The organism is Streptococcus sp. HMSC034E03 (genome assembly GCF_001811505.1).
Classification (GTDB): domain Bacteria; phylum Bacillota; class Bacilli; order Lactobacillales; family Streptococcaceae; genus Streptococcus.
Genome location: NZ_KV804967.1, coordinates 1 through 44,470, shown reverse-complemented (window position 1 = coordinate 44,470; position 44,470 = coordinate 1). Strand labels below are relative to the sequence as shown.

Annotated in this window: 35 protein-coding genes; 1 reads left to right on the top strand and 34 read right to left on the bottom strand. The window is 37.7% G+C overall.

Annotated features, from left to right (window positions below; translation table 11 throughout):
- The 33 genes from HMPREF2805_RS02825 to HMPREF2805_RS02670 form a co-directional block, all read right to left on the bottom strand.
- A partial coding sequence (locus HMPREF2805_RS02825; protein ID WP_148131580.1) for a lectin-like domain-containing protein occupies positions 1 to 3,515 on the bottom strand: 3,515 nt, incomplete at its 3' end.
- A gap of 742 nt (positions 3,516 to 4,257) precedes the next feature.
- Complete coding sequence (gene ileS, locus HMPREF2805_RS02820; protein WP_075231301.1) at positions 4,258 to 7,050, bottom strand: isoleucine--tRNA ligase; 2,793 nt, start codon at positions 7,048 to 7,050, stop codon at positions 4,258 to 4,260.
- Positions 7,051 to 7,324: 274 nt separating this feature from the next.
- Positions 7,325 to 8,083, bottom strand: coding sequence for a DivIVA domain-containing protein (locus tag HMPREF2805_RS02815; protein WP_075231300.1), 759 nt, complete (start codon positions 8,081 to 8,083; stop codon positions 7,325 to 7,327).
- 9 nt (positions 8,084 to 8,092) lie between these two features.
- The gene (locus HMPREF2805_RS02810) at positions 8,093 to 8,878 is read right to left on the bottom strand and encodes a YlmH family RNA-binding protein (RefSeq protein ID WP_075231299.1); all 786 of its coding nucleotides are present in this window, start codon (positions 8,876 to 8,878) and stop codon (positions 8,093 to 8,095) included.
- Entirely contained in the window at positions 8,875 to 9,138 is a 264-nt protein-coding gene (locus HMPREF2805_RS02805; RefSeq protein WP_075231298.1) for a YggT family protein, read from the bottom strand. Before HMPREF2805_RS02805 ends, HMPREF2805_RS02810 begins: the two co-directional genes overlap by 4 nt.
- A complete protein-coding gene (locus HMPREF2805_RS02800) occupies positions 9,138 to 9,689 on the bottom strand; it encodes a cell division protein SepF (protein WP_075231297.1) in 552 nt (183 codons plus the stop codon). Before HMPREF2805_RS02800 ends, HMPREF2805_RS02805 begins: the two co-directional genes overlap by 1 nt.
- A gap of 9 nt (positions 9,690 to 9,698) precedes the next feature.
- Entirely contained in the window at positions 9,699 to 10,370 is a 672-nt protein-coding gene (locus tag HMPREF2805_RS02795; RefSeq protein WP_075231303.1) for a YggS family pyridoxal phosphate-dependent enzyme, read from the bottom strand.
- Between the two features lie 5 nt (positions 10,371 to 10,375).
- Positions 10,376 to 11,632, bottom strand: coding sequence for a cell division protein FtsZ (gene ftsZ / locus HMPREF2805_RS02790; RefSeq protein ID WP_075231296.1), 1,257 nt, complete (start codon positions 11,630 to 11,632; stop codon positions 10,376 to 10,378).
- A 17-nt stretch (positions 11,633 to 11,649) separates the two neighbouring features.
- Entirely contained in the window at positions 11,650 to 13,023 is a 1,374-nt protein-coding gene (gene ftsA / locus HMPREF2805_RS02785) for a cell division protein FtsA (RefSeq protein WP_075231295.1), read from the bottom strand.
- A 604-nt stretch (positions 13,024 to 13,627) separates the two neighbouring features.
- Positions 13,628 to 14,266: a DUF1919 domain-containing protein gene (locus HMPREF2805_RS02780; RefSeq protein WP_075231294.1), complete on the bottom strand. Its 639-nt coding sequence runs from the start codon at positions 14,264 to 14,266 to the stop codon at positions 13,628 to 13,630.
- Positions 14,267 to 14,500: 234 nt separating this feature from the next.
- A complete protein-coding gene (gene rfbD / locus HMPREF2805_RS02775; protein WP_075231293.1) occupies positions 14,501 to 15,352 on the bottom strand; it encodes a dTDP-4-dehydrorhamnose reductase in 852 nt (283 codons plus the stop codon).
- Between the two features lie 66 nt (positions 15,353 to 15,418).
- On the bottom strand, positions 15,419 to 16,468 hold the full coding sequence (gene rfbB, locus HMPREF2805_RS02770) for a dTDP-glucose 4,6-dehydratase (protein WP_075231292.1): 1,050 nt from the start codon (positions 16,466 to 16,468) through the stop codon (positions 15,419 to 15,421).
- Between the two features lie 11 nt (positions 16,469 to 16,479).
- A complete protein-coding gene (locus HMPREF2805_RS02765; RefSeq protein WP_075231291.1) occupies positions 16,480 to 17,073 on the bottom strand; it encodes a dTDP-4-dehydrorhamnose 3,5-epimerase family protein in 594 nt (197 codons plus the stop codon).
- Positions 17,074 to 17,943 carry a glucose-1-phosphate thymidylyltransferase RfbA gene (rfbA, locus tag HMPREF2805_RS02760; RefSeq protein ID WP_075231290.1) on the bottom strand — a complete coding sequence of 290 codons (870 nt, stop codon included), beginning with the start codon at positions 17,941 to 17,943 and terminating at the stop codon, positions 17,074 to 17,076.
- 201 nt (positions 17,944 to 18,144) lie between these two features.
- The gene (locus tag HMPREF2805_RS10530; RefSeq protein WP_083301269.1) at positions 18,145 to 18,702 is read right to left on the bottom strand and encodes a GNAT family N-acetyltransferase; all 558 of its coding nucleotides are present in this window, start codon (positions 18,700 to 18,702) and stop codon (positions 18,145 to 18,147) included.
- Positions 18,703 to 18,876 (bottom strand): hypothetical protein, encoded by a 174-nt coding sequence (locus tag HMPREF2805_RS11245; RefSeq protein ID WP_186822549.1) that lies wholly within the window; start codon positions 18,874 to 18,876, stop codon positions 18,703 to 18,705.
- Positions 18,877 to 18,978: 102 nt separating this feature from the next.
- On the bottom strand, positions 18,979 to 19,371 hold the full coding sequence (gene tagD, locus HMPREF2805_RS02750; RefSeq protein WP_075231289.1) for a glycerol-3-phosphate cytidylyltransferase: 393 nt from the start codon (positions 19,369 to 19,371) through the stop codon (positions 18,979 to 18,981).
- A gap of 55 nt (positions 19,372 to 19,426) precedes the next feature.
- A complete protein-coding gene (locus tag HMPREF2805_RS02745; RefSeq protein ID WP_075231288.1) occupies positions 19,427 to 20,575 on the bottom strand; it encodes a CDP-glycerol glycerophosphotransferase family protein in 1,149 nt (382 codons plus the stop codon).
- A 79-nt stretch (positions 20,576 to 20,654) separates the two neighbouring features.
- The gene (locus HMPREF2805_RS02740; protein WP_075231287.1) at positions 20,655 to 21,920 is read right to left on the bottom strand and encodes an O-antigen ligase family protein; all 1,266 of its coding nucleotides are present in this window, start codon (positions 21,918 to 21,920) and stop codon (positions 20,655 to 20,657) included.
- Between the two features lie 2 nt (positions 21,921 to 21,922).
- Positions 21,923 to 23,380: an oligosaccharide flippase family protein gene (locus tag HMPREF2805_RS02735; protein ID WP_075231286.1), complete on the bottom strand. Its 1,458-nt coding sequence runs from the start codon at positions 23,378 to 23,380 to the stop codon at positions 21,923 to 21,925.
- A gap of 11 nt (positions 23,381 to 23,391) precedes the next feature.
- On the bottom strand, positions 23,392 to 24,303 hold the full coding sequence (locus tag HMPREF2805_RS02730; RefSeq protein ID WP_083301268.1) for a capsular polysaccharide synthesis protein: 912 nt from the start codon (positions 24,301 to 24,303) through the stop codon (positions 23,392 to 23,394).
- A gap of 5 nt (positions 24,304 to 24,308) precedes the next feature.
- Positions 24,309 to 25,355: a glycosyltransferase family 2 protein gene (locus tag HMPREF2805_RS02725; RefSeq protein WP_075231285.1), complete on the bottom strand. Its 1,047-nt coding sequence runs from the start codon at positions 25,353 to 25,355 to the stop codon at positions 24,309 to 24,311.
- A 31-nt stretch (positions 25,356 to 25,386) separates the two neighbouring features.
- Entirely contained in the window at positions 25,387 to 26,073 is a 687-nt protein-coding gene (locus HMPREF2805_RS02720) for an acyltransferase (protein WP_075231284.1), read from the bottom strand.
- Entirely contained in the window at positions 26,063 to 27,334 is a 1,272-nt protein-coding gene (locus HMPREF2805_RS02715; RefSeq protein ID WP_075231283.1) for a glycosyltransferase family 4 protein, read from the bottom strand. Before HMPREF2805_RS02715 ends, HMPREF2805_RS02720 begins: the two co-directional genes overlap by 11 nt.
- Positions 27,331 to 28,503: a beta 1-4 rhamnosyltransferase Cps2T gene (gene cps2T, locus HMPREF2805_RS02710; protein ID WP_075231282.1), complete on the bottom strand. Its 1,173-nt coding sequence runs from the start codon at positions 28,501 to 28,503 to the stop codon at positions 27,331 to 27,333. The genes HMPREF2805_RS02715 and cps2T overlap by 4 nt, the downstream gene beginning before the upstream one ends.
- Positions 28,504 to 28,540: 37 nt before the next feature.
- On the bottom strand, positions 28,541 to 29,911 hold the full coding sequence (locus tag HMPREF2805_RS02705; protein ID WP_075231281.1) for a sugar transferase: 1,371 nt from the start codon (positions 29,909 to 29,911) through the stop codon (positions 28,541 to 28,543).
- A gap of 21 nt (positions 29,912 to 29,932) precedes the next feature.
- Positions 29,933 to 30,607: a tyrosine-protein kinase gene (locus HMPREF2805_RS02700; RefSeq protein ID WP_075231280.1), complete on the bottom strand. Its 675-nt coding sequence runs from the start codon at positions 30,605 to 30,607 to the stop codon at positions 29,933 to 29,935.
- 10 nt (positions 30,608 to 30,617) lie between these two features.
- Positions 30,618 to 31,310, bottom strand: coding sequence for a CspC family polysaccharide chain length determinant protein (locus HMPREF2805_RS02695; RefSeq protein WP_075231279.1), 693 nt, complete (start codon positions 31,308 to 31,310; stop codon positions 30,618 to 30,620).
- Between the two features lie 8 nt (positions 31,311 to 31,318).
- Positions 31,319 to 32,050, bottom strand: a complete 732-nt coding sequence (cps4B, locus tag HMPREF2805_RS02690; RefSeq protein WP_075231278.1) for a capsular polysaccharide biosynthesis protein Cps4B — start codon at positions 32,048 to 32,050, stop codon at positions 31,319 to 31,321.
- A gap of 1 nt (position 32,051) precedes the next feature.
- Complete coding sequence (locus tag HMPREF2805_RS02685; RefSeq protein WP_075231277.1) at positions 32,052 to 33,497, bottom strand: LCP family glycopolymer transferase CpsA; 1,446 nt, start codon at positions 33,495 to 33,497, stop codon at positions 32,052 to 32,054.
- A gap of 496 nt (positions 33,498 to 33,993) precedes the next feature.
- A complete protein-coding gene (locus HMPREF2805_RS02680) occupies positions 33,994 to 35,952 on the bottom strand; it encodes a peptide ABC transporter substrate-binding protein (protein WP_075231276.1) in 1,959 nt (652 codons plus the stop codon).
- A 158-nt stretch (positions 35,953 to 36,110) separates the two neighbouring features.
- A complete protein-coding gene (locus tag HMPREF2805_RS02675; protein WP_075231275.1) occupies positions 36,111 to 38,078 on the bottom strand; it encodes a peptide ABC transporter substrate-binding protein in 1,968 nt (655 codons plus the stop codon).
- Positions 38,079 to 38,394: 316 nt separating this feature from the next.
- Entirely contained in the window at positions 38,395 to 40,005 is a 1,611-nt protein-coding gene (locus HMPREF2805_RS02670; RefSeq protein WP_075231274.1) for a glycoside hydrolase family 13 protein, read from the bottom strand.
- A gap of 152 nt (positions 40,006 to 40,157) precedes the next feature.
- On the opposite strand from HMPREF2805_RS02670, the gene HMPREF2805_RS02665 reads away from it, so the two are divergent.
- Positions 40,158 to 41,642: a DUF1846 domain-containing protein gene (locus HMPREF2805_RS02665; protein ID WP_075231273.1), complete on the top strand. Its 1,485-nt coding sequence runs from the start codon at positions 40,158 to 40,160 to the stop codon at positions 41,640 to 41,642.
- Between the two features lie 359 nt (positions 41,643 to 42,001).
- Here HMPREF2805_RS02665 and glmS read toward each other — a convergent pair whose 3' ends face one another.
- Entirely contained in the window at positions 42,002 to 43,810 is a 1,809-nt protein-coding gene (gene glmS / locus HMPREF2805_RS02660) for a glutamine--fructose-6-phosphate transaminase (isomerizing) (RefSeq protein ID WP_075231272.1), read from the bottom strand.
- Positions 43,811 to 44,470 lie beyond the last annotated feature (660 nt).

Genomic DNA, 44,470 nt, shown 5'->3' with positions numbered 1-44,470 from the left:
TTACCATCTTTGTCAGCTGTTGCTGTTGCTTTTGTTCCATTTGGAAGGGTTACTTCTACGGTTGAGCCTTCTTCAGCTGTACCAGTAATACTAGTAGCACCTGCCTTAACTGCATTTACAGTTGGTGCTACTGGAGGTGTAACGTCTGCCTGACTGACAGTTTGTGCTGGGGTCAATTTAGCTGTCGAACCATTTGAGTAGGTTAGTGTTGTTGTACCATCGGTTCCTACTTCAACCTTAGTTGCACTTGGGTTCGCTGTTTCTACTGCTTTCTTAACTGCATCTTTTTCTGGTTGAGTTAGGCTTGATGGATTTTTAACTGGTGTTACTGCAGGTGCTGTTGCTTCAATTTTGAATACTGAGTCTGCTGGAATGACATCTGTACTTCCATCTTTATAAGTCACCTTAACATTAGTACCATCTACAGAAACACTTTCAATCTTATCGCTGAAAGTTGGGTTCGCATCTTTAACAGCTTTTTCAAGGACACTCGCTTCTGGAACAGTATTTGATTTAATCGGTGTTGATGGAGCTACTGCAGTATATTTGAATGACTGTGGTTTCCACATAAAACGGATACGCCCAAGTTGTCCTGGTGTAGTCGCATCACCAACATGTTCATAACCTGTATTACCCGCCGCATCTTCAGCAAAGAGGTAACGAGTGATTTGTCCACTACTTTCTGTGTAAGTGTTTTTAGGAACTTCACCAGTTACGCGAACGATAGCTGGAGTTGACTCTGTAGCAGTAGTTTCTACATGAATACCTTCAGTCTTAAGATACAAACCACCTTTAGTTCTACCGTTTAAGAAGGTAGTGTCTTCTGCACCAAGCCCACTGCGGTTATCTTGTGGTAAAGCCAGATAAGCTTTTACAATCTTACCTGAATTATCAGTTACCTTTAGCTCAATATTATTTTCTTCACCAGAGTAAACATAAATGGCTTGTGTCGCAGGATCATCATATGGAATGTGTAAGGTCGGACGAACTGTCTCTTTTACAGTAACTTTAGTTGGAGTTGATGTGTTTTTAGCTGCATCTGTTGCTGTAACACTAATTTGATCATCAGCATTCAAAGCTGGAACTGGAATTGAAAACTCACCATTTTCTCCAGCTTTTGCAGAGGCTTTTTGTCCATTTTGAAGGGTTACTTCTACGGTTGAGCCTGGCTCAGCTGTACCTGTTACTGCTGTAGAGGCTGCTGTCACTGGGTTTACAGTTGGAGCTGCTGGTGGTGTTGTATCTGCTGGTTTTGCTTCTACATTAATTTCTTTCCAATTAACAGGACTTGTGTATTTACCTTCTTTAATGTTTGAAACTACCTTAGCCTTACCTGGTTGGATTTGCTCTTTCATTTCAAGGACAATAGTATCAAAGAAACCATCACTAGAGTATGACTTAACAACTGCTTTTGATTCGTCTTTTGAAGTCCATGCCCCTGGAATTGAATCGCGTTTAATAGCGACTACACTTCTAGCGTTACCAGCTTTAGGATAATCAAAGTAAGTAATTCCCGCATCATGTGGTACTTTCAAAGTTACTGTTGTAGTTTCTGCAACAAGACTTTGTTTATCAGAAGAAGATTCAGATGGTTGAACAACTGATTCACCAAGTCCAACTTTAACCTCTGTTTCAGCACTTTCTTCACCATTGATCGTTTGGGTAACTGTCAATGTATCTCTTGGAACCAACTGATCTTGCTCAGTGATATTGCTGTTTACACCAGTTGGAAGAGTTGCAGACCAAGAACCATCCTCAGCAACAGTCACATTATCAACAATTGTCTTACCAGCAGCAGCAATTTTGATTGTTGCGCCTTTTTTACCAATTCCTGAGATGGTATTGTCTGTTGACTTGATACCTGGCTCAGTCATAACACCGCCAACTTGTAATGTTGGAGTGACAGTAGGTCCAGCTGGTGCAAATACATAAGTCAACAACTGCCCACCTGGAGTTAGGGTAACGGTATTGTTTCCTTCGTTATATGAAGGTGCTTTGCTTGCATCGATTCTCTTTAATTTATAACCTTTAGCTTCGACTGCTGCAATTTTGCTGTCTTGGGTGCTAAGGTTAATAACCTCATTTTCATCACCTGGAATCGCACTACTTGCTTCAATTTCATTACCTTTTGCATCAACAAATTTCATGTGGACGATTTGTGGCGCTGTAAACTCAAATCTTTCAATCTGAACGCGTTGCAAGTTAGTACCAGAACCTGTACTTCCTAAGAACGAAAGGGCAAAGGTTGGATTATTTTTAGTCAAGGCATTCTTAGCGTCAGTTGTCATGATGCTAGTGTTAGCATTTTTTAAGTTCGTTGTCCAAGTTTGTGAGCCATAAGTTACTGTAAAGTTTTTATTTTCATCGTATTCAATTTTAAAGTCTACCCATTGGCCACTTGGAGCTGGATTTAGAGCTTTGGCTGCTGAGCTACTTGTCGTTACCCTACCAGCATTATTTGATGAGTAGAATGAACCGAAGGCATTTGTTTTCCAGGCTCTCCCACCATATTGTGGATCGGCTGATGCATTTTGGTTGGCATTTGGGTTAGAAGTGTTGTGCCATGAGTCTAGTTTGAAACCAAAGGCATTTTTGATAGTACCCATACCAATAGAGGCTCCAGATTGACCAATAGTATTTACCTTACCTGTATGGAAGACGAAACCAACTCCATCACCACCTGGTCGGCCATCTGCATCAGTTTTGCCTTCGTATTTATTACCAATATCTACCTTACCAGTGAAGGTAAAAGGTTGTCCAGAGTTAATTTTAAAACGTAGGTAAGCACTACCAACTTGACCTGAAACGTCATCTGTCAACTTAATAGTACCTGTTGATTTATCATAGGATGCAGTTCCACCTTCTTGGAAGAAACTTTCAAAGTTATCTTTGGTTACGATAGCACGAGCAAGGTTAGTTTCATCAATTGAACGTGTTGTACCTTCAGCAACAGCACGTTTGCTTCTGACTTTAGGAGTTGCTGAAGATTCTGTAGTTGCTTCAGATGTTGTTTCAACTGTTGTCTCAGCTGCTTCAGTAACTTCCTTCACACTTGCCACAGCATGAGTCAAACGTTCAACACTTTGGTTGATTTGATCTTGGCTTGCTGAACCGTTCGCAACTAATGCTTCTGCTTCTGCAATTGCAGCTGCTACTTCAGCTTTAACTGAAGCTTCTTGACCATCCAAGTTTTTAGCTTTAGCTTGTGTCAAAACAGCTTCTAGTTGAGATTTGTCAGCTGAAACGACAGTTGTTGCTGAATTTGCTTCTACTGCTTCAGTCGCAACTGGGCTAGTTGCAGCTGGTGCCGCATAGGTCGTCGCCTCTGCAGTAGGTTCATTTTGTGTTGCTGAATTTGTAGCTTCTGTCTTAGCTTCTACACTGTCAGCGTGAACCGTTGGAGTAGCTAGTGTAGCTCCAACCGCAAAGACTAGCGAACAACCAAACAAGAAATGTTTTCCTTTTTTGATCATACGCCAATTCTTTTGTTCTGCATTTTTACGATTAAAACACATATTTATTTCTCCTTTTGTGTTTATGTAGTATTATAAATACAATTTTATTATAATCTTTTTACTTAGATAAATCAAATTTATTCTTTCGATTTCTTTCGGTTTATTATATTCCAAATGTATACATATAGGTTTTTATAATATCTAAATATAGTTTTTCTCTATTTTGTTAGTTTTTTTCTTAAAAACTTGATGTTCTTTTAAAATCAAAAAGAGCAAAAATTTTCACCACACAAACATATATATTATATGTTTTGTTAGAAACTCTTTCCTTAGCTTCCTAGAATACGTTGATTAGCTGCTAGAATTCCAAATTTATACACGGGCTTAGATATTTCTTAAGCAGCCTGCTAACAAAAAAGAGCAATTTTATTTTATAGTAAAATGAAATAAAATCTGAACAAATTGACTAGGGAAATCAAATCAATTTCTATCCATATTTTAGAAGCAACAGTGTGCTATACTATATTTGATTGAAATAAGGTATGAACAATTCGATTAGGAAAGTCAAACTAATTTCTAGAAATATTTTTAGCAGTCATAATGTATGATTTTAGATTCAATCTACTATATTATGGATTCAATCCACTATACAAAAAAGATACTTGGTAAAAAGGGCATTACAATAAAAAAACGCATAATACCAGACTTGCAAAAGTCTTGATAGTATGCGTTTAATGTTGGAGAGCGCTATTGGCCTTTCTTTTCAAATCAACCTTTGGACTACCCTCGCCATTTTTTACTTTTATTTTACTTCAAATCCTTCTGCGACTGCATCCGCAAAGTTTTCTTCTACGATACTTGCACAGTGGTCACAGATGGTTGCGTGGTAGCAACGTTCTGCTGTACTTGGATCAATACGGCGGCAACGATCACAAACTTCACCTGCAGCGCGTTCAACTGTAAAGGCTACATCTTCAAAGGCTACTGCACCTTCTGGAACTGGTCCTTCTGCGATAGTCAATTCTGAGACGATCAAGAGTTGAGCAACATTACTGTTAACCGCACCAAGAAGGGTTTGTACCACTTCATTTGGATAAACTGTCAAGTGAGCTTCAAGGGATTTACCGATGACTTTGGCATTACGAGCTTCTTCCAAGGCTTTTTGAGCTTGTCCACGGAACTCCATGAAGGCTGCCCATGTATCCAAGATTTCCTCTTGGTTAGCAAAAGTTTGAGCTTCTGGCAATTCTGACAATTGGACAAAGTCTTCAGCTTCAAACTCAAGATATGACCAGATTTCTTCCGCAGTGTGAGGAAGGATTGGAGTCAAAAGTTTGGTGATTTTTACAAGGATATCATAGAAGACAGTTTGCATTTGACGGCGTTCAAGTGATTTTGCACCTTCGATGTAGACAACATCTTTGGCAAAATCAAGGTAGAAGGCTGATAAGTCAACGTTGATAAAGTTCACCAAGGCCTTGTAGATTGTCAAGAATTCAAAGTCTGCATAAGCATCACGAATTGTCTTAACAAGCTGGTTAAAGCGGATGGTCATGTACTTATCAACTGAACGAAGTTCTTCGTAAGCTACTGCATCCTCAGCTGGGTTAAAGTCAGATGTGTTAGCAATCAAGAAACGAAGGGTATTACGGATCTTACGATAAGTCTCAGAGACTTGGCTCAAGATATCCATAGAGATACGCACGTCGTTGCTTGAGTCAACACTTGTTACCCAGAGACGCAAGATTTCAGCACCAAATTGTTTCTCAACATCGCTTGGAGCAATGGTATTTCCAAGAGATTTAGACATCTTCTCACCTTTACCATCAAGGGCAAAACCTTGTGACAAGATTTGTTTGTATGGTGCCACACCATGGTTAGCCACAGATGTGATAAGAGAAGAGTTGAACCAACCACGGTATTGGTCAGAACCTTCAAGGTAGAGGTCGGCTGGGTATTTGAGTTCTGGACGGTTAACCACGACACCATTCCATGATGAACCTGAGTCGAACCAAACGTCCATGATGTCTGTTTCTTTCTTGAACTCACCATTTGGTGAACCTGGATGTGTAAATCCTTCTGGCAAGAGGGCTTTAGCATCACGTTCCCACCAGATAATTGAACCATGTTCCTCAAAGAGTTGAGCTACATGTTCAATCGTTTCAGCTGTCATGATTGGTGTGCCGTCTTCTGCGTAGAAGATTGGAAGAGGAACTCCCCAAGCACGTTGACGAGAGATGACCCAGTCACCACGGTCACGGATCATGTTGTAAAGACGGACTTTACCCCATTCTGAATGGAATTTCACTTTTTCGATTTCATCTAAAATATCTTGACGGAATTTTGATACTGAAGCAAACCATTGTGGAACTGCACGCCAGATGATTGGTTTTTTCGTACGCCAGTCAAATGGGTAGGAGTGAGAGATTTCTTCTTGAGCAAGAAGGAGGTTGCCTAGTTTTTCAATGACAGTTGGCACTACCTTGTCGTAGAATTGACCTTCAAACTCAGCGCCAGCATTAGCCATCATGATACCACGTTCGTTAACTGTCACAGCAACTTCAAGACCATTAGCCACACCAACATTGTAGTCGTCCTCACCAAAACCAGGAGCTGTATGGACGATACCTGTACCAGAGTCAGTTGTAACGTGGTCACCAAGGATAACGAGTTCATCTACTGCAGTATCCCATGGGTGTTCTGTCACGATATGGTTCAATTCTTGACCACGATAAGTCGCCAAAACTTGAACATCAGTCCAGCCAAATTTCTCAGACAAGCTAGTCAATAATTCTGCAGCGACCACAAACTTACGAGCTTCACCAGTAGGTTGAACCAAAACGTAATCAATATCTGCACCAACTGTCAAACCACGAGAAGCTGTGATAGTAAATGGAGTAGTTGTCCAGACAACGATATAAGTATCTGTATCTAGAACACCTTTGCCATCTTTAACCTTGTTGGCATAGTAAAGTGATGTTGATACCAAGTCGTGGTATTCAATCTCCGCTTCAGCAAGAGCTGACTCAGATGACCAAGACCAGTAAACTGGCTTAGCACCACGGTAGATATAACCTTTGTTTGCCATCTCACCGAAGACACGGATTTGGGCTGCTTCATAGTCAGGAGTCAAAGTCACATAAGGATTTTCCCAGTCACCTGAAACACCCAAGCGCTTGAAGTCTTCACGCTGTTTATCTACTTGAGAAAGAGCGTATTCACGGCAAAGTTTCAAGTACTCAACCAAGTCCATCTCTTTACGTTTAACACCTTGTTTAGCCAAAACTTGCTCGATTGGTAGTCCGTGTGTATCCCAACCTGGAATGTATGGTGCGTAGAATCCTGACATAGACTTAGAACGAACAATGATATCTTTTGAAATCTTGTTCATAGCATGACCAACGTGGATATTTCCGTTAGCGTATGGAGGTCCATCATGAAGAGTGAAATGAGGTTTTCCTTCATTTAATTCTTGACGGCGTTGGTACAATTTTGCTTCTTCCCATTCTTTTTGCCAGACTGGCTCTTTGGTTGGAAGGCCTGCACGCATTGGGAAGTCAGTTTTCCCAAGATTTAAAGTTTCTTTGAGTTTCATGATATCTCCTTTTTTATATAGACAAAATAAAAACCACGACTCGCTAAAAAGGACGAAAATCGTGGTACCACCTTTGTTCGGAAAAAGAACTAGTCTTTCTCCCTCTTTTCCCGTAACGTGGGGAACGTCAAATCCTACTAACTTCAGACTTGATAACTTGAGAGGATAATCTTATCAACAGGGATTGTAGGACTTCCACCATCTCCTACTCGCTAAAAATATGTTTGATAAGATCTTGTTCTCAGATTTTACAATTACAAATGTTGAGAAATTGTTATTCTGAATCCTCTTTAGACTCAGAACTCATTTCATTATTTACTAACGAAGATAAGTCAGATAAAGTTGATTCATCCTGTGCTTCCATCAATTCACGATTAGTTGCTTCTATACGTGCTTGGAGCTCAGCAACCTCTTCAGGTGAAAACTGACGAGTCAAATCATTGGCTTCCTCCTCATGAAATGCTGAAATATTTTCCCCCAAAGCCTCTCTAACCACCTCTTTAAAGACCTCATCACTAGTTTGTAAATAAGTTGCTGTTGGACGTAAAATTTCTTCCCAATCAGATGAATCAACGATGGCCAATTGACTTTCAATTGTAGATTTCAAGCGTTGATGGAAGACGCGACTCTTATTCTTCAGTTCTTCTGTCTCAATCGCAACCTTCTTAGCATTATCAGTTGCTTGACGTAAAATTTCATTTGCCTTGTACTTAGCTTCATCAAGCAAACGTTGTGATTCCTGTTCAGCATGATGAATAATATTATGAGAGCGTTCAGTAGCTGCCTGTTTAACTCGCTCGGCAGTATCTTGAGCAATTAAAACAGACTGACTCAATGAATCTTTCATCTCATCAAAATAAGACAAACGCTCTTCTAAATTTCTAATTTGTTGCTCTTTATCATGGTTACTTCGAACCAATGTTTCATAGTCTCGAACTACAATATCGAGAAATTCATCAACTTCTTCAGGATCAAAACCTCTAAACTTAGTACTAAAGCTTTTATCCTTAATCTCTAACGATGTAATTGGCATATTTTCCCCTCACTTACTTAATAATAATTGTATTGTCAATTTCTTCTTATCCCTTTTTGTTTGACCATTTTCTCTCAGAACACTAATCCTTCCAAAACGTCTGACACTTACTAAATCACCAATCTTAACTTGATAATCAGATTTTTCAACCAGATGGTAATTTATCTGAACATATTTTCTTTCTAACAAATCAGCTGTCTGCGAGCGAGACAATTTCAGAACATTTGACAAGAAAGCATCCAAGCGCATACTCGGAACTAAAACTTCCTTTTCCTGATAATCACTCTCGGCTTCTATCAATTCTTCAAAGGATTTGACTTCAAGTTTGACAGGCAATCGAGCAATCTTTTGAATCCCATCTTGAAAGAGAGAAGTGAATTTTCGGTCCACAATGATTTGAGCTCTATTTTCCGTTACCAATATATCACCAAACAACTTGCGATCGATTCCCAGACGATTCAGAACAGTTCCTAAAATCTTGGAATGTGTCAATTGGTCAAACTTGCTAGAATAAACAATCTCAAGCAAGTCCATTTCAAAATCCGCCAAAGTCGGTATGAAATAATCTGGTGCAAGTAGTACACGACTATACTCGCTAGCTACAAAATCATTGCTAGAAAAAACTTTAATCCCTTGATGATTGCCCAATGTCTTTAAAATAAAGACCTGATGGGGGTTGATAAAGGGAGTTAAGATGGGAGCGTAGTGCTCCTCAACCTGCCTGAGCCACTCCAAACCTTTATCAATAAAAGGAATATCCTCGACTGAAAAATGCTGATAGATATCTTTTCTCATGCTAGTATTAAAAGAAAACGGATCAGATAGTTTCCAAGTAAATGAACTAAAAGGACGGCCACCCAAACTGAAAAATCTAAACCACCAATACTTAGCGGCAGACGTCTCAAAGGTTGAAGAATCGGTTTGACTAAATTAGTCAACAAACGACCTGCTCTAGTCTCATAGGCATTTGGAAACCAGGATAAGAGAGCAAACGCTACAAGTATCATAGAATAGATATCTGTAGCGTTTTGAATAAAGCGAACTAGAAATATCATTATCTCACTCGTTTTCTCTTCATATCGAAATCAAACTCTTCACCATGAGTTCCCTCTGGCAAACGAATATCTTCGATGTTAACCACAACTCCTACCGGTGTCAAAAGGTACATGGTATTTGCAACCTTTCTTAATTCACCAGCAAGTACATGACGAGCTCCATCTAAATAGTCTAGACAACGACGCGCTTGTACTTCAGTCATGTATTGGAAATCGATTAAAATACTTTCATTGCCTGCTAGTAAATCAACGATATCCGTTGCATCTTCGTAGCGACGAGGATAACGAACATCAATGGTTACCTTTTCTGTACTACGATGACTCTTCATCGCTAATTCTTGCTGACGAGCATGAAGGCGCGTAATATTTTTTTCCTTTGAATTCACTTGTGAAGGCTGAGGAAGTTGTTGAGCTTGTGGAAGTTCTTCCATGGGGGCAGAAACTGATGTTAGCGTTTTTTCAGGCTTTAATTCAGCAACGTTTGGTGCCACTTCTTCTCCATCTTCAGTGAAATAATCTATAAACTTTTCAAATTTATTTTTTAGTGACATGGTTATTTCCTACTTAAAAAATGCTGTGCCGATTCGAACGAAAGTTGAACCACATTGAATCGCTTCTTTGAAGTCTCGACTCATACCCATACTTAGTTCTGTCATCGGCATATTGGGGAGATGTTTTTCTTGAATGTTTTTTTGCAATTCTTGCGTTTCTTTAAATATCTCTAGTAATTCTTGACTAGTTGCATCAAATGGAGCCATGGTCATCAGTCCCACATACTCAATCTGGTCTAATTCTGAAAGTTCTGGTAAGAGGGCTAACAATTCTTCTTTCGAAAAACCGTGCTTGCTCTCTTCCTTAGAAATATTTACTTGCAAAAAGCACTTAATCTTGTGGTCTGCTCGTTTTTGAATTTCCTGAGCTAGCTTTAAGGAATCTAAAGCATGAAAATAATCCACATAAGAAATCACTTCCTTGACTTTACGTCTCTGTAAGGTTCCAATCAAATGCCAGGTAAGATTCTTATCACTTAGAGCATGATACTTGTCAAGAAATTTATCAACACGGTTCTCACCAATGTGTTGCACTCCTTGCGAAACCAAAGCTGAGGCTGTTTCAACATCTACATATTTGGTCACCGCAATCACAGAAACCGAGTCGTTTTCACGACCGGCTTCCTGAACTGCATTCGATATCTGTTGAAAAACAAGGTTCGTATTTTCTTTTAAATTCATCTTCATCAACGATTTTTAAAGAATGGTGGTGTTTCCAACTCATCTTCATCCGTAGCTGCTGGAACTTCAAAACGTTCCACTGGAGAAACAACTGGCTCTCCTTGACGAACGATGGCATCGCGTCTCAAGTCCCAGTCACCAAAAGCTGATGTCTTTGGAGCTTCTTGACGGCGATAACTTGGAGTTGGAATTTCTGCTGTATCAGCCATATCAAAATTACGATCAAAAGTCTGCGCATGACTAGTTCGAGCAGGTTCACGGTGTGTTGCTTGGCGCGGCTGAGGAGTTACAACTTTCTCAACTTTATCCTGACGTACTCCTGTCGCAACAACTGTCACGCGGATTTCGTCTTTCATAGTCTCATCAATAGATGTTCCAAGCCAGATGTTAACACCATGACCAGCTGCTTGGTTCACAATTTCTGATGCTTCCTCAGCTTCAATCAAAGTCAAGTCCAAACCACCAGTTACGTTAACAATCACATCCTCAGCGCCATCGATAGTTGTTTCAAGAAGTGGTGAGTAGATTGCTTTACGAGCAGCTTCTACAACACGTTCTTCACCGCTACCGATACCAATTCCCATAAGGGCGTTACCTTTATTGGCCATAACAGTCTTAACGTCTGCAAAGTCCAAGTTGATCAAACCAGGATTTGTAATCAAATCTGTAATCCCTTGTACACCTTGACGAAGAACGTTATCTGCTTCACTCAACGCTTCAAGAAGTGGAGTCTTCTTGTCAACGATTTCTAGCAAGTTGTTGTTTGAGATAATCAAGAGTGTATCAACATGCTCACGAAGTTCGTTAATCCCTTCGATAGCAAATTGTCCACGTTTGCTTCCTTCAAAACCAAATGGACGAGTGACAACACCTACTGTCAAAGCTCCAAGACTTTTTGCAATACGAGCGATAACTGGTGCAGCACCTGTACCAGAGCCTCCACCCATACCAGCAGTGATGAAGACCATATCAGCACCGCTGATTGCTTCTGTCAATACTTCTTCGCTTTCTTCCGCAGCTTTACGGCCAACTTCAGGTTGACCTCCTGCACCAAGTCCGCGAGTCAATTTAGGACCGAGCTGGATAACTGTCTCAGCTTTTGTACTGCTCAAAGCTTGCACATCTGTGTTAGCTGCGATAAATTCAACGCCAGAAACGCCTTCGTCAACCATACGGTTGATGGCATTTCCACCACCACCGCCGACACCGATTACTTTAATTACTGCACCTTGTGCTGCTGCTGTATCAAATGAAAATGTCATATTTATATTCCTCTATTTTATTCGTCAAACATGCTTCCAATCAAGCTACGGAAACGATCCGTTAATTTACCTTTGCTCTTTTCTTCCGATTGAAGAGGAGCTACTGGTTCAACAGATTGAGTTGTTTCAGGCTCAGAAGTTGTCACTGTATTAAATACTGGTCGTGGAGAAACAGGTGAAACTGGTTGAGCTGAATTTATAAAGTCAAGTGACTGGTGACTTAAAGTACGTTCTCCTCGAATTGCTCGCTGAGCTAGAACATTCACTTCAGTAAGGCTTCCAGCGAATTCTGACAAGCTAATGACATGGGCAAAAGCAGGATTGCGAATCCCAACTTGATTTGGTACGAATAACTTAACACGGACTCCAAATACTTCTTGAGCCAATTCAACGACACCTGGAAGGAGGGCATTCCCACCAATCAAAGCAATACCTCCTGGCAAGTCTAATAGGTGACGTCTTTCCAAATCTTGCTTAATTTGCTCAAAAATGTGCTTAAGTCTTGCTGAAATAATCTCAGCCAAGTATTCTTCAGTTACTTCAACTGGTTCAACTTCACCGATTACTTCAACTTGGAAAGTTTCCTTGCTAGCTAGCGGTGGATAAGCTTCACCATAGTTCAATTTTAGACCTTCTGCAATTTTCTTAGAAGTCTTAAGAACTTTTGAAATGTCTTTTGTGACATAATCGCCACCCTCTTGGTTGACATTTGTATATTGAAGTTCTTGGTTGCGAATAGTGGCAACAGTCGTTTGACCACCACCCATGTCGATAACAGTCGCACCAAACTCACGTTCACCTTCATTCAAGACAGAGTGAACCATTGCAAGAGGTGAAATAATCACGTTATCGACTTGAATGCCTACACGCTCTACAGTTTTACGAAGATTATGGAGAATCGTACGTGGGCCAGTGTACAAGAGACCGCGCATTTCCAAACGCACCCCCATCATTCCACGAGGATCACGAATTCCTTGGAATCCATCTACGACAAATTCCTCTGGAATAAAGGTGATAACTTCACGGTCTGGAGTCATACTTTTAGTCAAAGCTGATTTAACCACATTTTCAACATCTTGATCTGTAATTTCTCTTGTATCTGATGTCACCGGAATCATGCCTTGAGTTGGCTCAACTTGCAGCAAATTAGCTGGTAAACCAACGTTTACAGACTTGATTGAAATTCCTGCTTTTTCTTCGGCTTGAGAAATCGCAGACTTAATAGCAGTCGCTGCTGCTTCAATGTCAACGATAATCCCATCTTTGACACCTTTACTTTTGGCATTGCTTACGCCAATTACATTCACTTCACCATTTACAAGCTCTGCAACCAACACTTTAATAGAGCTAGTTCCAATATCTAAGCCTGTAAAAAAACCATTCCTAGTCATTACACTGCGTCCTCTCTATCTTACCAGTTTCACACTTCTATTTTTAATAGCTACACCAAGGCATAACTACTCACAGAATATTATAACACAAAAAATACATTCGTGCTCGAATTTTCTAACATTTAACCAAGCTTTTTCTTGAATTTTTATAATTATCCGACGATTTCATCGGTGGGTAAATAAAAAGAAAACGGCTGGGCAAACGCCCCCTTAAAATAAGAAAACGCATAATATCAGATGTTCAAAAAACTTGATACTATGCGTTTTATAACGGAAAGATTTACTCAATTTTATCTTCAAATTGAGTTTTTAGCTCCTCCGACTTTTATTTGAAAAAAACAGTAAAAAAGCGCAAAAAATCACTTCTTGTTCTATACTATAATTGAATTGAATTTTTTTATTTTGGGCGTTAGAACTGTTTCCTCAGTCCTAGCGCCTTTTCTGTTTGATAAGTCTGCTTGATGGAGAGTAGTTTGTAAATGATTCTAAGAATCTTATGGGTGCAAGCAATGACGGATTTCATCTTATTTTGTCATGAGTTAGCAGGATCTGCCTGCTTAGAGTTTTATTAATCAAAATTTCATATTTTATTTCAAAAATATCCCTATTTTCTATTTAATTGTATTATTCCTTCATTAAAAAATTTAATATAATCAAAAAGATCAATATCTCTTTTTCCTACCAGTATATTTCTATATCCTAGTAGACTTTTCACTTGTATTTTACCATTAATTGTTTCATTAGCTTTTGGAATATGTATGGCAGACTTTATTTCTGGCATCTCCTTACTTACGAACACAACTTTATTTTTATAGGATAATTTATCAAATTCCAATATATCTTCATATGTACATCCATCCCGCTCTATCATGAAAATAAATAAATTGTCCAAATTTACTCTTCTCTTTCTTTCATTCCATTTATCTTTTAATTCTGAAAAATTTTTATAATGTAAACCATGTATCTCTATATCATTACATAAAGCGATAGGATAATCACCTGACCATTCTTTTTCCGCTAGTGGTTGCTCAAAATAGTAAGTCAAATTCTTACAAAACTTAACAAATGAGCTGGGTTCGATAAACAAGTTCACTGTTGGAGACATAAATTTAAGCCCTAATTTATGACTTATTACACCTCCAAGACAGTTAGAGCTTATTATCGTGAAGTCAGAATTTTTTAAATCTAATCTTTTCTTCTTAATCATATTAAATTCTAATGCTTTTAAAAAATATTTTATCATACTATTCTTCCCTCCATACTGATGAACTTGAATACCTTCCTCTTCACGGGTATAGATATTACCCGCGATGTGATTCCTTTTTCAATGACTTTTACTTTTTGCCTTTTAAGGTCGCTTCATGGACAAACACTGCACCAAAAAAGGCCCACACCTACAACAGATAATCGTACATCTTAAGCTCCTTTGGAGTTCATTATCTGCCTCTTTTATTAGACTAGAAAATCATTCTATTGCTTATCTCACTTCTTGTTTATAAAATTCTTTCAAGGCATCTTGCCAAGTTGGGATGACAAATCCTGTAGATTTGGCTTTGGCCAGACTCATCGTTGAGTTTAGGGGACGTTTAGCTTTTGCTGGAAATTGACTGGAATCTACTGGCTTGATTTCCACATCTGTATCTTTCAAAATTTCAACTGCAAAATCATACCAAGTTGTGTCTTCTGTAGCATCATTTGACAAATGATAATAACCAAATTCCTTACGGTTTTCAGCTAGGTAGGTCATGAATTCAGCCAAGGTACGAGTCCAAGTCGGACGACCGTGCTGATCATTTACAACTGTTAAAGTCTTATGAGTTTTTGCAAGATTTTGCATGGTAAAAACGAAGTTTTTGCCATAATTTCCAAATACCCATGCAGTACGGATAATATAGAAATTAGACACATACTTCTCAACTAATTCTTCTCCCATACGCTTAGTACGACCATATTCCGTTTGAGGATCTGGTTTGTCATCCACTTCCCACTCTTGTCCAACTGGTTTCTTACCGTCAAATACATAATCTGTAGAGATGTAGACTAGAGTTGCACCATGCTTTTCGGATGCTTTGGCGACATTTTCTGTCCCCGTAACATTGATGGCAAAGTCCAACTCTTTTCCTTCATCCTCAGCTGCATCAACAGCTGTGTAGGCTGCACAATGGTAAACTAAAGTCGGTTTCACCTCTTCAAAAACTTTCTCCACCATTGCTGCATCGGTAATGTCCATCTCAGCCACATCTACGGCAACGTATTCTTCATTACGCTCATCTAATAAATAACGAAGTTCCGTTCCTAATTGGCCATTTGCCCCTGTAATTAAAATCATTTTTCTTCCTTTCAACTGATTCACAATTCTTCGGTATAGCAATAAAAAGCAGAAAGTTTCTGCCTTTTATTTTTCAAGAACCTCTTGTGTTTTAGCGTAGTTGGCTTCAACAGCTTCTTTTTCTCCCTGCCACCACTCTTGGTTATCTTTGTACCATTGAATGGTTTCTTTGAGACCTTGTTCGAAGTTGGTGAATTCTGGTTTCCAGCCCAACTCATCACGGAGCTTGCTTGCGTCAATTGCATAACGAAGGTCATGTCCTGCACGGTCAGTCACATGATCATAGGCATCGGCAGGTTGTCCCATTTCCTTAAGGATAAGTTCCAAAACTTCCTTGTTGTTCTTCTCGCCATCAGCACCAATCAAGTAGGTTTCACCGATTTGCCCTTTTGTCAAGATTGTCCAAACTCCTGAAGAGTGGTCATTGGTATGAATCCAGTCACGAACGTTCTTACCTTCACCGTACAATTTTGGTTTAATTCCACTTAGAATGTTGGTAATCTGACGTGGGATAAATTTTTCAATATGTTGATAAGGACCGTAGTTATTTGAACAGTTAGAAATCGTTGCCTTGACTCCAAATGATCGTACCCAGGCTTTGACAATCAAGTCTGAAGCTGCCTTAGTTGATGAGTAAGGAGAGCTTGGATTGTATTTGGTATCAGCGGTAAATTTCTCACCTGGACCTTCACCATGACCTGGCAAATCCTCACGTAGAGGAAGGTCTCCATAAACTTCATCTGTAGACACATGGTGGAAACGAATATTATATTTACGAGCTGCTTCCAAAAGAGTATAGGTTCCGATGAAGTTGGTATGGATAAATGGTGATGGATCATTGAGTGAATTATCATTGTGACTCTCAGCGGCATAGTGAACAATAGCATCTGCTTGAGCTGCCAACTTGTCTACCAACTCTGCATCAGCAATGTCACCAACAACTAACTCAACACGATCACCTAAAATTTCCTCAATATTAGCGCGGTTCCCAGCATAAGTCAACTTGTCTAGGACTGTCACGTGAACATCTGGAAAATTCTTGTAAACATAGTGGACAAAGTTGGATCCGATAAAGCCAGCTCCACCTGTCACGATAATTTTTTTGTATTCAGTCATATTCTTTCCTTTTACAAATCTTCTTTTTTCAAAGGTTTTACATCCTTAAGTAGTGGATGATTTTTATCTGCTTCTGAAACCTCTGCTTCTGCAAGATTTTCCCATTCAATACCAAGGCTTGGATCAGCGTAGTTTACAAAGGCATACTTAGGTTTGAGTTCGAGAGCCCAATAATCATTGACCAGATAACTATAAGAAACTGTATCTGATAGGACTTGAAAACCATTGGCCACACCCCGAGGAACAAAGATTCCCTTGCTCGCATCAATTACTGTCTGGTAGGTATTTCCGAAGGTTTCGCCCTCACGTAAATCAACCCAAGAGCCCAGAACTTTCCCACCATCTGCTACAGAGATGTACTTATCCCAAGGCTCTGCATGTAGGCCACGGAGAACATTTTTGCGTGAGAAGGATACATTGTTTTGCAATTTCCCTTCTGCAAAGAAAGATTCTGGAAATCCAAGTGGAAGCATTTTTTCCTTTTGGAAATTTTCTTTAAACCAGCCACGATTGTCTCCATGAACGGGGATATCAAACTCCAGCATACCTGGAATAGCTTCAACCTTGTGTGCCGCAAGCGTCTTACCGAAAAAATTATCTGCCATCTATGCTTCTCCAATCAAACGGAGCAGATACTGCCCGTATTCATTTTTCTTAAGTGGTTGGGCTAAGGCCAATACATCTTCGCGACTGATATAGCCCATACGGTAAGCAATTTCTTCCAAGTTCGCCACCTGAACATTTTGCATTCGTTGAACTGTCTCGATGTACTGTGACGCCTCTAGCAAACTTTCATGAGTGCCAGTATCCAACCAAGCAAAGCCACGTCCCATAACCTCAACCGATAAATCTCCACGATCTAGGTAAGCCTTGTTGACATCTGTAATTTCCAATTCACCACGCGGGCTTGGTTTTATATTTTTGGCAATTTCTACCACATCATTATCGTAGAAATAGAGACCTGTAACTGCATAATTGGAACGAGGATGCTCTGGCTTTTCTTCGATAGAAATAGCGTTCATATCCTTGTCAAACTCAACAACGCCAAAGCGTTCTGGATCCTTCACATGATAGCCAAACACAGTTGCTCCTGACTCCTTACTAGCTGCCTTTTGTAGCATCTTCGAAAGGCCAGGACCATGATAGATATTGTCACCTAAGATCAGAGCAACACTATCATCGCCAATAAACTCTTCCCCAATGATAAAGGCTTGTGCCAAACCATCTGGACTCGGTTGCTCTGCATAAGAAAGTTTAATCCCGAACTCAGAGCCATCTTGCAAAAGTTCTTTGAAACGAGGCAAATCTTGAGGAGTTGAGATAATCAAAATATCCCTAATCCCAGCCAACATCAATGTTGAAAGTGGGTAGTAAATCATCGGTTTATCATAAACCGGCATCAGTTGTTTTGATGCAGCTCGAGTCAACGGATATAAACGTGTCCCCGAACCACCCGCGAGAATAATACCTTTCATAGTAGGGTACCTTTCTTTGTTGTTTTAGAGTCAATTACTATTAGTTGTGTACTGCTCTAAAAGGAAAATAATCATCACATTTTTTCAAATTATTATCTAAAAATTACAGAAAATTTCTTCTTTATCCATAAAAAATTCACTTATTTCATAGTACATTTAGTATAAAATGAAATAAGTGAATTCTACTTTGTTTATATACAATTAAAAGTCATTTCCTAACGATGTCTCAAATAACTGTGTAAGAGGCATAATTTCACCATTTCTTAGTTTTTCAATACTAAAATACATAGTAACTGGTTTTCCATTATAAATCGCCATCTCTCTAGGATCAATGAAACCCAGTTTTTCATAGAATTCTACAGCATCCTCTAAAGCATGAACTCTTACCCCTTTTATTGGTAACCAACAGTCAATAGTTAAAGATAATCGAAGTGCAAAGGTCACCAAAAGCGAACCAATCCCTCTTTTCTGGCAATCCTTGTGAACACCAAGATAGTCTATACTAATTCCCATCTCTTTACCCTGAGCGATGAAAGAAAATGATACTAGTCTACAAGAAATAAAACCTAGTAATTCAAAATTTTGATTTACAATAGCTAACACATGGCCTGATTCTTCATCGTATTTGTTGTAAATATCCAAAAAAACATCATTCAATTCTTGATATCCACAATCAAAAGATCTAACATCCTCATCATTTAAAATAGATGATGAAGTACTTATTAATTTCAATTCATCAATAGAATCCAAAACAGGCAATTAGTACGTCTCCTTACTAAACACTTTCAAACGTTTACTTTTCTCATTCAGTCGTCGTAATCTACGACTAACATCATCAGATAAGTCATACTCACCATTTAAAATAGATAAAATATGTTGTTTTTCTTCATCAGTCTTCTCTTCAGTAAGTACATCTTTAAAAATTACTGCCATTATTCTCACCTCACTTCGATGGTTAAAGTTTTGTTACTTTATTCTATCAAAAACTAGACACAAAAGCTACAATTTCTTATATCAGCATTTTTTAATAATAGTTCATTCTGACAAATCTTCTTTTATCTTTGTGGTTGATATTTCTTTTGTTCTAGGCAAATAAACTACTTCAACACCTTCTTCTTCAAGATAATCAAATTTACCTTTCCAATCATCACCCATTACGAAAGTATCAATATGGTACTCTTTAACATCTGACTTTTTCTGTTCCCAACTAGTTTCAGGGATTACTAGATCTACATATCGAATAGCTTCTACTAAATTTTTTCTGTGTTCATAGTTAAAGTAACATACTTTATTCTTTTCTTTTAAATTAAACTCATCACTTGAAACAACCACAATCAAGTAATCACCTAGTTGTTTAGCACGTTTCAACAGATTGATATGACCATAATGCAATAAATCAAATGTACCATATGTTATAACTCTTTTCATTCAAAGAACTCCTTTTTCATCATTTATAAAATTCTAATTTTTTCAGTTGATAACCCTATTGTTTTTTTATTTTTTCTTCAATCCAATTAGCACACTGTAATGATGCTTTTCCTCTATCAAAACGAACGTCCTCTAATTCATACAGACGAACTTTTTCATCATATTTACTTCTTTCAAAATCTCTAATAATTTCTATCAACTCATTGTTATGATACGCTCTTGGAAATGGCAATTTATAAAAATTATTATCCAATGGTCTATCGTTCACATACCTTTGATAATCTGGCAAATACAGAAATACTGGACGATTTAATAACATAAAATCAATCGAAGATGACGAATAATCCGTAATCATTACATCTGCACTCATCATCAAATCCTGAGGATTTGAATAGGTTGACACATTTATACAGTTTGTATCCTGTAAATTTATAAAACTAGAATCAACAATTGGATGAAGACGAATTAATATTTTTACATTTTTTCTAAATTTGTTTTTAAAAGCATGTATAAGCTCCGAGTAATCTAAATTATAGGCATCCAACGATCCATCATCTCTGAATGTCGGCATATACAAAACCACCAGTTCATCTAGATCAATATCAAATAAACTTCTAAATTTTATGTTTGTAGTTTTGATTTTTTCACTTTTAAAAAAATCATCATTTCGAGGTAATCCAAATTCAAGAAACTCCACATCCTCTGTCAACCAAAAATTATTTTGCATCCCCAAAGTTTGAAAGTGACGACTTGATACGATACCGTCTGTAATCTTTCCATCATACTTCGCCATTCTAAGATAAGTTTTTTTTAGGCTCCCTGCAACACTTTTTTCAACTAACTTTACCCCATCCGAACCATGCCAAGTTTGAAGATAAATCTGTCCTTTACGCTTCCAAGGTCGATCAGAACAACGAATATTATCTACCCAAACTCTAGCTGTTAACCATTCGTAGAAAGAACGGAAACTTCCATATTTTACTACACGAACACCTTTTGGGACAGAAATTTCTCTATCTTTTGATATCCATACAAGATCTAGATCCTTTTCTCGAGAGACAAGTTCTTCAAGTATATACTTGGGATTATCTCCCAAACCTCTACCACCAAAATTATCAAACACTATTTTATTAGACTGAATAGGTAATAAATTCAACGGTAATGTAAAGACTTTTTTTAATAAATTTTTTATATAAAATTTCATATTATTTTTATAAATTACTATTATTCATTAGTGGGTTCAAATTTACGGCGTAAGACCGTAAATTCAAGAAATAAATATTTTATAGTTTCTGAGTTTCTAATTCTGTTTCCGTACTAGTTAAAGAAAAGAGCAGTAGATTTAGGATCCATAAAAAATTATGGTAAATCGAAATATTATCCGTAAACCATATCAGCATCTGAAACATTATCAATACAAAATATATGAATGATTCCTTATGACCAATTTTTACAAATATACGTTTAGCATTTCTATAAAGAAGGGTGTAAAAATAAATAAATAATCCTACAAATCCTATCTCAATGTAGTACTTCAAAATATCATTATGAATCCCCATTGACCCTGTAAGACCATTGATATTTAAAGTCATCCAATTATTATCCATCCATTTTGATGCAAAACCTATCCCTCTACCCATAAATATAGGCGCAAAGCTATAGGTTGTTTCAATTCCCTTCCATAAATCTGTTCTGGCCATCGAATTGATATTATGTTCTTGGATAAATGTATATATAAAACCAGACTTAATGCTATAAACATAAAGGAATGTTCCTGTTATAAATATTAAGGAAAAGGCATTTAATAAACTTAAAATTTTTCGTTCTTTCCCTAATTTACTTACTTTTTGATAATACCAATAAATTACTAAAAATACTGGTATGATAATTAATACACTCAAAAATACAATTCGTTTAAGGCTTAAAAAGAGAATAATGAGAGCTATTAAGATATTACGAACTACTGAAGAAAAACTATTTTCTTTTATAAAATATTTATACAGATAGTACAGAATAAAGAGAGCTGTAATTGGTGCTACTTCATGCATTTCTAGCACTGAACCATTGAAACTATCATCTGTTAACATCAAAATAAATTGACTAAGTCCTCCTTGCCTATAGGCAACAATGATACTAGTTAAGTAACTAAGTGAGATTGCTGTAAAAGTGTAATCCACTACTTTTGGTCCAAAAAATTGAAAAACAACTATAGCTTGAAAGATAGCTAATAAGCCAAAAATAGTCATGCTTGACAACCTACTAAAATATCCAGTAAATTCGACTGGGTTCATTACGTCTAGCAAGACTGAGTACAGAAAAAGAACAATTGTTGGTATGGCTAATATCTTAGCAAGATATAATAATTTTTTATTAACAAAAATAACCTTCCCACGACCTACTAATAACAAAACGAAAAGCACGGTGGTTAAGATACCAATATAATATTTTGTCATGTATGTTACAGGATACAGATGTTGCCGATCTGTAGCCAACTCTAAGTATACTAACAATATATACAATATCGCGATTGGATTAAATTTAAATTTCACTATTACTTCCTTTTAAATAAATGAGTACGTTCTAAAAAATTTGTTCGTAAACCAATAATTAAGCTATTTTTTGAAGAAAAGATATACAGAATCAGTAAACCAATATAAATGAAAGCTCCGACTATAATTTCAATAATAAGTGTAAGCAGCGATGTAGGTAAAATACTTGAAATAAGAATTAAAACCATATACATTACTGAACCAATAAGAAATAATATCCCAGAATTTATCAGATATTCTCTGATATGTAAATAACTCCTAGCAATCCACGTTTGATAGCAACATAAAACTAACTCCGCAACGATTGTTCCAATAACAGCTCCCATTGCTCCGATCTTCGGAATCAAAAGAATATTAATCAAAATATTAACAATTGCTCCATAAAGCAAGGATACCGTATATTCTTTGTCAAAACTTCGTGGAATTAAAAACTGGGTTCGGATGACATTTCCAAAAGCCGAAAATACCAAAGCCGGTGTCATTCCTGCAATAATTTGACTACTTGCCCTAAATTCTTCACCCCAATAAACAGGAGCAAAGGTTGCAGAGACTCCTGCTAAACCGAATGCACAGCCCATTGTAATCACTAATACAACCCACATCGTTTTATCAACATATTCTAAACTTTTTTGTTCCTCACCTATACTCAGTAAATGTACTGTTCGAGGCAACATTACCGCTCCGAATGCTTGAATCAGAGCTTTTGGAATACTAATAATCTTATCTGAATTCTCATAAAAAGCTGTTTCCTTCAAACTACTATACATTCCAAGCATTATTTTATCTAGAAATGAAAAAATACTAATCGCCAAGACTGGGAAAAATAAAAGAACAATAGGTTTTATGTGTTTCTTTATTTTTCCAAGGCTAGGACGCACAAAGTTTACTTGTTTTAGCAAAAATGGCCATGTAATCAATTGACCAAGCAGGGTACTCCCTGCCATTATAAAGGTATATAAATAGATATCATTAGGACTTTTTACAAATATAAAGATAAATATTAAAGTTAATAATTTAACAAACGAATTCCTAGCAACTGTAATACGAAACTCTTCAAGACCATAAAAAAACCAACTAACATCTGTTGCATACGATAAAACATGTAATACTTGGATATAGGCTACAATCTGAAAACTATTCACAAATACTGTTGCATAAATCAAATATGAGACGGTCATTACGAGTGAACACGCTAACTGAACCGCGTAAATATTCGAAAATTCCTGATTCAAATGTTCTCTACTTGTTCGTACCTGTGCTATTGTCCGATTCCCATAATTAGAAATCCCCAACATGGACAGAATCATAAAGTAAAAAGCAACGGAATACGTAAAAGAATAAACTCCGATTTGCTCTGCACCTAACACACGAGCTAAGTAAGGCGAGGTAATAAACGGTACTATTACAGCTAAGATTTGATATAAGACATTGTAAACAATGTTTTTCTTTAAACTAGGCAAGATTCTCCCCTCTACTGATTCAGTAAGTAACTGTACAAACTCTCCGATTTATCATTGTAATTTTTTTTATAATTTAATTTATGAAAATCTGAAATTTGGCACAATTGCTGGTAACGTTCCTTTGAAAAATCATTATTTAATTCATCAACCATTATATGTGGTGCTGCGTTAGTATAAGTAGGTACAGACTGCCAAACATCCGAATAATGTTCAGCTACAATCGTGAACAGCAAATGAAAAACAAAATAATGTATTGCAATATTCTCTCTACACCAATATTCTACTAGCAACTTCTTTACAGATAGTATTAAAGGGTGATTTGCTGTTGAAGCAATCATCCAGCTTGATGATGAAATATTTTCTTCGATTGAAGATAGACTCTTATACATAAAAAATGGATTTTTTTCAATTAATTCCTTAATTGTACTACCAGTGCAATAAACTGTGGCATCTAACCAAACACCTCCATATTTAGATAAAATCTCAACACGCAAAACATCTGAAAAATTTGCATTATTTATAATCCCTTTATTCCACTTATACAAAATTTCTTCAGGAATTGTTACATACTGTTGAATATTCTTAGCCGTTAATACTGTAATTTTATACTCCGAAAATTCTCTTTTAACAGACTTATAACATGATTTCACCAACTCTGGAGCATTCTCCATACCTTGAAACCAACAAATCCAGATTTGCTTGGGAACTTCTTCTGATAAGCATGATTTATCAAAAGAGTTTGAAATTAAAGAACCGTATTTCTTTTTTAGTATTCTGTAGGCCCTATCTTCAAGTTGCACTTCTCGAATAGCCTTACTCCGAATCCACCACAAGGGCCAACGGTTACGTAAGGCGTGAATAACAACAGGAAAAAACGTTCTATTTTTCAAAGATAGTTTTAATTTTTCTATATTCATCGCCATAAAATCTATACACTCCGATTCCGATATTTTAATAAGGTTAAAACTAAAAGTAACAACGACATATTATACTTAGCTAATACGCAGATCAAACGTTTAGGAAAGGGTAAACGATGGATTGGATAGTGATGTAAAACTTTTTTTGATATTGGATCCTTACAAATCTGTCTAATTCTTTGCAAGCGTTTATGAATTCTAGAACTTTTATATAAGGATTCCTGAAAAATACATAAACGAATATTAGCAATTAAAATTCTTTCGATTCTTTCTTCCAATATCTCTTGATTAGGTAATCCCTCAACTCTTTTTAATTGCTCGTTATACAAGATTTTATCCAACTCAAACCGATCTTCTTTATATTTCATACTTAAAGAACCAAAGTTTTCACGATAGTAGTATAAAATATCTGGGATAACAAGGGCAGATGTTGCTAATTTTAAACAATCAATTTGAAAAATAGCATCTTCTGAAATGAATTCTCTTTCCGAATGAAATAATAGCCCTTTATCCTTAAACAAAGAACGTTTATATACCCCTTTCCACACTGAAACACCTATCTTTCCATCTCCAATAAATTCTGGTGGTGAAGATATTACATCTGGTAAAAGTTCTGTGAAAATTGAATCATTTTTATAAAAAATGGAATCTAGGCTCTGATCAAGTGGTCCTATAATATTTCCTTTATTATCCACTCGATAAAAATTTTCACTATAAATCACGTCTGCATTAAAACGTTGTAAGTATGTATCATAAATTTCAAGCATCTCATATGAGACATAATCATCCGAATCAACAAAGACAATATAATCTCCTGTACAATTTTCAATACCTGTGTTACGTGCAAAACCAAGACCTTCATTGGTTTTATGTATTACTTTTATCCGATGATCTTTTTTTCCCCATTCTTCACAAAGACTTCCAGATGTGTCAGTAGAACCATCGTTTACCAAGATAAGTTCAAAATCTTTAAAAGACTGATTTACAAGAGTATTTAAACATTGAGATAAATAATTCTCTACATTATAAACTGGAACAACTACACTAAATGTAGGCATAAATTCTCTTCCTTTCAGAAATAGTTAAACACTATCTATAGGCCAGTATTCTAGCTGGTACTCCACCTATGATAACATTATCTGGAAACTGCTTAGTAACAACAGCATTCGCTCCAACAACACAACCTGAACCAATGCTGGACCCATCCAAAAAAACAGCTCCAGCACCAATCCAACAATTATGTCCTACTGAAATTCCCTTTCGAGATACACCTTGTTCAAGAATGAGTTTATCTAAATCACTATAATTATGATTTTCAGCATGAAAACGAACATTCTGACCTGCGATAACATTATCACCAATTGTGATACCTCCAGCAGAACCAAATAAACTATATTCTGAAAAAGATGAGTTCTCACCAACTTTCAAGCCAATCCCCATATTTTTTATAGATCCTGTTCCAATAATTTGAGAATAATCTCCAATCTTCACATTATCTGCAAAATGGATTCCTTCTTTCGACAGTGCATCTATAGACACCTTTTTACCAATTCGAACATTTTTCCCAACAAATAATTTACGCTTTGCTAAGATAGAAACTCCTTGTCCAATGAATAAACGCTTCCCCTTTTGACCAAATCCGATTCCACGTACAACCCCACGAAAGAGTCCGAAACCATAGTTTATACCTCTTTGTAGTATATACGATAAGGGTACATCAGGATGAATATCTACTGCTTTCCCAGTAGTTTTTTTTATTAAACTCTCAACTATCATTTATCACTCTTTCATAATACTGAATCACTTCTTTCGAGTGTTCATCTATAGTTTTTAATTTTGTATTTTCTATATCATTTTCTATAACTTTAACTACTAAGTCATTCTGATTTTTAAAAACATGTGTTTCTGGAAGTAAGTCTTTTGATCCAACATTTTCACTCACAAAAACATTTACCCCATAGGATAATGCTTCTACTGTTATCAATCCAAATGTCTCCTTCCACTTACTTGGAACAATAAGAATATCAATATTTTCATAGACACTATCAATCGTTTCCTTGGTAAAATATCCTTTTTGTTCAATGAATGAAGGACATTCTTCATTTGGAAAGTGACCATAAGTTGCAACTTCGTATAACTCTAGGTCTAAAATTTTAGCAAACTCAATAAAATCAAAATATCCTTTATATTCTTCATCCGGACCAATATAAGCGACTCGAATTTTATCATTTGTAGTTGTCAATCTTTGATGATGTTTAATTGAACTATTCGTTATAGATAATACTGTACTTTTGGTTGGTTTAATTTCATTTTGCTCATATACATTCTTTGCTAAACTACTATTAAACAAATAACCATCTATCAAATGGAACATCTCATTATAATAGTGTCGAAGCTCACTAAAATCTTGCTCCTCAATAACATCTCGAATAACTAAATTCTTTTTAGATTTTGGATTTTTCCCTAATAGTTTCAAAAGTTTACGAATAGTAGGATAAAATGAAATCTGAAAAAGTCTTAGTTTTTTCACACTTAAAGCACTGGAAGACATAATATTCCACGCTAAGTTTGTATTTTTGTCACTATAATCCACCCCATTAAAATAAAAATTTGGTAGCGGGGCCAATCCATAATAATCATGGCTCGTAAAAACCATCCTAATATTCAAATTTTTAGTAATTTCGAGGAATTCTTTATGCAATCCCATAAACGAATGAATATGTATAATGTCGGGTTCTACTTCTTCTAAAAAAGTACGATAAACATTTTTATCACAAGGTGTCAGGAAAGCAGTTGGATTGGATATCCCTCCAAATAAAGCTAGAGGTAAGCTATTAAGCAGTTCATAACACTCAAACTGTCTTGATGATACCTTCTTTATTCCTACTTTTTTTGAAAGTAATCGAATATTTCCAGGATATAGGGCAGTCACTTGATGACCTTGAGCAATTTGCTCTAGCATTAAATCCTCAGCATATTTAACCAAGCCACCTGTTCGCTGGGGTTGAAATCCTAAAGTATAATGTAATATTTTCATTTTTTAAATAAATTCTCATAGTCTGTAACAATCTTTTCCCAAGTGAAAGCATCCGCAATTCTCTGATTTGATTGTCTATCTAACTCATCAATCATTTTTTCATCAAATTGTTCAACTTCCTCAATCACTTGTGATAGTTCGTCTTTTTTCCAATAGATCGCACTTTGCTCCCCAACTTCTCGGTTAAAGCCAACATCGAGTAGAAGGTTCAACTTTGTTGACTCCAAAGCCTCTAGTAAAGAAGGATTGGTTCCACCAACCTCATGCCCATGGAAGTAAGCAAAGGCGTTTTCACGAATATATTTAAGAAGTTCTTGGTCGTAGACTGTGCCTACAAACTTCACTCGTGGATCTTTATCAAAGCCAGTACTTGCTAATAGCTGATTATAAAATTTATTCTGTTCTACATTTGTGATTAAGACAAAGTCCTTCTTAGAATTAGATGCTAAAAATCCACGTATCATAGACTCATAGTTATTCTCTGGAACAAAACGCCCTACAACTAGGTAATACTCGTTTTCAGAAACATTTTTCTCCTTGAACCAAGTACGCACTTTTTCATCACTGCTATTTAATGTGGAGCGTGTTGTATCTGTCCCATAAGCGATATAGGTTGTCTTAGGTTGGTACTGTTTATAATCTTCTTGAATATACTTTTCAATATTCTTACTATCACACACTAAAAGATCTGCATGTTTGACCATAAGACCTTCAGAAATTTTCCAATAACGACGAACTGGAGCACTCCACTTAGCACGCAACCACTCATGACCATCCGGATTAACCAGAAGAGTCCCACCTATTGCTTGAATTTTTTTCTTGATTCCATGGATAAAAGGTCCAATGCGACAAGCTAAAATATAGAAGATAGGAGCTTCATCCTTATTTTCTTTTGCAATCTCAATCGCTCTGTTAATTGCAGCGATATCATACGCTATAGCTCGCACTGGACCAATATTAGGTACATCGACGTTATAACAGATAGCACCGTTATGTTCAAAAACACCCTCAGTAATTCCTGACTTTGCAGAGTTTTCACGCATACAAGCCACATAATATTGGATATCCTTATCTTGTTGAAAGGCTGTTAATTTTTCAACAAAGGTTTCAAAGCCCCCATACTTAGCAGGAATCCCTTTTGACCCTACGATATAGACAGTTTTTTTCATGTTACTCCTAATTTATAGAAAGAGAGCGCAAACAAACTTACTTCGCTCCATCTCTCATCAACACAACTTTTACAGTTTTTAACAATATTTCAAAATCTTTCCAGATGGTCCAATCATCAATATAAGCCACATCCAGTTTCACGACTTCATCAAAGTTTGTAATTTCACTTCGACCACTAATTTGCCACAAACCAGTAATACCAGGTTTGAAACTGAGACGACGTTTTTGCTCTGGCGTGTACTTTTCGTACTCATCTACAGTTGGTGGGCGTGTGCCGACTAGACTCATATCTCCAATCAAAACATTCCAAAATTGTGGCAACTCATCCAAACTCGTTTTTCGGATAAAGTGTCCAATCTTAGTCACTCGAGGATCGTTATTGATCTTAAACATCCCACCTTGCATGGTATTTTGATCCATCAACTGTTCTTTAATAGCTTCAGCATCGACTCGCATCGAGCGGAATTTATAAAAAGTAAAATGACGGCCATTTTTCCCGATACGAGTTTGAGAAAAGATTGCTGGCCCTCCATCTTTACGAATCAAGGGAACTAAAAATAGACTAGCAATTCCACAAAGGATCAACCCAACAATAGCACCACAAATGTCGAGGATGCGTTTGGCAATTATGTGACTTGGCTTGTAAAAATTTGTAGAAAATGTCACTACATTCAAACCAGCCATTTCATGAATTTGTTTATCTCGACCTAAACTTTTATCGAAAGCATTTAAGTTAACTGTGACATCAATTCCCATTGTTTCAAACTGAGAAATAACAGCTCCAATATCATAGTCCTCACTTGGAAGATTGACAAAGACTTCATCCACCACTTCGTGTGTCGCATAGGTCAGTAATTGCTCCTTTGGTACCACAACCACCTTTTCATGGGTGAACTCTGGCATGTCTAAAACGCTTACTGCAACCAATTTCCCCTGAACATCATTAGCTGTTAATAATCGATCCAATACTTTCTCGGTACGTGACATCGCCGTAATCAACAAAATATTACGACTCCCCTTCAAATTATGTTTGAAGATTCTCCAATATTTCTTCACAAAGAAACTGAGTAGATAATTCAAAACACTATACAAGGAAAGCAAGTATACCATCCCTCGCCTTGAAATTACAAACTTTTCCTTCAAGAAAAAACTTGAAAAACTAATCAGCAGAGCATAAAAGATAATATATTTAATTGTTTCTACTAACTCCACATACTGACCACGTTTTAAAAAATCCTTACCGTAACCACTGATATAGAAGGCGACAAAGTGAAGAAAAAACAGAACAAATACTGTATTTAAAACAATGTCAGTTTCTGAAATTGCAATCAGTACATAAGCTAATAAACTAACAAGTATACTCTGCAAGAATGCCAGAGTTACATTGTAGAAACCCCTTCCTTCCATATCGAACTCCCTATCCTATTTTTACCTTTTCCCATAAGAACCGTAAGATCCATATTTTTCTCGTTTAACATCAAATTTATTTAAAACAACACCCAAAAATGGGATCCCTGTTTGTTCTAACTGAACCTTAGCTTTTTGAACATCTCTTCTTTTTGTTCCACCAGCTTCTGTAACCAAAATTGATGCATCGCATTTTTGCACAATAATTGCTGCATCAATTACAACTCCGATTGGTGCTGTATCAACAATAATATAATCAAAATATTTCCGTAGTGTTTCAATCATCAATTCAAAATTAGCACTTTGAAGAAGAGCTGTTGGATTTGGAGAAGGTGACCCTGATTGGATCATAAATAAGTTATCAATGTTTGTTTCACAAAGACCATGAGATAAGTCTTGTGTTCCAGCAAGATAATCAGTTAAACCTGTGATTCGTTCTCTTGACTTGAATACTCCAGACATAACTGAATTTCGGATATCAGCATCAATCAGTAGTGTCTTGTAGCCTGCACGCGCAAAAGCCAAGGCAATATTTGTAGAAGTTGTCGATTTTCCTTCACTTGGTTCAACAGAGGAAATCGTTATAACCTTTAAGTTATCTCCACTCAACTGTATATTGGTACGTAAAGCATTGTAATATTCTTCTGCTTTTTTGGCAGAATCAAGTTTTTGTTTTGTTAATTCTAGCTTCGCCATAGGTTCTCCCTTACTTTAATTTATCAAGATCTGGAATGACTCCAAGGAGTGAGATTTTCATAACATCCTCGATATCTTCTGGACGTTTGACACGGTCATCGAATAGTTCAAGCAACAAGACCACTACAATCATTAATCCTGCACCTGCTCCAACTCCCATTATAGTATTACGACGAATATTTGGTGAGGAAGGTGAAGTGGCAGGGCGAGCATCTTCTAGCGTGGTCACATCCGCAACACGGGTGACCGCAATAATCTTTTGTGCCGCAACTTCTCGAAGAGCATTCGCAATTCGACTTGCTTCATCTGGTTTATCGTCGATAACTGAAATGGATACAATACGCGTATCCGCAGGAACAGTTACCTGAATCTTCTGTGATAATGCTTTCGAGTTGATAGTTAGTTCAAGATCTTTAACTGTTTTTTCCAAGACATCTTGAGAAAGGATGATCTCACGGTAGTCCTTAACCAGGTAAGCTCCTGCTTGTAAATCTTGATTTGTCAATCCTGGTTTATCATCTTGCTTACGATTAACCACATAGATACGCGTGGTACTAGAAAACTGAGGCGTAACAAGAAAAGTACTATAAGCAAAAGCTGCAGCTCCTGTCAAAATTGCAACTAATATAATCAATAACTTTCTTTTCCACAGTCCTTTTAACAATTGAATAACGTTAATTTCAATAATATCTTGTTCTTTCATTATAACTCCTAAATAATTTGATCTTTAATGACTTTTTCGGGATTTAATATAAAGAGTTCCCGAGCCTTATCTTGGCCATACTTTTTACTCACTATTTCGTAGGCTTCCTTCATATAAGGAGGGCGACCATCTAGATTGTGCATATCACTAGCAACTATATGAACCAAATCCCTCTCTAAGAAATAGCGAGCCCGTTTTTTCATAAATTTATAAGTATCACCAAACAATTTTGGTTTAAGGATACTCGAACTGTTGATCTGTGTATAACATCCCATGTTGATGAGGTCTTGCACTCTTTTTTCATTATTTTCCAAAGCATCATAACGTTCTATATGGGCAATAACAGGGGTTATTCCCAACATCAAAACATTGGTCAATGCGCTATGGATTTCACGATAAGAGGTATTCATGCTGAATTCTATCAAGGCATAACGGGTGCCATTTAGTTGTGGAATCTGCTGATTCTCTAATTTGTTTAAAGCATCACTGCTGTAATAAATCTCTGCTCCATACAAGATGGTTAAATCAGGAGCAACCTCTTTAGCCAACTCCTTGACAACTTTAAAATTTCTTAATATGTCCTCTTCTGGTGTTTCAAACATCCCCTTTCGACGATGGGAAGTCGAAACGATGATACGGACTCCTTGAGCATAGGCTTCCTTCAGAAGCGCTATGCTTTCTGCCTTATCCTTAGGACCATCATCTACATCAAAAACTATGTGTGAATGGATATCAATCATCTTATTTTCCTTCCATGATATCTTTAATTTCTGTTTTGAGTGTCTCTAAGCTATTTGGATCTACCTCTAGCATATAAAGGCTGCTGTCAGGCATGGCATAGGAAGGAAGATCCATACGACCAGTTCCCTTTAGATCTCGAGTGATGACAGTATATTTCCCTCCACTTACTAGTTGGGCGTTCACTAGACTAACCATTGTTTCTGGAGGCATATTAGTTTGGACAGAATCCTGTAAACTTTGCATAATATCATCAAAATTTTTCAATGCTTCTGCCGAAGTTAGTTTCTGGACAATTGCAGAAATGACTTTCTGTTGATTGCGCCCACGGTCTCCATCGCCATTTGCTAATGAATACCGCTCGCGTACAAAGCCTAGGGCCTGCTCAGAGTCTAGATGAACATTTCCAACAGGAAAATGGTAATTACCATGAAGTGAGGTGAATTCTTGGTCATTATTAACATCGACACCACCTAAGAGATCAATTAATTTCAAGAAGGAAGTGAAGTTGAGTCGTGCATAGTAATTTAGATCAATTCCATAAAGATTTTCCAAAGTATGAATCGAAGCATCCACACCATAAATACCTGCATGGGTCAATTTATCATTTTGGTTATTGCCTCCATCAGCTATGGGCACATAAGCATCACGAGGGGTCGTTGTCAAGAGAATTTTCTTGGTTTCTTGATTAACCGTCATGATGATGTTGACATCCGAACGAGAAACGGAGCTAATCGGTCCGTATGTGTCAATACCACTAATATAGATATTAAAAGCCTTATTTTGAGAAGACTTAGGTGCCTCAACAGTTTTGGTTAGTTCCTTGGTATAAATTTTCTTGATTTTTTGGGCGTGATCCGGATACTCTTGTTCAATCAGATTTTCAAAGACACTATTCAAAACAATTGCCTTGGTCTCTCCAGCTAAGAGACTCTTATAAGCCGCAAGGTAAGAAGAACTATCCTCAACCTTTAGGTCTTTATTCTGACTTGTCTTAATATCATCGAGCAGTTTTTTGATATTCTCCGCATCTGTTTTTGTCGGAGCTGTCACACTGGATAGTTGGGACACATTACCAATCTCACTATCCGCCAAAACTGCAACACTGATGGAGTAACTAGAATAGTTAGATGTTGCATTTAAATGATTGGCCAAACTAACGAACTGATGAACTCCAACCAAGGCTAGTGAGCTAGCTACAATAGATAGCAAGAGCATGATTAAAGTAAACTTCTTAGCTTTTCTATTTGATATTAAAAATAAAGCTACTAGCGCAATGAACACCATAATAGCTGCTAGAAGAAGATTGATATAACTGACGGCTAAGATATGATATCTGAATATTAAAAACAGCAAAAAACAAGTAAGCACTATATATAGAAACAACAAAATAATATTGAAACTTTGCTGAAACTTGCTCGTTTTATTTTCTTTTAAACGTCTCCCCACCTTACACCTCTATTAATTATTTTATTTCTATTATATCACAAACTAACACCGGATGCTATCAACACCTGAATTGCAACCGTTTTATTTCACCTCAAAACCAAAAATACTATATTTCAATCATTAAATGCCTCATATCTTTTTTTGAAAGAAGACTGCCAACAAAAATACCAGGAGATAGAAATCGGTTGACAAGTTCTCAATCCCATACTCTCACACTCTAAAACTTTCAATAATTACCAAGAAAGTTGAAGGTTGCAACTAGAGAAACTCAAGTTTTTACAAAAATATCCTTTTAGAGTCTCGAAAACAAAAACAACCCGCTATCGCAGTAAAGATTTATCGTTAATAAAAAGCAAGAGGCAGGGTAAAAGTCTTCAAAATAAAAAAAACACATAGTATTAAGTGTTCAAAAACTTTATACTATGCATTTTATAATTGAAAGCTTTACTCAATTTCATTTTCAAATTGAGTTTTTACTCAACCTATCTTCTTAAACTTATTTCACGTGACTTTCAAAGTCTTTTTGACTCTTTTCGACAGAATTTTTACGTTCTTGTTCCCATTTAGCCTTAGCTTCAGCAAATTGAGAGCTTGTAACGATATCTGTCTGCAATCTCATGTACTTGTAGTTGCTTCCAGTTCCTTTGATCCCAACCAGTGAGTAAGCACGTGTAAATGGTATCACGCGTGTCACCGAAGCTCCACCACCGTTTGACACAACTGGGATTAGAAGGGAACTATCAATCAACCAAGCTTGTGCATCGGCGTAGTTTTCATAGCGTTTAGCTACGTCTGTATTTTCTGCATCTGCTGTCTTTAATCTTTGAGTAAATTGGTCCAAACCTAGACTAGTAATCTTACCAGTGTCCTTGCTTGGATCAAGTCCCAAAATTTTGAGATAGAATCCATCTTCAGAGTTGAAAGGATTGAGGTAAGTTGATGGATCTTGGTAGTCAGCTGACCATCCATCCAAGTTCAAATCATAGTCATGATCTGCCGGTGTTGGTGCTTGAGCTGTTGCATTTGTATAATCATCTGTCGACAATTGGATAACATCAACCACTACATTTTCAGAACCAAGTGTTGATTCGATTGATTGTTTGATAGAGTTTGTTCCTGAAAGCAAGGTCTTGTTTACTTGATCTACAGGCAAGTCCAAATGAATTGGGAAGGTCACACCTTGGGCTTCTAATTCTTTTTTAGCTTCTGCAAACTGGGCTTGTGCTTTTTCTTTATTGAAATAACCATCTTGAGCATCTTCAAGATTCATATTTGACCATTGTGTACCATAGTTGACCAATTTTGAAGCAACTGTTTCACCAAAAGTCTTGTCTCCAACTTGTACGAAAGTTGGTGGTACAAGCGAGTTACGAAGAGTGTTTTTAGCTGCTTCTTCACCGTTTGATTGAGCTGAGTAGGCTGTACGATCAATGGCGAAGTTAATTGCCTGACGGAAGTTTTTATTCGAAACTGCAGCTTGAGTTGCTTGTTTTTGCTCATCGCTTGTTTTTGCAGTATGGTTATAAGCACCACGGTTGACGTTAAAGTTATAGTACCAAGATGTTGCATCTTGTAAGCTATAAACGATATTGTCCTTGTACTTTTCCTTGGTCTTAGCGAAGTTTGAGCTATTTGGATAAACACCTGCAGATGAGTAAGCACCACTTTCAAAGTTACGGATTGTCAAGTCTTGGTCTGAACCATCAAAGTAGGCCAATTTCACCTTTTCAATCGTTACTTTTTCTTGGTCATAGTAATGTGAGTTTTTCACATATTCGATAGAAGACTTAGATGTAAAATCTTTTAACAAATATGGTCCGCTATAAAGAATGCTATCTGGTTTCAGGGTTCCGAAGTCTTTACCTTTAGAAGCAAGGAACTCTTCGTTTACAGGGAACAAGATACTGTTAGTTGTCTTAGAATTCCAGAATGACTCTGGACGAGTCAAGGTATATTGCACAGTATAGTCATCTAAGGCTTTGACACCAACATTTGAAAAGTCAGTATTTGCACCTGTCACATAATCGTCCAATCCCTTGATAGAGTTCTGAATCAAGTCTAGGGCTTGACCCTTGTTATCAGCAGCGTACTTGATACCAGTTACAAAGTCTTGTGCTTTAAGGGGAGCGTATTCTTCACCGTCAGCTGTAAACCACTTGGCATCTTGGCGAAGTTTGTAGGTATAAGTTAAACCATCCTTAGAAACACTCCAATCTTCTGCAAGGGCAGGAATAAGGTTTCCGTAGTTATCATTTTCAAGCAAACCATCAACCAAGTTGGTTACAATGGCAGTGTTATCACCAGCGTAGTCCAAGAGATAGTTGAAGGTTGTCGGATCCGCACCAAAGGTCGACGAGTATGTTTTACCATCTGATGCTGACTGGCCACATGCTGCCAATAGGACCGCAGCAGCAAGTGTCATACCTGCTCCTAATAAGCGTTTTTTCATGCTCATGATTCATTTCTCCTTATATGTTAGATTTTATAACATGACTATATTTTAACAAATTTTGTCCAAAAAGTAAAGTTATATACTGATTTGACCCCTCATTGGAAATCAAAAAATAAAGAAATCCCGCTTAAAAACAGGATTTCTTTATTCATTACAAAAGACTATTTAACGTGATTTGCTAGTTCTTTTTGGTATTTGGCATTTGTTTCAATCTTCTCTTTTTGCCATTTCTTGAGAGCTTCTTCGTATTCTTTAGCTGTTACAATATCGTTTTGCAACTCTAAGCCTTTAAATACAAATGGATCACCCTTGATACCAACTTGAGAGTATGCTTTTGTAAATGGCACTGTACGGCTAACTGTCGGAGAACCACCTGAAGATGCTACAGGGATAAGGAGTGAGCTATCTGAAACCCATGCTTGTGCTTTGGCATATTTTTCATAGCGTTTGTTAAGATCGCTTGTTTCTGATGCTGCATCATCCAAGAGTTTCTTGTACTCATCAAGTCCAACTTGAGCCATGACTTCTGGATCTTTACCTTTTGTGATACCTAAGTGTTTAAGAGCAGACCCCTTCTTAGCATCTAAGATATTGAGGTAGGTTGCTGGGTCTTGATAGTCTGGCCCCCAACCAGTTCCGTTCAAGTCATAGTCTTTTTGAGAAGGGACTTTGGCTTGAGATGTGATACTTATTTTCTCATTGTCAGTCATTTGAAGTACATCGATGACAACATTTTCACTTCCAAGCGCCGCTTCGACAGACTGTTTGAGGGAGTTGGTCTGCTGTACCGCAATGACATCTGTCTGTTCAACTGGAATATCTAAATGAATAGGGAAGGTTACACCTTTGGCTTGCAATTCTGATTTTGCTTTTTCAAAGGCAGCTTTTGCTTTTGTTGGATTGTAAAGAGTATCTTTACCATCTGTCAAAGCTACATCTTTCCACTGATCTCCGTATGTTACTAATTGTTCTTGAGCCAATTCACCGAAGGTCTTTTCACCAACCTGAACATAGTCATAAGGCACAAGACTAGTACGGATAATCTTGTCTGCACCTTCTTCGCCATTCATCTGTGCAGAGTAAGCATGACGGTCAAGAGCGAAGTTGATGGCTTGACGGAAGTTTTTGTTGAGAAGCGCTTCTTTAGTTGATGTTTTTTGGGCATCATCTGTCTTAGCTGTTTTATTGTAAGACTGACGATTTACGTTGAAAGTAAAGTAATAGCTAGTCGCTTCTTGTGGGCTATAAACAATTTTATCGCCGTATTCCTTCTGAGTTGAGGCAAAGCTTGAACTAGTTGGGAAAAGGCGTGCTGTCGTATATGAGCCTGACGCAAAGCTACGAATCAATGATTCTTGGTCAGAGCCGTCGTAGAAAGTAAGCTTGACGTGGTCAATCTTCACATTGTCCTTATCCCAGTAATTCGGGTTCTTTTCGTACTCGATCACTGATTTTGAAGTGAAGTTCTTCAAAATATACGGACCATTGTAGAGAATACCTGAAGGCGCTGCTGCACCGTAATCTTTCCCTTGAGAATTTAAGAATTCTTCATTAACAGGGAGCATAGTCGCTGTTGTCACCTTAGAATTCCAGAAGCTTTCTGGTTTGTTCAAGGTATACTCGACTGTATAATCGTCAACTGCTTTAACACCGACTGTTGAGAAGTCATTTGTTTCACCACTAACGTACTCTGCCAAACCTTTGATAGAGTCTTGGATAAGAGTTAGGCCATCTGATTTACCATCTGCAGCATGCTTCAAACCTGTCACAAAGTCTTGGGCCTTGACTTCAGCATACTCTTCTCCTTCTGAAGTATACCATTTGACACCTTTACGTAGCTTGTAGGTGTAGGTCAAACCGTCCTGTGAAACAGACCAGTCTTCAGCAAGCGATGGAATTAAGTTTCCATATTTGTCATTTTCCAAGAGTCCGTCGACCAGGTTGGCGATGACGTCTGATGTTGAACTTTTACTAGTAACGCTATAGTCCAATGTTGTTGGATCAATGGCATATACATACGAAAATGTTGTTGGAGCATCTGCTTTTTTCTCAGTCTTGCCACAAGCCGCCAAAAGAAGAGCTGCGCTCATCGTTATCCCTGCTACTGCGAGCCACTTTTTCGATTTCATCGGTATTCTCCTTTAAAATACTATTTTTCACCATTATACCCTATTTTTATATAAAAGCAAGGGTTTACAGGGTATTTTTTAGAAAATTCAAACAAATATTTTTTAAAGAATTTTCTACACTTATTTTAGAAAAGAGAGTGGGACAGAAATCGGTAATTCGTTAGAATTCGATTTCGTCGTCCCACCTCCGCACAGTTGAGTAGGGCTGTAAAAGCTGATGAAATCAGCGTAGTAGAGCCCACTCAACCACTGCGTCTTGCTCGGTAATCCAAAGACAATTGAGAGGCTGGCACTTTTGTCCCAGCCTCTTTTAGGTTTATTTGGCTAATTCGACACAGAAGGCATCCCAGGGAGCTAATGTTAGTTGTTCTATTGTAGCTTTGACATCTGTATTTGCAATCAAGACAGATGTGATTGATTCTTCAACTGCGAACTCTTGCTTTTGGTTGGACAAGTTAGCCACAACTAGGAATCGACGGTCGCCATCTTTACGGATGTAAGCAAAGACTTTTTCAGCCGTTTCAAGGAGTTCAAAATCAGCTCTCACCAACCAGCTATTTTCCTTACGAATGTTTACCAATTTTTGATAAGTATAGAAAATAGAATCTGGGTTTTCCAGTGCTTCCTGAACGTTGATTGCTTCGTAGTTTGGATTAACAGCCAACCAAGGTTTTCCATCTGAGAAACCAGCATTTTTTGTCTCATCCCACTGCATTGGGGTACGAGCATTGTCACGTCCAATGACACGGATACTGTCCATAATTTCTTCCATCGGAACGCCTTCCCCAAGAGCCTCACGTGCATAGTTGAGGGATTCAATATCTTCTATTTGCTCCAGTGTTTCAAATGGGAAATTGGTCATGCCGATTTCTTCGCCTTGATAAATATAAGGTGTTCCTCTCATGAGATGAAGCAAGATTGCATACGCTTTAGCAGATTTCTCACGGTATTCTTGGTCATTTCCCCAGATAGAGACGATACGAGGAAGATCGTGGTTATTCCAGAAAAGGGAATTCCAGCCGTCTTCAACTCCTAACTCTGTCTGCCACTTGTTGAAAATCTCTTTTAATTTCCCTACATTTAGCTCTTTTTGGTAGTGCCACTTAGGTTGTCCTTCCTGATACTGAAGACAGATATGTTCAAACTGGAAGACCATAGACAGTTCTTGTCCTTTTGGATCTGAATAGAGTTTTGCGATTTCTGGTGTCGCTCCCCATGTCTCCCCTACTGTCAAGAGCTCTTTGTCGCCGAAAGTAGCCTGATTCATTTCCTTGAGATAGGGATGGAGCATAGGACCATTGTTGACAATCTTCTGATCAGGAATTTTCCCAATCATGTCAATAACATCCATACGAAATCCACCGATCCCTTTATCAATCCAGAAATTCATCATTTCATAGATTTTTTGGCGTAGTTCTTCATTTTCCCAGTTAAGGTCTGGTTGTTTCTTACTGAAAAAGTGCAGGTAATATTGACCAGCCTTTTCGTCATATTGCCAGGCAGAACCACTGAAAATTGACTCCAATTCGTTAGGTTCATCACGCCAGATATAGTAGTCTCGCTCAGGACTATCAGGATTTTCACAAGCTTCGATAAACCAAGCATGCTCATCTGATGTATGATTGACCACCAAATCCATAATGATTCGGATATCTCGTTTTTGGGCCTCAGCAATGAGCTCATCCATATCATCCATAGTTCCAAAGATAGCCGCTATATCTTGATAATTGGCAATATCATAGCCATTGTCATCCATAGGGCTATCATAAACTGGAGAAAGCCAGATCGCTGTGATCCCTAACTTAGCTAGATAGTCTAGCTTACTGGTAATCCCAGGTAAATCACCAATCCCATCTCCATTGCTATCCCTAAAACTTTTTGGATAGACCTGATAAACAACGGCACTGTGCCACCATTTTTCTTGCATATTCTTACCTCTTTTTCTATTTCATCTATAGACCATCATAGTCTTTTTCAATCATTTATGCAAGCGTTTGCTTGAATCTTTTTCCTTATTTCGAACCTCCGCGGTTTCTTATCTTCTATTTTTTTTATATAATAGAGGTCAGAGGTAAAAAAATGAAAAAACAAGCTTTTAGTTCTGAACAATATTTGAATCTGCAACGCGACCATATTTTGGAGCGTATTAACCAGTTTGACGGCAAACTCTACTTGGAGTTTGGTGGTAAAATGTTAGAAGATTTCCACGCTGCTCGTGTCCTTCCTGGATATGAACCAGATAACAAAATCAAACTCTTACAAGAATTGAAGGAGCAAGTTGAGGTTGTTATCGCTATTAACGCTAGCAATATCGAGCACTCAAAAGCTCGTGGAGACTTGGGCATTTCTTATGACCAAGAAGTGCTTCGTTTGATCGATAAATTCAATGAACTCGGTATCTTTGTTGGTTCAGTTGTCATTACTCAATATGCAGGCCAACCGGCAGCTGATGCCTTCCGTAATCAATTAGAGAAAAATGGTATTGACTCTTATCTTCACTACCCTATCAAGGGCTATCCGACAGATATGGATCACATCATCTCACCTGAAGGCATGGGGAAAAACGACTATATCAAAACCAGTCGCAACTTGATCGTCGTGACAGCTCCTGGACCTGGTTCAGGGAAATTGGCAACTTGTATGTCTAACATGTACCACGACCAAATCAATGGTATCAAGTCTGGTTATGCCAAATTTGAAACCTTCCCAGTTTGGAATCTCCCACTTCATCACCCAGTCAACTTGGCTTATGAAGCTGCTACAGCAGACCTAGATGATGTCAACATGATTGACCCATTCCATCTCCAAACTTATGGAGAAACCACAGTCAACTACAACCGCGACATTGAAATTTTCCCTGTTCTTAAGCGTATGCTGGAACGTATCTTGGGTAAGTCTCCTTATGCATCTCCAACTGACATGGGTGTAAATATGGTTGGTTTTGCAATCACTGATAACGACGCTGCCATTGAAGCATCTAAACAGGAAATTATCCGTCGCTACTATCAAACTGTTCTTGATTTCAAGGCTGAAAAAGTCGGTGAAACTGCCGTTAAGAAAATTGAGTTACTCATGAATGACCTAGGTATCACACCAGCTGATAGAAAGGTTGCTGTTGCCGCACGTCAAAAAGCAGAAGAAACAGGTGGACCAGCTCTCGCTCTTGAGTTACCGTCTGGTGAAATCGTTACTGGTAAAAACTCTGAACTCTTTGGCCCAACTGCTGCTGCCTTGATCAATGCCATCAAGATGTCAGCCAACATTGACAAAGAGACTAAGTTGATAGAGCCAGAAGTGGTGAAACCAATCCAAGGTTTGAAAATCAATCACTTGGGTAGCCGCAACCCTCGACTCCACTCAAATGAAATCCTTATAGCCCTTGCTATTACAGCCATGGAAAACCCTGATGCAGATCGTGCCATGAAAGAACTCGGAAATCTCAAGGGTAGCGAAGCTCATTCTACGATTATCTTAACAGACGAAGACAAAAATGTTCTTCGCAAACTAGGAATCAATGTAACCTTTGATCCTTACTACCAATACGATCGTTTGTATCGCAAGTAAAATACGACACTCACTCCTCTAAGAGTTGGATCCTTATCGTCCAGCTCTTAGAGTTTTTTTATGGTGATCAAGTCGAATTGTTTTTTAAAGGCTTTTAATTTAATTGTTGAATTTTAATTATCTACCTAAGCCTCCTAGTTTACTCCTTGTTTTACCTTAAATATACATAAAAAATGAACAAAGCAGGATTCTGATTTTCAGAAAACTATTTTGTTCACTTTTTGTTATGATTTAAACTCTTATACTCAATGAAAATCAAAGATCAAACTAGGAAGCTAGCCACAGGTTGCTCAAAACAGTGTTTTGAGGTTGCGGATGGAAGCTGACGTGTTTTAAAGAAATCTTTGATGAGTATTAGTTTATTCTACCGTTACAGACTTAGCAAGGTTACGTGGTTTATCCACATCGAGTCCACGGTGGAGTGTTGCAAAGTAAGCGATCAGCTGCGTTGGTACCACCATTGAGATTGGTGAGAGGTAAGGGTGGACGGTCGTAAGAACGATATCGTCTGTATCTTTGGCAACATTTTCTTCTGCAATGGTAAGGACCTTAGCGCCACGTGCTGCCACTTCTTGGATATTTCCACGAGTGTGGTTAGCAAGAACCGGGTCTGACAAGAGGGCCAAAACAGGTGTCCCCTCTTCAATCAAGGCAATGGTTCCATGCTTGAGTTCTCCTGCCGCAAAGCCTTCACACTGGATGTACGAAATCTCTTTAAGCTTAAGACTGGCTTCCATTGCTACGTAGTAGTCTTGACCACGCCCAATATAAAAGGCATTACGTGTTGTTTCAAGAAGCTCACGAACCTTAGCATCAATCATTTCTTTCTCTGAAAGGGTTGATTCGATAGACTGAGCCACGATAGACAACTCGTGAACCAGGTCAAAGGCTTTGGCTTTTTCATTGCCATTTGCTTCACCGACTGCTTTTGCAAGGAAGGCGAGAGCTGCGATTTGCGCAGTATATGCCTTGGTTGAAGCAACGGCAATTTCAGGACCTGCATGAAGAAGCATGGTATGGTTAGCTTCACGTGACAGAGTTGATCCTGGCACGTTTGTCACTGTCAAGCTTGGAATTCCCATTTCATTGGCCTTAACCAAAACTTGACGGCTATCAGCTGTTTCACCAGATTGGCTGATAAAGATGAAGAGTGGTTTCTTGCTGAGAAGTGGCATACCATACCCCCACTCAGATGAGATACCAAGTTCAACTGGCGTATCTGTCAATTCTTCTAGCATCTTCTTAGAAGCAAATCCTGCATGGTAAGATGTTCCAGCTGCAAGAATATAGATGCGGTCTGCATCTTGAACAGCCTTGATGATAGCTGGGTCTACCACTACTTGACCAGCCTCATCTGTGTAAGCTTGGATCAACTTACGCATCACCGTTGGTTGCTCATCGATTTCTTTAAGCATGTAGTAAGGATAAGTTCCCTTACCGATATCTGACAAGTCGAGCTCTGCAGTGTAGCTAGCACGCTCACGACTGTTGCCATCATAGTCTTGCACTTCAACGCTATCAGCTTTCACGATAACCAACTCTTGGTCATGGATTTCCATGTATTGGTTAGTTTCACGAATCATAGCCATAGCATCTGAGCAGACCATGTTGTAGCCATCTCCAAGACCAATCAAGAGAGGTGATTTGTTCTTCGCCACATAGATGACATCTGGATTTTCAGAGTCGATCAAGGCAAAGGCATAAGAACCACGGATGATATGAAGGGCTTTTTTAAAGGCTTCAAGTACTGACATGCCGTCTTCTTCAACAAATTTTCCAATCAAGTGAACGGCGATTTCAGTATCTGTTTGTCCCTTGAAGTGGTGACCTGCAAGGTAGTCTTCCTTGATTTCAAGGTAGTTTTCAATCACCCCGTTGTGGACCAAGACAAAACGTCCTGTCTCAGAGCGGTGTGGGTGAGCATTGTCTTCCGTTGGTTTCCCGTGAGTAGCCCAACGAGTATGTCCAATACCAGTTGTTCCCTCAACACCAGTTGTCTTGGCAGACAATTCTGAGATACGACCAACAGCCTTCACCAAATGGTTTTCAGCACCACCTAGGACAAAAATTCCCGCAGAATCATAACCACGGTATTCGAGCTTTTCAAGCCCTTGAATCAAAATATCAGTTGCATTTGTGTTTCCAACAACACCAACAATTCCACACATAGTATATACGACACAGGCTAGCTGTGCTTTCCCCTTAAAATTGGTATAGTCTGATTTCTCTTTTATAGAATCAGCAAAAACAGTATATACTTGTTTCTTTTACTTGTCAAGAATAAAAATTGGTATAGCGTGATTCTACTGATTCTTTATACTAAAAGTCTATCATATTTCACCTAAAGCAAGTATTTAAAAAGGGCTCTATCGCCCTTAATAACTACTATTTTGTAGCAAGCTTGTCTGCCTCTACTACTTCTTGAAAGGTTTTTTGATAATTTACTTTAATCGTCATTGTCATGTGAGAGTCCTCATTTCTTTTTGATGACCCTAGTATAGGATACCTCCCTAAAAGCAAACTTAACATTTTCTTAGAAAAAACTAAAAGTAACTTCTGACTCAATGAAAACGAAAGAGCAAACTAGAAAGCTAGTCACAGCTTTCTCAAAGCACTGCATTCAGTTTACCAGATAGACTAAGACCTCGTTTGAAGTGGTGTTTAAGTTTATGAATTCAGTAAATAAAATTAATATAAGGATTTTTCTAAATCCCTTACCTGTGAATTCCATACAAAAAGAGCGTTACCGCTCTCAGAACGAAGACAAACGTCATTATTGGCGTTTGTCTTTTTCTCTTTTCAAAAATATGTTGTCTCATCATCTGATA

Coding starts and splice junctions, on each gene's coding strand:
- ileS (WP_075231301.1), bottom strand. CDS start 7,050: ATGAAACTCAAAGAAACTTTAAATCTTGGGAAAACTGACTTCCCAATG.
- HMPREF2805_RS02815 (WP_075231300.1), bottom strand. CDS start 8,083: ATGCCAATTACATCGTTAGAGATTAAGGATAAAAGCTTTAGTACTAAG.
- HMPREF2805_RS02810 (WP_075231299.1), bottom strand. CDS start 8,878: ATGAGAAAAGATATCTATCAGCATTTTTCAGTCGAGGATATTCCTTTT.
- HMPREF2805_RS02805 (WP_075231298.1), bottom strand. CDS start 9,138: ATGATATTTCTAGTTCGCTTTATTCAAAACGCTACAGATATCTATTCT.
- HMPREF2805_RS02800 (WP_075231297.1), bottom strand. CDS start 9,689: ATGTCACTAAAAAATAAATTTGAAAAGTTTATAGATTATTTCACTGAA.
- HMPREF2805_RS02795 (WP_075231303.1), bottom strand. CDS start 10,370: ATGAATTTAAAAGAAAATACGAACCTTGTTTTTCAACAGATATCGAAT.
- ftsZ (WP_075231296.1), bottom strand. CDS start 11,632: ATGACATTTTCATTTGATACAGCAGCAGCACAAGGTGCAGTAATTAAA.
- ftsA (WP_075231295.1), bottom strand. CDS start 13,023: ATGACTAGGAATGGTTTTTTTACAGGCTTAGATATTGGAACTAGCTCT.
- HMPREF2805_RS02780 (WP_075231294.1), bottom strand. CDS start 14,266: ATGATAAAATATTTTTTAAAAGCATTAGAATTTAATATGATTAAGAAG.
- rfbD (WP_075231293.1), bottom strand. CDS start 15,352: ATGATTTTAATTACAGGGGCAAATGGCCAATTAGGAACGGAACTTCGT.
- rfbB (WP_075231292.1), bottom strand. CDS start 16,468: ATGACTGAATACAAAAAAATTATCGTGACAGGTGGAGCTGGCTTTATC.
- HMPREF2805_RS02765 (WP_075231291.1), bottom strand. CDS start 17,073: ATGGCAGATAATTTTTTCGGTAAGACGCTTGCGGCACACAAGGTTGAA.
- rfbA (WP_075231290.1), bottom strand. CDS start 17,943: ATGAAAGGTATTATTCTCGCGGGTGGTTCGGGGACACGTTTATATCCG.
- HMPREF2805_RS11245 (WP_186822549.1), bottom strand. CDS start 18,876: ATGGCAGTAATTTTTAAAGATGTACTTACTGAAGAGAAGACTGATGAA.
- tagD (WP_075231289.1), bottom strand. CDS start 19,371: ATGAAAAGAGTTATAACATATGGTACATTTGATTTATTGCATTATGGT.
- HMPREF2805_RS02745 (WP_075231288.1), bottom strand. CDS start 20,575: ATGAAATTTTATATAAAAAATTTATTAAAAAAAGTCTTTACATTACCG.
- HMPREF2805_RS02730 (WP_083301268.1), bottom strand. CDS start 24,303: ATGGCGATGAATATAGAAAAATTAAAACTATCTTTGAAAAATAGAACG.
- HMPREF2805_RS02725 (WP_075231285.1), bottom strand. CDS start 25,355: ATGCCTACATTTAGTGTAGTTGTTCCAGTTTATAATGTAGAGAATTAT.
- HMPREF2805_RS02720 (WP_075231284.1), bottom strand. CDS start 26,073: ATGATAGTTGAGAGTTTAATAAAAAAAACTACTGGGAAAGCAGTAGAT.
- HMPREF2805_RS02715 (WP_075231283.1), bottom strand. CDS start 27,334: ATGAAAATATTACATTATACTTTAGGATTTCAACCCCAGCGAACAGGT.
- cps2T (WP_075231282.1), bottom strand. CDS start 28,503: ATGAAAAAAACTGTCTATATCGTAGGGTCAAAAGGGATTCCTGCTAAG.
- HMPREF2805_RS02705 (WP_075231281.1), bottom strand. CDS start 29,911: ATGGAAGGAAGGGGTTTCTACAATGTAACTCTGGCATTCTTGCAGAGT.
- HMPREF2805_RS02700 (WP_075231280.1), bottom strand. CDS start 30,607: ATGGCGAAGCTAGAATTAACAAAACAAAAACTTGATTCTGCCAAAAAA.
- HMPREF2805_RS02695 (WP_075231279.1), bottom strand. CDS start 31,310: ATGAAAGAACAAGATATTATTGAAATTAACGTTATTCAATTGTTAAAA.
- cps4B (WP_075231278.1), bottom strand. CDS start 32,050: ATGATTGATATCCATTCACACATAGTTTTTGATGTAGATGATGGTCCT.
- HMPREF2805_RS02680 (WP_075231276.1), bottom strand. CDS start 35,952: ATGAGCATGAAAAAACGCTTATTAGGAGCAGGTATGACACTTGCTGCT.
- HMPREF2805_RS02675 (WP_075231275.1), bottom strand. CDS start 38,078: ATGAAATCGAAAAAGTGGCTCGCAGTAGCAGGGATAACGATGAGCGCA.
- HMPREF2805_RS02670 (WP_075231274.1), bottom strand. CDS start 40,005: ATGCAAGAAAAATGGTGGCACAGTGCCGTTGTTTATCAGGTCTATCCA.
- HMPREF2805_RS02665 (WP_075231273.1), top strand. CDS start 40,158: ATGAAAAAACAAGCTTTTAGTTCTGAACAATATTTGAATCTGCAACGC.
- glmS (WP_075231272.1), bottom strand. CDS start 43,810: ATGTGTGGAATTGTTGGTGTTGTTGGAAACACAAATGCAACTGATATT.